This window comes from Okeania sp. SIO2B3 (assembly GCF_010672525.1).
Taxonomy (GTDB): Bacteria; Cyanobacteriota; Cyanobacteriia; order Cyanobacteriales; family Microcoleaceae; genus Okeania.
In genome coordinates, this window is the sequence record NZ_JAAHGH010000025.1 from 25,408 (window position 1) to 83,078 (window position 57,671).

Annotated in this window: 44 protein-coding genes and 1 pseudogene (1 of these 45 running past the window's edge); 23 read left to right on the forward strand and 22 right to left on the reverse strand. The window is 36.8% G+C overall.

Going from position 1 to position 57,671, the window contains the following annotated elements; translation table 11 throughout:
• A partial coding sequence (locus F6K15_RS18430) for a homoserine kinase (protein WP_293063063.1) occupies nt 1-465 on the forward strand: 465 nt, incomplete at its 5' end.
• A 363-nt stretch (nt 466-828) separates the two neighbouring features.
• On the forward strand, nt 829-1,746 hold the full coding sequence (gene thrB, locus F6K15_RS18435) for a homoserine kinase (protein WP_293063064.1): 918 nt from the start codon (nt 829-831) through the stop codon (nt 1,744-1,746).
• A gap of 428 nt (nt 1,747-2,174) precedes the next feature.
• On the opposite strand, the gene F6K15_RS18440 is transcribed toward thrB, so the two are convergent.
• Entirely contained in the window at nt 2,175-4,016 is a 1,842-nt protein-coding gene (locus F6K15_RS18440; protein ID WP_293063065.1) for an ABC-ATPase domain-containing protein, read from the reverse strand.
• 378 nt (nt 4,017-4,394) lie between these two features.
• Complete coding sequence (locus F6K15_RS18445) at nt 4,395-5,567, reverse strand: transposase (protein ID WP_293063066.1); 1,173 nt, start codon at nt 5,565-5,567, stop codon at nt 4,395-4,397.
• A 457-nt stretch (nt 5,568-6,024) separates the two neighbouring features.
• On the opposite strand from F6K15_RS18445, the gene F6K15_RS18450 reads away from it, so the two are divergent.
• A complete protein-coding gene (locus tag F6K15_RS18450; protein ID WP_293063068.1) occupies nt 6,025-7,452 on the forward strand; it encodes a serine/threonine-protein kinase in 1,428 nt (475 codons plus the stop codon).
• A gap of 247 nt (nt 7,453-7,699) precedes the next feature.
• On the opposite strand, the gene F6K15_RS18455 is transcribed toward F6K15_RS18450, so the two are convergent.
• The 3 genes from F6K15_RS18455 to F6K15_RS18465 all read right to left on the reverse strand — a co-directional run bounded on the left by F6K15_RS18455 (nt 7,700) and on the right by F6K15_RS18465 (nt 9,536).
• On the reverse strand, nt 7,700-8,605 hold the full coding sequence (locus tag F6K15_RS18455; protein WP_293063070.1) for an LD-carboxypeptidase: 906 nt from the start codon (nt 8,603-8,605) through the stop codon (nt 7,700-7,702).
• A gap of 17 nt (nt 8,606-8,622) precedes the next feature.
• Entirely contained in the window at nt 8,623-9,048 is a 426-nt protein-coding gene (locus F6K15_RS18460; RefSeq protein ID WP_293063072.1) for an ATP-binding protein, read from the reverse strand.
• A gap of 359 nt (nt 9,049-9,407) precedes the next feature.
• On the reverse strand, nt 9,408-9,536 hold the full coding sequence (locus tag F6K15_RS18465) for a hypothetical protein (RefSeq protein WP_293063074.1): 129 nt from the start codon (nt 9,534-9,536) through the stop codon (nt 9,408-9,410).
• Between the two features lie 123 nt (nt 9,537-9,659).
• Here F6K15_RS18465 and F6K15_RS18470 point away from each other — a divergent pair, with 123 nt between their 5' ends.
• The 3 genes from F6K15_RS18470 to F6K15_RS18480 all read left to right on the forward strand — a co-directional run bounded on the left by F6K15_RS18470 (nt 9,660) and on the right by F6K15_RS18480 (nt 10,804).
• Nucleotides 9,660-9,971 carry a helix-turn-helix domain-containing protein gene (locus tag F6K15_RS18470; protein WP_293063118.1) on the forward strand — a complete coding sequence of 104 codons (312 nt, stop codon included), beginning with the start codon at nt 9,660-9,662 and terminating at the stop codon, nt 9,969-9,971.
• 165 nt (nt 9,972-10,136) lie between these two features.
• Complete coding sequence (locus F6K15_RS18475) at nt 10,137-10,583, forward strand: transposase (protein ID WP_293063075.1); 447 nt, start codon at nt 10,137-10,139, stop codon at nt 10,581-10,583.
• 53 nt (nt 10,584-10,636) lie between these two features.
• Nucleotides 10,637-10,804 (forward strand): hypothetical protein, encoded by a 168-nt coding sequence (locus tag F6K15_RS18480; RefSeq protein ID WP_293063119.1) that lies wholly within the window; start codon nt 10,637-10,639, stop codon nt 10,802-10,804.
• Nucleotides 10,805-10,921: 117 nt separating this feature from the next.
• Here F6K15_RS18480 and F6K15_RS18485 read toward each other — a convergent pair whose 3' ends face one another.
• The 9 genes from F6K15_RS18485 to F6K15_RS18525 form a co-directional block, all read right to left on the reverse strand.
• Entirely contained in the window at nt 10,922-12,811 is a 1,890-nt protein-coding gene (locus tag F6K15_RS18485) for a SpoIIE family protein phosphatase (protein WP_293063076.1), read from the reverse strand.
• A 398-nt stretch (nt 12,812-13,209) separates the two neighbouring features.
• Nucleotides 13,210-13,548: an anti-sigma factor antagonist gene (locus F6K15_RS18490; RefSeq protein ID WP_293063077.1), complete on the reverse strand. Its 339-nt coding sequence runs from the start codon at nt 13,546-13,548 to the stop codon at nt 13,210-13,212.
• 593 nt (nt 13,549-14,141) lie between these two features.
• A complete protein-coding gene (glgX, locus tag F6K15_RS18495; RefSeq protein ID WP_293063078.1) occupies nt 14,142-16,262 on the reverse strand; it encodes a glycogen debranching protein GlgX in 2,121 nt (706 codons plus the stop codon).
• Nucleotides 16,263-16,809: 547 nt separating this feature from the next.
• Nucleotides 16,810-17,151, reverse strand: coding sequence for an anti-sigma factor antagonist (locus F6K15_RS18500; protein WP_293063079.1), 342 nt, complete (start codon nt 17,149-17,151; stop codon nt 16,810-16,812).
• Between the two features lie 893 nt (nt 17,152-18,044).
• Entirely contained in the window at nt 18,045-19,865 is a 1,821-nt protein-coding gene (locus F6K15_RS18505) for an AGE family epimerase/isomerase (protein WP_293063080.1), read from the reverse strand.
• A 105-nt stretch (nt 19,866-19,970) separates the two neighbouring features.
• Nucleotides 19,971-20,132 carry a hypothetical protein gene (locus F6K15_RS18510; protein ID WP_293063082.1) on the reverse strand — a complete coding sequence of 54 codons (162 nt, stop codon included), beginning with the start codon at nt 20,130-20,132 and terminating at the stop codon, nt 19,971-19,973.
• A 256-nt stretch (nt 20,133-20,388) separates the two neighbouring features.
• Nucleotides 20,389-20,988 (reverse strand): DJ-1/PfpI family protein, encoded by a 600-nt coding sequence (locus F6K15_RS18515; protein WP_293063084.1) that lies wholly within the window; start codon nt 20,986-20,988, stop codon nt 20,389-20,391.
• Nucleotides 20,989-21,642: 654 nt separating this feature from the next.
• Nucleotides 21,643-22,209 carry a hypothetical protein gene (locus tag F6K15_RS18520; protein WP_293063085.1) on the reverse strand — a complete coding sequence of 189 codons (567 nt, stop codon included), beginning with the start codon at nt 22,207-22,209 and terminating at the stop codon, nt 21,643-21,645.
• Nucleotides 22,210-22,389: 180 nt separating this feature from the next.
• The gene (locus F6K15_RS18525) at nt 22,390-22,737 is read right to left on the reverse strand and encodes a carboxymuconolactone decarboxylase family protein (RefSeq protein ID WP_287276254.1); all 348 of its coding nucleotides are present in this window, start codon (nt 22,735-22,737) and stop codon (nt 22,390-22,392) included.
• A 781-nt stretch (nt 22,738-23,518) separates the two neighbouring features.
• On the opposite strand from F6K15_RS18525, the gene F6K15_RS18530 reads away from it, so the two are divergent.
• The 6 genes from F6K15_RS18530 to F6K15_RS18555 all read left to right on the forward strand — a co-directional run bounded on the left by F6K15_RS18530 (nt 23,519) and on the right by F6K15_RS18555 (nt 31,072).
• Nucleotides 23,519-25,666, forward strand: coding sequence for a DUF4347 domain-containing protein (locus F6K15_RS18530; RefSeq protein ID WP_293063088.1), 2,148 nt, complete (start codon nt 23,519-23,521; stop codon nt 25,664-25,666).
• A 637-nt stretch (nt 25,667-26,303) separates the two neighbouring features.
• The gene (locus F6K15_RS18535; RefSeq protein ID WP_293063089.1) at nt 26,304-26,456 is read left to right on the forward strand and encodes a hypothetical protein; all 153 of its coding nucleotides are present in this window, start codon (nt 26,304-26,306) and stop codon (nt 26,454-26,456) included.
• Nucleotides 26,457-27,613: 1,157 nt separating this feature from the next.
• Nucleotides 27,614-29,251 carry a cupin domain-containing protein gene (locus tag F6K15_RS18540; RefSeq protein ID WP_293063090.1) on the forward strand — a complete coding sequence of 546 codons (1,638 nt, stop codon included), beginning with the start codon at nt 27,614-27,616 and terminating at the stop codon, nt 29,249-29,251.
• Between the two features lie 358 nt (nt 29,252-29,609).
• Nucleotides 29,610-29,942 (forward strand): putative quinol monooxygenase, encoded by a 333-nt coding sequence (locus tag F6K15_RS18545; protein WP_293063091.1) that lies wholly within the window; start codon nt 29,610-29,612, stop codon nt 29,940-29,942.
• 210 nt (nt 29,943-30,152) lie between these two features.
• Nucleotides 30,153-30,449 (forward strand): hypothetical protein, encoded by a 297-nt coding sequence (locus F6K15_RS18550; RefSeq protein ID WP_293063092.1) that lies wholly within the window; start codon nt 30,153-30,155, stop codon nt 30,447-30,449.
• Nucleotides 30,450-30,574: 125 nt separating this feature from the next.
• Nucleotides 30,575-31,072 (forward strand): transposase, encoded by a 498-nt coding sequence (locus F6K15_RS18555; RefSeq protein ID WP_293063120.1) that lies wholly within the window; start codon nt 30,575-30,577, stop codon nt 31,070-31,072.
• Between the two features lie 277 nt (nt 31,073-31,349).
• Here F6K15_RS18555 and F6K15_RS18560 read toward each other — a convergent pair whose 3' ends face one another.
• Nucleotides 31,350-31,481: a hypothetical protein gene (locus tag F6K15_RS18560; RefSeq protein WP_293063093.1), complete on the reverse strand. Its 132-nt coding sequence runs from the start codon at nt 31,479-31,481 to the stop codon at nt 31,350-31,352.
• 216 nt (nt 31,482-31,697) lie between these two features.
• Here F6K15_RS18560 and F6K15_RS18565 point away from each other — a divergent pair, with 216 nt between their 5' ends.
• Nucleotides 31,698-33,203 carry an FAD-binding oxidoreductase gene (locus F6K15_RS18565; protein ID WP_293063094.1) on the forward strand — a complete coding sequence of 502 codons (1,506 nt, stop codon included), beginning with the start codon at nt 31,698-31,700 and terminating at the stop codon, nt 33,201-33,203.
• Between the two features lie 632 nt (nt 33,204-33,835).
• On the opposite strand, the gene leuS is transcribed toward F6K15_RS18565, so the two are convergent.
• The gene (gene leuS / locus F6K15_RS18570) at nt 33,836-36,625 is read right to left on the reverse strand and encodes a leucine--tRNA ligase (protein WP_293063096.1); all 2,790 of its coding nucleotides are present in this window, start codon (nt 36,623-36,625) and stop codon (nt 33,836-33,838) included.
• A gap of 371 nt (nt 36,626-36,996) precedes the next feature.
• On the opposite strand from leuS, the gene F6K15_RS18575 reads away from it, so the two are divergent.
• The 7 genes from F6K15_RS18575 to F6K15_RS18605 all read left to right on the forward strand — a co-directional run bounded on the left by F6K15_RS18575 (nt 36,997) and on the right by F6K15_RS18605 (nt 46,387).
• Nucleotides 36,997-38,775: a serine/threonine-protein kinase gene (locus F6K15_RS18575; protein WP_293063098.1), complete on the forward strand. Its 1,779-nt coding sequence runs from the start codon at nt 36,997-36,999 to the stop codon at nt 38,773-38,775.
• A 72-nt stretch (nt 38,776-38,847) separates the two neighbouring features.
• Complete coding sequence (locus F6K15_RS18580; RefSeq protein WP_293063100.1) at nt 38,848-40,176, forward strand: serine/threonine-protein kinase; 1,329 nt, start codon at nt 38,848-38,850, stop codon at nt 40,174-40,176.
• Nucleotides 40,177-40,326: 150 nt separating this feature from the next.
• Complete coding sequence (locus F6K15_RS18585; RefSeq protein WP_293063102.1) at nt 40,327-40,632, forward strand: hypothetical protein; 306 nt, start codon at nt 40,327-40,329, stop codon at nt 40,630-40,632.
• Nucleotides 40,633-40,712: 80 nt separating this feature from the next.
• Nucleotides 40,713-41,732, forward strand: a complete 1,020-nt coding sequence (locus F6K15_RS18590) for a serine/threonine-protein kinase (protein WP_293063104.1) — start codon at nt 40,713-40,715, stop codon at nt 41,730-41,732.
• A 549-nt stretch (nt 41,733-42,281) separates the two neighbouring features.
• A complete protein-coding gene (gntT, locus tag F6K15_RS18595; RefSeq protein ID WP_293063105.1) occupies nt 42,282-43,655 on the forward strand; it encodes a guanitoxin biosynthesis MATE family efflux transporter GntT in 1,374 nt (457 codons plus the stop codon).
• 1,127 nt (nt 43,656-44,782) lie between these two features.
• Entirely contained in the window at nt 44,783-45,529 is a 747-nt protein-coding gene (locus F6K15_RS18600) for a DUF429 domain-containing protein (RefSeq protein WP_293063106.1), read from the forward strand.
• 294 nt (nt 45,530-45,823) lie between these two features.
• Nucleotides 45,824-46,387 carry a hypothetical protein gene (locus tag F6K15_RS18605; protein ID WP_293063107.1) on the forward strand — a complete coding sequence of 188 codons (564 nt, stop codon included), beginning with the start codon at nt 45,824-45,826 and terminating at the stop codon, nt 46,385-46,387.
• A 1,227-nt stretch (nt 46,388-47,614) separates the two neighbouring features.
• Here the strand turns inward: F6K15_RS18605 and F6K15_RS18610 are convergent.
• Together F6K15_RS18610 and F6K15_RS18615 are read right to left on the reverse strand one after the other, a co-directional pair.
• Nucleotides 47,615-48,001 (reverse strand): hypothetical protein, encoded by a 387-nt coding sequence (locus tag F6K15_RS18610; protein WP_293063108.1) that lies wholly within the window; start codon nt 47,999-48,001, stop codon nt 47,615-47,617.
• A gap of 70 nt (nt 48,002-48,071) precedes the next feature.
• Nucleotides 48,072-48,617, reverse strand: coding sequence for a DUF6232 family protein (locus F6K15_RS18615; protein WP_293063109.1), 546 nt, complete (start codon nt 48,615-48,617; stop codon nt 48,072-48,074).
• Nucleotides 48,618-48,912: 295 nt separating this feature from the next.
• Between F6K15_RS18615 and F6K15_RS18620 the strand changes: the two genes are divergently transcribed.
• The 3 genes from F6K15_RS18620 to F6K15_RS18630 all read left to right on the forward strand — a co-directional run bounded on the left by F6K15_RS18620 (nt 48,913) and on the right by F6K15_RS18630 (nt 54,667).
• A complete protein-coding gene (locus F6K15_RS18620) occupies nt 48,913-50,292 on the forward strand; it encodes an NB-ARC domain-containing protein (protein WP_293063110.1) in 1,380 nt (459 codons plus the stop codon).
• Between the two features lie 1,103 nt (nt 50,293-51,395).
• Entirely contained in the window at nt 51,396-52,460 is a 1,065-nt protein-coding gene (hemE, locus tag F6K15_RS18625; protein WP_293063111.1) for a uroporphyrinogen decarboxylase, read from the forward strand.
• A gap of 1,223 nt (nt 52,461-53,683) precedes the next feature.
• The gene (locus F6K15_RS18630; RefSeq protein ID WP_293063113.1) at nt 53,684-54,667 is read left to right on the forward strand and encodes an NAD(P)-dependent oxidoreductase; all 984 of its coding nucleotides are present in this window, start codon (nt 53,684-53,686) and stop codon (nt 54,665-54,667) included.
• Between the two features lie 1,105 nt (nt 54,668-55,772).
• Here F6K15_RS18630 and F6K15_RS18635 read toward each other — a convergent pair.
• The 4 genes and pseudogenes from F6K15_RS18635 to F6K15_RS18650 form a co-directional block, all read right to left on the reverse strand.
• Nucleotides 55,773-56,732, reverse strand: coding sequence for a DUF192 domain-containing protein (locus tag F6K15_RS18635; protein WP_293063115.1), 960 nt, complete (start codon nt 56,730-56,732; stop codon nt 55,773-55,775).
• A gap of 344 nt (nt 56,733-57,076) precedes the next feature.
• Nucleotides 57,077-57,229 carry a hypothetical protein gene (locus F6K15_RS18640; protein ID WP_375341073.1) on the reverse strand — a complete coding sequence of 51 codons (153 nt, stop codon included), beginning with the start codon at nt 57,227-57,229 and terminating at the stop codon, nt 57,077-57,079.
• Between the two features lie 102 nt (nt 57,230-57,331).
• Nucleotides 57,332-57,460 (reverse strand): annotated as a pseudogene (locus F6K15_RS18645) (Uma2 family endonuclease); the annotation flags it as partial.
• Between the two features lie 187 nt (nt 57,461-57,647).
• A protein-coding gene (locus tag F6K15_RS18650; protein WP_293063116.1) for a Uma2 family endonuclease crosses the window boundary here: on the reverse strand, nt 57,648-57,671 show its 3' end. It continues 552 nt past the right edge of the window; only the last 24 of its 576 coding nucleotides appear in the window; its start codon lies beyond the right edge, outside the window — the gene reads right to left on this strand; its stop codon occupies nt 57,648-57,650.

The window sequence follows — 57,671 nt, forward strand, 5'->3', positions numbered from 1 at the left end:
GGTTTAGGAAGTTCAGCGACTGCAATAGTCGGAGGTTTACTCGGAGCAAATCAACTGGCGGGACATCCTTTGAGTCAAACAGAAGTAATGAATTTAGCGATCGCCATTGAAGGACATCCAGATAATGTTGTGCCTGCCTTACTTGGTGGATGCTGTTTAACTGCTTCGACTCCTACTGGTTGGGAAGTGTGTGATATTCCTTGGCATTCTGATATTGTGCCAGTAGTAGCAATTCCAGATTTTGAACTTTCAACAGCAGAAGCGCGACGAGTTTTACCAACAGAGTACAGTCGCGCCGATGCCATATTTAATGCTGCCCATTTAGGCATTTTGTTAAGAGGTTTAGAAACTGGTAATAGAGATTGGTTAAAAGCTGGAATGCAAGATAAAATTCACCTAAAAACCAGGATTTTCCTCAAAATAAACTACTTATGCGTAAATTTACAGAATATTTCAAATTATTAAATCTGTAGTGTACTGCTTGATATTAAATGTTCTAATAGCAAATTTTTAAGCAATAATTTCTTCGAGTTGCAATGACAAATCTAAAGCAATATATTAGCTGAAGTAGTCCAGTCGAGTACGTTATAGTGCTACGCACAAGTCAAAATTCAAAATTAAAAAGCCAAAAGCAATGCCTGAGTGAGTTTGAGCATTTATAAATTTCCTAACCTTTGCTTCGACTGCTATAGTAATTTACTCTACTTGCTAATCACTCAAAACTACTCTTTATTGCGCTATACGCAATAGTAGTGGCAGAGCCAACAGCATCTTGTCAACTGCACAAATTCTGACTATTCTAAGCAAACCACTCTAACTACCAATACCATGACCACAAAATCCTTTATCACAGTTACTGTCCCCGCAACTACTGCAAATATTGGCCCTGGCTTTGACTGCATCGGTGCAGCTCTCTCCTTATATAACAACTTAAAATTCTCTATTGCGGATAGCGCAACAGAACTCAAAATTTCTGTCACTGGCAAAGAAGCTGCACGAATCAGCACAGATAAAACCAATCTTGCCTATCAAGCATTCGTCAAATTATATGAACATCTCAACCAAATACCCCCATCTGTAGAAATAGAAATCGACTTAGGGATACCCTTAGCTAGGGGTTTAGGAAGTTCAGCGACTGCAATAGTCGGAGGTTTACTCGGAGCAAATCAACTGGCGGGACATCCTTTGAGTCAAACAGAAGTAATGAATTTAGCGATCGCCATTGAAGGACATCCAGATAATGTTGTGCCTGCCTTACTTGGTGGATGCTGTTTAACTGCTTCGACTCCTACTGGTTGGGAAGTGTGTGATATTCCTTGGCATTCTGATATTGTGCCAGTAGTAGCAATTCCAGATTTTGAACTTTCAACAGCAGAAGCGCGACGAGTTTTACCAACAGAGTACAGTCGCGCCGATGCCATATTTAATGCTGCCCATTTAGGCATTTTGTTAAGAGGTTTAGAAACTGGTAATGGAGATTGGTTAAAAGCTGGAATGCAAGATAAAATTCACCAACCGTACCGTAAGTCTCTAATCAAAGGATATGAAAAAGTTAGATTAGCTGCTTTAGATGCTGGTGCTGATGAAATGGTAATCAGTGGTGCAGGACCGACTTTATTAGCATTGACAAGTTCGCTCACAACATCAGCAGTAGTAACAGCAATGGCAGATACTTGGAAAAATCAAGGAGTAGTTACAGAAGTAAGAGCTTTAGAAGTTGACACTAGAGGAGCAATTTGTAGTTAGGTTGGTGATTTGATAGAACACGATCGCTACATTGGTATAATTGGCAAGCAAACATCAATACTTGTCCAAATCTTTCCATAAATTTAGCGATCGTCATAATTTTTTCCTTCTAGATTAGAAATATACGTCTTTGTTGAAGAAGTTGTTTCCACCTATTATATTGTGTCCGTTTAATAGTACGATAGAACTCCGTTCCGCTTTCGGTCCGAAATGCCACGCAAACGCAAACAAAAACTTTCTTCTCCTCTTTCCTCCTGAGTCCTGACTCCTTGATCGTTATTTATCAGTATTCAACCAGACATAATAAACAGGGAACAGAGAAAGGCGGTTAAACCATCAGCTCTATTCAATAAGTCAATATTTATATACCCAATTTCAATGCTACACAGTTTATCCTAATATTAAACATTATTTTTCCTAAGCAGTAATTATTTAACTTTCAAAGTCCGTAGACGATTGATCGCTGCTGCCAACTCAAAACGTCGGAAGATAGCTAAATCTGCTTGTGGAAAAGGAAGTAAAACATCCAAACCTTTAGATTCAATATCTGCCATAATAGCATCAACAACTTCTAACAATGTTCGATCGCTATCCATGTATTGTTTTTTAGCATAAACCATAGCTGCACCGATCGCCGTTAGTTGGTCTTTACTCACTAACTGTTCAACACTAGAGAGGTCAACATCCTCGCCACCAAACACCACTTCATCAACATCTCGTACTTTTAAACGCACATCTCGTCGCCCTCGACTGGGGTCTAAACTTTCTGGCAATGGTATCCGTCCTCGAATTTCGCCAAATTTTTCACCACCTTCAGGAGTACGACCAGTAACGTATTTTTCGGCAATCTCTTTAGCTTTTTCTGTAACTTCCCTAGCTCTAAAGTTTTCCATAGCAATGATTTTATCTGCCACTTCAAAATAGTCACCACTACCACCCATAACCAAAATTGTTGATACTTGATAATCAGTATATAACTGTCTTACCTTATCAATAAAAGGAGTGATCGGTTCACTATCTTTCGCAATAAGTTCTTGCATCCGGCGATCGCGAATCATAAAATTAGTTGCTGCCGTATCCTCATCTACTAACAAGACTGGGGAAGTTGTCGCAATTTCTTGAGATTCTTCAGGTCGATCATTTTTAATACCTATCTCCAAAGCTTCCATAATATTTGCAGCTTGAGAGGTACTACCACTAGCATTTTCAGTAGTAAATTGAGTAGTAGAACGATCTTGAGGCAATTGATTAATAAACGGCGAAATATCTACACCTGCAACACTACGACCATCTTCTGCCCTAATTTTCACCGCTGCTGGATCTGTCACAACAAATTCACGTCCATCACCAGGAATGTGGTTATAAACCCCTAATTCAATTGCTTTGAGGAGGGTAGACTTACCATGATAACCGCCACCCACAATTAAAGTCACCCCTTTAGAAATTCCCATGCCAGAAATTTTACCCTGATTCGGACATTCAAACTCTACTTCCAAAGATGGAGGAGACTGAAATGGCACTACATTCTCAGATGACAAAGGACGGTTGTCAACCCCGCTACGACGAGGTAAAATTGCACCATTAGCAACAAAAGCAACTAGATTTTTTTCTACCAACTGCTTCCGTAAAGAATCTGTATCTTCTACAGTTTCTACATGACGGCGACAAGCATCAGCATCTAATTGTTCATATTTGAGACTCCGATGAACAATATACGGCATATCATCACACAACATTTCTGCTGCCTGTCTTCCTAGAATACGACGACCATTTGCAGGTAATCCAGCTATTAATCGTACTTCAACACCTTTTTGAGTATTGTTTTTTAATTTTATCGGTTTTCCTCTTTGTAAAGCGGGATTTGACCCAGGAGAAACTACTTTAGGAGCTGGAGGGTCTATATTAGCCAAGTATACTGATGTTCGTTCCAGCACTTCCTGTCCCATTTTCGTAATTGCCACCATCCCACTTTTGCCAGTGCCACGCCGTCCACTAACTTCATAAGCCATTCTGTCAAATTTACGAGTTAGGAAATCTCGTAGGGCAACTTCTCTAATTGGACTTTGATAAAGTTCTGGAGGAAAAGCAGCAACTGTATAAGGCACCTGCACCCGAAGTTTACTAGGAGCGCCAAAGGGGTCTCCCTGAATATAATCAATAATTAAGGTAAAGTCCGGAAATTCGTAACTACCTTGAATATCTCTGTAAGCTTTGTAGTTACAGTTGTCTAAGTCTAAAAGTTTCTGCCTCAGAGTTTGTTGATTAGTCATTTTTCAGGTATCAGGTGTCATTTCAGTTATCAGTTATCAGTTATCAGTTCCTCTGGCTGTTAGCTCCGCATTCCGCAGGAAAGTCAAAGGCTTGAAATACTGAAGTTTATTTTCTCTTAGTCCATTGCATATGGCAAGGTTTTCTCGCCATCCCTGGACCGCTTTTTCATCCCTCTTCAAGGGACAGGAGACCTTATTTTTTGGTCACTATCAAGATTTCTTGATACTCCCCGACCTAAAGGTGCGGGGATTCTTAAGCAATCCATCCATTGGATTCTTAAAGGCATTATCAAACTGCCTCTACTGACTCCTTTGAGAGAAAATTTCAAAGTTGTCGCTACTTTTTTGAGGATATTAGCTGCCCCATTAATATCTGCATTAACCAACAAATCGTTTTGAGTTTGATAAAGTCCTCGTTGTCTTGATGCAGTCGCTCATGGGGGAAACCCCCAAGACCGCGCTGCATCGCTTAATTCGCTTACCAGATGCTTTCCAGCTTTTGGGTTTTTCACCGATAGTTGGCAGGAAGTCACCATCTAAAAAGCTAGCTTGTGAGGTGTACGATTCTTCAGTTTCAATAAACTTTACGCCGTACAATTTGCATAACTGAGTAATCCGTTCTTTCAGTTTTGCTGTAGGAATTTGTACAAACTTTTGGTTGTTTTTGCTTCCGATGTCAATGCTATCTTTTTGTCGTTTGTTCCAACCAAAAACTATTCGACCAATGCCATGTTTTAAACAATGATTAATCACTAATCTTGCTGCTTTGTTAACAGCATCGCGCATTTTCCTGTTGCGTTTTTCAGTTATGCAAGCTAGTTTTTTTGACCAAAACCCTTGAGGTTTTCCTTCTTTAATTGTCGCAATTTGTTTGTTGTACCATTGATTTTTTGACTTCAGATATTTACCATCAATAATGAAGCTTGCCCCGACATTGGAGACACAACTTAACCAATTATCAACCCCATGGTCAATGCCTAATACTTTGGCTTTATCTAACTGAGGTTGAGCAGCTTTTAACTCATAAACCCATTGTACATAAAAGCAACCGTTACGGGGTAGAATCCTCATTTCTATGATTTCTTTAAACTCAAGATTACTGGGAAATCCTAAGAAAAAACTATCAACTTTAAATGCTGCTTTCACCTTTCTTCCCAAAGGTATTTTTACTTTCCCCTTTTCAAGTTTTAAAGCTTGTTTGGGATAAGTTATAACTCCCATCTCTCCTTTTTTACGGTATTTAGGCAATTGAGATTTATCGGTTAATTCTGCTTTTTTGTACTTATTAGAAAGTTCTTTATAGGACTTAAATGCTTCTGCTACTCCTCTAAGAGTTTGTTGTGCTGCTTGAGAATACAAAAACTGATAATTACTATGGGACTTTAGCTTTTTTTCTAAGTCGTATTTTCCTGTGATATACCCCAATTTAAAATACCATTGTCTAGCTAAATAAATCCCGCAATTAATAAGTTTATTTGCTGTGATACATAAATATTCTAAAAATGGGACATTGTCTGGACTTTTAATTAACTCTTGTTGACATCCATACATCTTGATCACCTCCATATTATTATGATCACATTAAAGAATAAATGCCGGACAACTTTTTAAGGTGTTAAAATTCCTCGCTCGTTTTTCATCTATGCTTTAAAAAGACATGGCTTTCAAACTCTCGTCCTTTTTTCATAATTTAGATTTTGTATTTGATGATCGATCTTTATAGATTAGAACATATATTTAATCAGTAACCAAAAACTTTACACTAAAATTTGTAATTATGGTCTAATGATAACTATTATTTTCCAAAGTTTATATTTTTATCAAAATTTTCCATTATACTCTTGCTCAACTATAATGTCAACCCTGAAAATCAGAAAAATAAAGATAAGAAATATTTTACTACTGAGTATAATCGGATAAATTCGTTAAATTTAGTTATACTGAAAGTAAAATAAAAACTTGGGGATCAGACAAACAACCAGTCCAACTATCTAAATGAACAGCAAAAATGATGGAGGAATTCACTGGTCAAGTTTTACGCGATCGCTATCGTATCCAATCTGTACTTGGCGGTCAAACTGGTCGTAGAACTTTTCTTGCTAATGACTTACAAACAGATTCGTTGGTTGTGGTTAAGTTGTTGCTATTCAGTCCAGACTTTAGTTGGGAACATCTGAAACTGTTTGAACGAGAAGCTGAGGTACTGAAATTTCTGGAACATCCAGCTATTCCTCAATATCTGGATTATTTTGATGTGGAGATTGAGCTAGGAAAAGGTTTTGCCTTAGTTCAAACTTATATTGAGGCTAAATCCTTGTCCGACTGGATACAGTCTGGTCGTACTTTTAGCGAGGATGATATCAAAGCGATCGCCACAGAACTATTAAAAATTTTAGATTATCTACATAGTCGTCAACCACCTGTTATTCATCGGGATATTAAACCCAGTAATATTTTATTAGCTGACCGTAGTGGTAATAGTATTGGGCAAGTTTACCTAATTGATTTGGGTTCAGTTCAAACAGCGGTACATGGTGGAACTCGGACAATAGTTGGTACTTATGGCTATATGCCGCTTGAACAATTTGGGGGACAAACTACACCCGCTTCAGATTTATATGCTTTGGGAGCGACTCTTATTTATCTGGCAACTGGGCAACATCCAGATCAATTACCTCAAGAGGAGATGAGTATCCAGTTTGAAGAGCAGGTTAATCTCAGTCCACATTTAATCGACTGGCTGAAATCAATGACAGAGCCAAGTTTAGATTTAAGGTTGAAATCGGTAAAACAAGCATTAGAAGCTCTAGAAACACCCAATCTCCTAAAAAATCAGTTGACTGTTGTTACCAAACCTCACGGTAGCAGAGTTCAAGTTACGAAGACAAGTCAGGTATTGGAGATTGTTATTTTACCACAAGGTTTCGATTTAGGTGTAATCCCTAACATTTTGTTTGCATTTGTATGGAACTCTTTTCTTTTCAATTGGTATAAGGGAGGTTTTGCAAGTTGGAATTCTATTAGATGGTATATGGCTGTATTTTCAGTTGCCCACTTGGGAATAGGTCTGACAATGATTTGGAAAATTATCTCGACTTTATTTGGAACAGTCAGACTTCGTATTACTCAATCAAAAATTTCTCACTCTTTGGAAATATTTGGGTTCAGGTATTGGCTACCCCTAACTGCACCTCGACAGAATATTATAAAAATTGAACTCACCTCCACTTCATATAAAAAATATTCCGAAGAAGATGAAGAAGATGAAGAAGATATTGTTAAAGTACCTCCCCAAATTAATATTTGGGCAGGAACAAAGAAATTTACACTTAGTAATGGCATTAATGGTATGATCAATTTGACTCCCTCAGAGCTTGATTGGCTTACTCAGGAGTTAAGCTCCTGGCTAAATTTACCGATTAGCAGGGATTTTTAATAAAGAATTTTGACTCGCCAAAAGGTTAACATTTAGGAAGGTACAAGGGCTAAGTTTTGGGAAAAGATGAAGAATGCTTAGAGATTGTACTCCCACCACAAGAGAACAAGCATGATACAGCAGATTCAATGGTGAGGTATACTCCTAAGCGAGCAAGATGCTCGCACTGGAAAGATTTAATCTTTAATATCTGTACTTCATATACTTGGAATTTGCTGTAATTGCTAACCAACAACTTCCTACTTTTTCAATTCTTAGTAATTTCCAGAATACCTTTATCTCCATCAAGATTAGCTTCCACTCCCACAGGTAAAGCAGCATTAGGACCATCGTGGCCAAAAGGAAGTTCGGAAACGATGGGAATATTTAAATCGGACAAGCGATCGCGCAATACATCCTCAACAGTAAACTCTGTATTATTCATAAGGCCAGGGGAACACTGACTAAACCGCCCCAGAGCAATACCATTCACCTGCTGTAAAACCCCAGCCATCCGCCAGTGGGTCAACATTCGGTCAATACGATAAGGAGCTTCGTTCACATCTTCTAAAGCTAAAATTGTCCCAGTCAAATCTGGTTGATATTTAGTGCCTAATAAATGACCAGCTACAGTCAAATTTGCAGGCATTAAATAGCCCTTGGCCTGGCCTCCACCCCAACCATTGCCCTTTAAAGGTTCTAGGGAACGACCCTCTACCAAGTCAAATAATCGTTGAATTGACCACTCTGGTTCCGCAGCTAAAGTAGTTAATAATGGACCATGAACACAGGAAAAATTGCTAATTTTACAAAAAGTCCACAGCAGGGCAGTAATATCAGAAAAACCAATCAACCACTTAGGAGTAGGCAATGAAAAATTATTTAGGTTTGGCCAGTTTTCGAGTAAGCGAGTCGTACCATAACCACCCCTAGAACAGAGAAGACCACGATAATTTTCATTACTCATCGCTGCTACTAATTGAGCGAAGCGACTTTCGTCTGTACCTGCTAAATAACCCCACTGCTCATCATAACCAGGAGTTAATTTCACTTGGTAATCTCGCGATCGCCAAATTGCCACTCCCTTTTCAAAAGCATCTAATTCTCGCAAACAACCGCTTGGTGAAATAACTTGTAGTAAGTCACCTGGTTTTAACCAATTTTGATTTAGCATATTAAGTACGATTATTTCTATTCTGTTGTAATCCTATTCACAATTAAAATATTACGATTTCGGTCCCCTACTCTTTCATACTTCCAGTCGTCAACAGCATCCTTCGCTAAACCCACCCCCCAGCCACCAGGGTCTTTTTTTTCTAAAAGTTGTCTTAAAGTTTCCGCTGTAACAGTTTCTCTTGTTGTCGGGTCATATGGTATTCCAGTATCCTCAAGAACAATAGCGAGACTTTTGCGATCTATTTTAGCTTCCAGATATATATTTCCTTTTAATCCAGCTTCATCATAACCATGAGTGATAATATTTGTTGCTATTTCATCCACTGCTCTCTTGAATGATGCTACTCTTTTTTCTAAACCTGCTTCTGTTGCTGCTGAGGCGACATATTGACGAATTTCTTGTAAATAGTCTAGGCTACCAGGTACTTTTAAAGGTTCCATAAATACTCCTTTTTTTGAATTTTTTAGAAATAGCTTTAGTTAATTTAATTTCTACCCAGCTTCAATATTCAAAGTATCATCAAATTATAGTAAATATTCCCTGAAGAGCCACGCGATCGCCAAATTTCCACTCCCTTTTCAAAAGCATCTAAATTCTCGCAGACAACCCCTTGGTGAAATAACTTGTAGTAATTTACCTGGTTTTAACCAATTTTGATTTAGCATATTATTAGTCAGGGAATAGGGAATAGGGAATAGGGAATAGGGATGAATAATATCATATCCGTTGGGGCGCATTTGTGTAAACCCAAGCGTGAATATATAAATATATATAGGAAATTTAAGTTTTTTTCTTGCTGTTAACTTAAGTTTTCCTGCCTATTCCTTCTTCCTTCTTCCTTCTTCCTTCTTCCTTCTTCCTTCTTCCCTCTTCCCTCTTCCCTCTTCCCTCTTCCTTCTTCCTTCTTCCTTCTTCCTTCTTTTACCAAAAAATTGGGTTTAAAGCCTCGCCCATAAGCGGGCGACTTTTTAGTTGTTTTTTTTTAACAAAAATGTTATCATACTGTTAGTTCAGATAGGAATTATGAAAGCTAGATTTAAGTATCGTATCTATCCAACACCGGGACAAAAATACCGAGAGCGCAAAGCTCTTTGGTTGTGTCCGTGTAGTTTGGAACGATAGTTTAGCTTGTTGCAAACAAAAGTATAGATCGGGAGAAAAGAAACCCAATAATTCTCAACTACAAAAACAGTTTATCACTCAATCGAAAAAGACTGAAGATAGAGAATGGTTATCAGAAGTTTCTGCTATACCATTGCAGCAATCTTTAAATGATTTAAACCAAGCTTATCAAAACTTTTTTAAATCAACTAAAGGTCAACAGAAAGGTAGACCTATTAAACCTCCTAAATTCATGCATTAGAAAGTCAAAGCAAACTGCTAGGTTTACACTCGTGAGGATTTAAAGTTGGTCAACATAAAGTTTATTTAGCTAAGATTGGAAAGCTGAAAATAGTATCGCCTGTGAGAGTTACCTGCTCCTCCATCATCAGTAACAGTAATCAAAGATTCAGCTCATAGATATTTCTTGAGTTTTGTAGTAGAAATACAACCAGAAATTTTACCTCAAACTGATAATTCAGTAGGTATAGATTTAGGTATTAAAACCTTTGCTACATTTAGCGATGGTACAAAAGTTGATGCTCCTAAGCCACTGAAGAAACGAATTAAGAAATTAAGAAAATTAAGTAAGTCATTATCTAATAAAACTAAAGGTTCTAAAAGGTATGAAAAAGCACGGGTTAGAATAGCTAAATTCCATGGCAAACTGAAAGATACAAGAACAGACTTTCTACATAAATTATCCACTGAAATAATTCGTGAAAACCAAACAATTGTTTTAGAGGACTTGAATGTTTCTGGTATGGTAAAAAACCGTAACCCACCCCCATCCCCTCCCGGGAGGGGAGCAAGAGGGGTGGGTATCCGATTTAGGATGGAGACAATTCAGAACATTCCTAGATGGAATTGCTGAAAAATATGGTCGTGATTTTAGAGTAATTAATCGCCCTTGAGCCTACTTCTCAAATTTGCTCAAATTGTGGCTTTAAAGGTGGCAAGCTAGACCTGAAGGTGCGAGAATGGGAGTGCCTCAACTGCGGTGCAAAACATGTTCTTAGACGAGAATGCAGCAATAAATATATTAGTCGCGGGCGGGCAGTCCGAGACGTTAAACGGACGTGGAGGCAAGTGTAAGACTACTGCCAAAGTAGCAGCAGCCAGTGTTAGCGGAGCTTTGCGCCAGCAAAACGTCAACCCACCGAGGAGTTACGGCTCGGTAGGAATACCCGCGCCTTTAGGCCGGGGAGGATGTCAACCAACTCTATTCACAACTAAAATATTACGATTTCGATCGCCCACTCGTTTATACATAAACTTATCAACACTATCTTTTGCTAAATATACTCCTAGTCCACCCATAGGGCGTTTATCTAAGGCTTGTTGTAAAGTTTCTTCTGTTACAGTGTTTTCTTGAGTAGGGTCATAAGGTATGGCTGTATCTTCAATATAAACAGTTAAATTTTGCTCATTTATTTCTGCCTGTATAGAAATATCCCCTGCTAAACCAGCTTCATCATAGCCATGAGTAACAATATTTGTTGCTATTTCATCTACTGCTAAACGTAATTTATATGATGCTTTTTTTTCTAAACCAGCTTCTTTTCCTGCCGACATAATATACTGACCAATTTTTCCTAAAGAGTCTAGGTTACCTGACACTATTAAAGGTTCCATAATGCTCCTTTTTTGAGTTTGTTTTAGTAATAATTTTCTACGCACCGCTAACATTGTAATATCATCAAATTGTGGCGCATCATCCATATAATTCAATAAATTATCTTTAATGCGTTCCATCAATTCTGAGGCAGAAATAGCAGGTTTTTCTACTATTTCTTTTAGCCTATTATCTGTAAATAACTTTCCCTCGGGAGATTTGGCCTCAGTTACTCCATCAGTATAACCTATTAATATATCTCCCATTTCTAACTGAACCTGCTGAATTCCAAACTGCATATTTGGCATCATTCCTACCGCAGGCCCAGTAGAAGTTAATGTTTGTTTTATTATACCGTCTTGATTAACAACAAATAGTGGTTCATGTCCTCCATTAATATAGCTGAGTATACCCGTCTTCGGATCTAGCATCCCAAAAAATAATGTGGCAAACATACTCATTTGCCAATGTTTTTCTGCAACGTAGTTGTTTGTGAGACGAACAGCTTGAAGGGCATTCAGATGAGCTAAGTTAGTTGCATTTGACTCGCCTATCCAATCAGAATTTTTAGGTTTATGTGCTTGAAGTATAGGAGCTGCAGTTCCTCGGAATTGAATTTCCCCAGAAAAGATGCGAATTAGACTGCGGAATAGAGCCATAAATAATGCAGCCCCTACTCCCTTATCACAAACATCTGCAATTACTAATCCTATTTGATTGTTATCAAATGTAAAAGCATCGTAAAAGTCTCCGGCCACTTGCTTGGCGGGATGAAAACAGGCAACTATTTCCCAATCATCCAACTTAGGAATATCGTAAGGAAGAAAGTCTATTTGAATCTGTCTACCCTTTTCCAATTCATTGTCTAGAGCTTTGGAATAAGTATCTAGTTGCCCATAAAGTCTGGCATTTTCTAACACCAACCCTATGTGTTCGGCTATAGCTTGCATTGACTCTGCCATTCTCGAAGTAAAATGATTTGTTTGAGAATGCAGCAAGGTAATGATACCAAGCAACTCTTTTTTGCCATTGATAATTGGAACACCCAATGCTGAACGAACTATATAAGGTTGATCGGGTAAAGTCAGCCAGCGGTCATCTTGTTCAGTATCTGTAATTAATCCTAGCTCAAGGTTGCGACTTACCCAACCTGCTAACCCTTTATCTAAAACATTACCAATTAATTGAGTACGTTGCTCGGGAGTTACTTCAGTGCGAGTCAGAATAGCATCTATAATTTTTCCAGATGCAGGATCTAGTAAAAATAAACTTCCTTTCTCAGCATTACAGGATGCGTCCGCACAAACATCTAAAGTTTTTTGTAAAGCTCCTCTAATAATTCCTCCTGGTGAGCAATGACACCCTCTTGTGACTTCTATCAGTACCTTTTGAGCGAGTCGGAAAGCCACCATTTCATCTTGAAGTTTAGTCATTTCCTGACGTAGTGAGTCTATTTCTGCTCTCAAGTTTTCTTCTGTAGATACCATTGTTTATAATATCCTTAGCCTTATTTGTATAGAGAAGCTAGTTAGGGCTTGCTGAATAAAATTTTAATCAATACCTGTAAAGGCTTCCAGGGCTAAATATTGCTGAAAAAGTGCAAGGTTTTTGGTTCTTTTGGTCTCAAAATACTCATATTTTTCCCTTGACAATGCGGAAAATTTTGCCGTAACAGATACTCTAAACTATTGCTTTTCGGAGCTGTTCCCTGTTGCCTATCATCACCATCGGACTTTTTCAGCAAACCCTAGTTACAAATGAGCGAGAATTGACAGGGGTTAAATTTATGAGCAATTTTCCCTTCTGCCTTCTGCCTTATTTCCATGTACGGGCGAACAACCATTCGCCCCTACTGCTGACTATTTCTTCAATGGATAAATTTTATTCAAATATTCTCTATCTTAGCTGCATCATATTCATCCAGTAAATAAATACTTTGATCGAAACCTGTTTTCTTGATGGTATCCAGCACCATTTCTTGAACACCTACCATATAAATATCAACACCTGTTCCCATTTTTTGTTTAGAGAAAATCAATACCCGTAGACCCGCACTTGCCATATATTCTAGGTCATTCATCATCAAAACAAGTCTTTTCGGGTTTTCGGCGGCTGCTTCCTCTACTTTTTCCTTAAAAGCTGGAGCTGTAGACCCATCTAGCTCTCCAGATAAAGTTATTTTGGCGATGCCGTTTGTTGTTTCTAGATTTGCTGTAAAAGCCATAATTTTCCCTTATTTATTAATTGTTTATTGATTTGGTGGTAGGCGTTGGTGATTTGAGGTATGATATCATGTCCGGAGCAGAGGGCGATAGAACTTCATTCCGCGCTCCGCGACCAAAAAACTTTCTCCTTCTACTCGGGGTTTCTTCTTCTTTCTTCCCTCCTGACTCGGTCCTCCTGGCTCCCCTCCTGGGAGGGGCTGGGGTGGGTTTACTCCTGAGTAATTAGGGCTTGCTGATTAAATCTAAAAGTCTTTACAGATAAAGGTTGAGCGCATTTTTAAGTATCAAAAAGTGCGAGGTTTTAGGTGGTAATGGTTCAATTTAGGAGCGAATTTTGGTCAAGAGTTGGGCAGAACAATCTTGGGACAAAACGCCCGCTCCTACCTCCTCGCTCCCGACCCATTCCTCCTGTCTTCCCCTCCCCTACTGGGAGGGGTTAGGGGTGGGTTGTCTCCTGTCTCCTACCCCTACTAAAAGACTTTCCATACGCAAACCCTAATTAAGATTAATATCATACACGCGCTTCACCAACGCCCGTGGTAATTTCACTACTGAGTTATCTTTTTGGTCTTTCTATCATATCATTCCTGACTTATTTTCCTATCAGAATAACTACTGAGCGATCGCCAAGTAATAACCCATGCTGATTTTCCAAAACAGGTTCTTTACCAGTTTCCCAAACATCTTCTGGCGATGGACAGGCAGTATTAGCAAAAACGTGCCACTGCATTCCTTGTGGCAAACCAGGAATTTCAAACCAAAGACTTTCCCAGTGCATATTCATTGCGACATAAATATAGTTATCTGTCTGTTTTCCTTCTTTAGCGTGTTTACCACAGAGCATAAAAGCAATAGTACGGCAGCTTTCAGACCAATCTACATTCCACGCCTGAGTTCCATGCCAAGTAATATCCGCATAACCACTACCAGTATAATCTTGATTTCTGAAATGGTTACGATTTCTTAATACTGGGTGTGCTTTTCTAAATGCAATGCAGTTTTTCACAAATCTAAATAACTCAGCATTAGTTTTGAGAAATTCCCAGTTAAGCCAATTCAGCTCCGAGTCATGGCAATAGGTATTATTATTACCATATTTACTACGTCCTATTTCATCTCCCATCAGCAACATAGGTACACCTTGACTAACCATCATAATTGCGATCGCATTTCGCATCTGACGGCTACGCAAAGCATTAATTCCCTGGTCATCTGTCCAACCTTCTGCCCCACAGTTCCAACTTTCGTTATCATTAGCACCATCGTTATTATTTTCGCCATTAGCTTCGTTATGTTTCCCATTGTAAGAAACCATATCGGCCAAAGTGAAACCGTCATGGGCGGTAATAAAATTAATAGATGTGGCAGGAGCGCGACCTTGCCAAGAATATAAGTCTGGGGAACCTTGTAATCTTTGTGCCATTTCCCCTACAGTACAATCACCTTTAATAAACTTGCGAATTGCATCGCGATACTTACCATTCCATTCTGCCCAACGTCCAAAAGCTGGAAAAGAACCCACTTGGTATAAACCCCCTGCATCCCAAGCTTCTGCAATCAATTTACAGTTAGCTAAAATTGGGTCAAAAGCGAGAGTTTCTAAGAGTGGAGGATTTGACAATGGCGCTCCCCAGGGGTCACGACCGAGAATTGAAGCCAAATCAAACCGGAAACCATCAATATGATATTCACTTGCCCAATAGCGCAAACAATCTAATACAACACCACGAACTATAGGGTTATTACAGTTAATCGTATTACCACAGCCACTAAAGTTATAGTAATAACCTTCTGGCGTTAGCATATAATATACCTTATTGTCAATACCCCGGAACGAAATAGTCGGACCGTTTTCGTTCCCTTCTGCTGTGTGATTAAACACAACATCTAGAATTACCTCAATCCCATTTTTATGCAGTTCTTTAACTAGAGTTTTTAACTCATCCATCTGCATCCCTGACTTGCCTGTGGCTGCGTAACCTGCTTTCGGGGCAAAAAATCCTACCGTACTATAACCCCAATAATTGTAGAGCATTTCTCCTGTAATTGGGCTGGGGCGAGAATTTTCAAATTCATCAAATTCATAGATAGGCATCAATTCTACTGAATTAACACCCAACTCTTTGAGGTAGGGAATTTTTTCGCGGATGGCAGCAAATGTTCCGGGATGTTTGACTCCAGAAGAGGGATGAGCGGTAAAACTACGAACGTGCATTTCATAGATAATTTGATCTTCTGGTGGAATTTCTAGAGGGCGGTCATTTTCCCAGTCAAAATCATCATAAGCAATTCTAGCTCGATGTTGATAATTGTCATCCCAGTTAGGAAAAACTCCCCAAACATCGCGACCTCCTATAATCTTAGCGTAGGGGTCCATGAGAATTTTATTCTTGTCGAACCATTGGCCTTCCTGGAAGTTATTCGGTCCGTCCATCCGGTAGCCATATTCGATATTTTCTATATCCAGGTCGAAGACAATCATACAAAAAACGTTCCCAATTCTAAATTCTTCAGGAAAGGGAATTTCTACCATTGGTTGGAGAGCGCCTTTTTTAAACAAGACCAATGTACAGGATGTAGCATTAGAGGAGAATATAGAAAAATTCACTCCTCCAGGCACTAGAGTTGCACCGAATGGAAAGGGTTTCCCACTACGCAGTTTCAAGTCACCGTGACTGTGGGTAGGATGAATATCAATACGATCTAATTCCATGACTTTTGATTAATATGAAGGGAGAATAGGTTGTAGGTTTTAGATAAGCTAAAAAGCATTTAGATTTTATATTTCCTATTCCTTTTCACAAAAATTGGATATGTACTTTAAATGCTAAACAGCTTAACAAGATTTTACCGAATAATTAAGGTTTAAAGTCGACCCTTTAAAAGGGAAAAAAAGACAAAATTTTCCTTTGAAGGAGAGGTAATAATTAGGGCTTGCTGATTAAATCTAAAAGTCTTTATAGATCAAGGTAAGTGCCTTTTTGAGTATCAAAAAGTGCGAGGTTTTAAGTGGTAATGGTTCAATTTAGGAGCAGATTTTGGTCAAGATTTGGGCAGAAAAATCATTCTGACAAAACGCCCGCTCCTACCTCCTCGCTCCCGAGCCATTTCTCCCCTCCTGGGATAGCCCCGCGGGTCGGTTGTCTCCTGTCTCCTGTCTCCTCATCCTACTAAAAGACTTTTGAGCGCAAACCCTAATTATTAATTAATAATTATTAATTATTAATTATTAATTATTAATTATTAAACTACTGCCTTCTTCAATTTAGTGTTGCCATTCCTGACTCAACATTTTCAGCAGTTGCAAAAAAGTCTAGAAACCCAGTCACAGACATAGTATCTTGAAGTTCTTCAGAAAGCCCCACTAATACAACTTTTCCTTCCTTTGCTGTTGTTTGTCGGTACAAAGATAGTAATGTGCGCAACCCTGCACTAGACATATATGGCACATTGCTCATATTTATCAGAATTTTGCACCCAGGAGTCGCTAGGGGGAGAATTCCTTCTGAAACTTTAGGTGCTGTACTAGCGTCAATATCCCCTGCTAGTTCTACTACTGTAATATTTTCTTCTATTGTTCTAATATTAATTTCTATTGCCATTTGATTTAGTGTAATAATACTCAAGTATTTTAGATATGGGTTGGGTTGAGGAAAGTTTGTCTAGGACAGACTAATGCCAATGTGGAACGTCTCCATTAGGGCAGCTTATCCACCAGGATAAGGAGAAAACCCAACACAATAAGGTATTATACAAGTATTATACTAAATCCGATTATATAATAATGGGGGGAGTATGGGAACCCACCCCTCGCCCCTCCCCCTCCCAGGAGGGGAATGTGGGGAGATGGGGAGGCAAATTTTCACCTTTTCGCCCTCCCCTATTCTATTTCTCTAGCTCCTGAGTTCTGTACGTCGCCAAAAGGAAAGGTTAGGACAGTTCAGAAGTTTAGAACTCAGACAAAGTCAGGACTTACCCAGAGACTCTACTTATGGCGAGGGCGAATTGCTCCGCAACATATAAAGCGGAGCTTGGCGGAACGCCAATGCTATTCGCCCCTACAGATGGTGGTTAAAAAGTCGATTTGCGTAAGTCCTCAAAGAAAGACTTTCCCTTCTTCCTTCTTCCTTCAGGAAGGTTAGGAAAGTTCTAAACTTTTGAACTCAGACAAAGTCAGGACTTACCCAGAGACTCTAGCACGTCTAGCTTTGGAATGTGGGTAAGTTTGAGAAAATGAATACCTCTGCCAACCCCCCTTTCTAAGGGGGGATAGGGGGGATCGGAGGGTTAGATTTTACTCACAATTTTAGTCTAGACGCGCTACTACTTATGGCGAGGGCGTTTTGCTCCGCAACATATAAAGCGGAGCTTGGCGGAACGCCAATGCCATTCGCCCCTACAGATGGTGGTTAAAAAGTCGATTTGCGTAAGTCCTGAAAGTAAGACTTTCCCTTCTTCCTCCTTCCTCCTTCCTTCTTCCTTCTTCCCTCTTCCTTCAGGTAGGCACAATATTTACCTTAACTTTCACCCTTTCTTTCGTATCAGGCAACTTGACACTCAGTTTCTCCGCATCAAAATCACTGTAGGGTTGACCATCAATTTCGACAGAGCCAATTTTAATACTACCTGGAGGCAGAATATCTGGCGATACCCGCAGGATATTATCAGGGAAACCACCAGGAATAGGTTTAAAGTAAAAATCCATTGGTTGCTTGGTAACTAGGAGATTAGTATAAACAGCCGCGAGGAAACATAGCTCTGTAGAGTGATAACCACTCATGGAGTGAGACCCCTTACCCCGTTCGTTACCACTTGCCAAGAAAGGAATACCATTAGCAAGAACATTGAAATAAACCCCACCATCTTCTGTATCGAGGAACCAAGCATTGTAAAAAGCAGCAGCTTCCCGCGCTAACCGATGATATTCTGGCTCTCCCAAAACTCCTGCGAGAATATAATAAGCTAGAATAGACTGCTCTTGTTGCCACCAAGCTTTACGGTCGTGCCAAACAAAACGGTGGATTTTTTCGTCTTCACTTAATACTCTTTCCACCACATCATACCAACCACCTCGTTGTTGGTCGCTGCCTACTGCTGGCATAAGGCCGGCAATTTTCTTGGCCAGATCGACATAAGAATCTTTGGCTTTGAGACTATTCATCCGCATCAAATTCCAGGCAATTTTCATATTGTGACCAACTACTGCCCGGTTTTGCTGCCATCCCCAAGTATGGTCTGGACTCCAGTCTTCAAAGAATTTTTCATTGACAAAGGGAGAATTTTCGTAGTCTGGGAACCGCTTTTCAATAGTGTCAAAGGTATATTCGAGCATATCTGCATATTCTGGTTTTTCTGTTGCTAACCAGAGATTAATTAAATATGCTGGTGCGTGGTCGCCCACTGAGTTCCAGTTTTTGGTGCCTTTGTTCCGTCCTAATGATTCGCTGAGGGGGTCTAGGGTTATGGGGTCTAGGTGAGAGTAGTAACCGCCGCGATCGCTCTTATCCAGGTAGAAGTCGTTGAATAGTTTGATGGTTTTTTCGGTATCGTCCATGATCCGAGGGTCGCCATTAAGTCGATATGTTTGTAATGGTCCTGCCAGGGCGTAAATTTGTTCGTAAGCAGGAATAGCATCGTAGTCATCGCCAAATTCTGAAGCGAAGATTTTTTGTTCCCGCTCTCCTTGTACGTCAATACCGTGATACCAATAGACAATACCTTCGTCTAGGTCTACAAACCTCATGTGGTCTCGCAGATATTCGGTGCCTTTTTCTGCTGCTTCTAGAAAAATTTCTTCCCCAGTCATCATATAAGCAGTTGCCATCCCGTAAACCATCCGGGAAATAGTATCAGTTTCTTGAGAGAAGTTTACCTGAGATTTTGCACCGGATAGACTTAGGGTTGTGCGATAGTTGCGGTAGTCAATTTCTTCGTCGCCAAACTGAGCTTTGACATAAAAATTAGCAAGGGAACGCACCTGGTCTACCCACCAGTTTGGTTTCTCAAAAACGTAGTCGTCTGCTTGGCGACCGACAAATATAATTTGTTTAGCTTCAAATATGGAACTATCTGGGAAGAAGACTCCGTATGTAAATATATACCGACCAGGTACTAACATTGACCGCATGGAACCTGTAGCATCTGGGTATGCTTCGTCTAAGTTTTGTACGAGTTTGGCATAAGATATCGGACTTAGTCTGGCTTGAAATTCTCTGCCGTCTGTTGTTTTGATACCAAAAATATCTGTTTCTGAGTCGTATTTGGTAACATATCCTGCTATTAGGTCAGAAAAGCTAAATTCTATTTGGGTACTCATTTTGGATTATCTTTAACTGTGTTTACGAGTTTTTTTGTATAAAATCGTTCTTAGAAACCTACGATAATCTATATAAATCTATAATTATCTGTTTCATTCCTGCTTCTACCTGGCAACGTCGGCGCCTGTCCAGTCCACAAGCTGACACGGACGGTTCGCGCTAGCGTTGCGGAGCAAACTGCCCGCCATAGCTAAATTTAAGCTAGCATTCAACTCTCGAGTACAACTGAAACCACAATGCTCACAATTGAACACTCTTTCAGACAAAGATAGAGAGTTTTTAACATTCTGTTCTTAACCCCCAATTCCCCTTCTGGGAGGGGGAGGGGCGAGGGGTGAGTCTCCCATTCCCCTGATCCCTATCTTTAACTACATAATATAGATAGCTATCAAATGGGTTCCATATTTAGAGTGACAGGTTTTAATTTTTGGTGGTGGTGCATTTTCATTATTTTTATCCTCTAATTTAATCCTAAATCTTGAGGTAGCACTTACCACTTACCACCTTCTTCAATATTAATTCTTAAGCCTCGATCGCTTCTACAAATTTTTCCATAAATTCATCTGTTACACCTGGATGTTTGGCTGTGATTAAGTTTCCATCTATCACTAAATCTGCTGTTTGATCTCCATCAAATATTACATCTGCTCCAGCATTTTCTACATCACAAATAATGTTATGAGCGCAGGTGACTTTTTTATTTTTAATCATTTCATTGTCGGCACAAAATAGCCATAAACTATGGCAAATTGCTCCTAATTTAACATTTTCAGTATTGACAGCTTTGCGAAGAAATGCTACTGCTGGCGCTTGGTTTGGTTCACCTTTTTTAGGATTTACCTGATACCTCAATCTATCCATTGCATAAGCGCCAATACAAATTATCCCTTTATAGTCTGAGGGTTTAACATCATTAACTTCTGTAGAAACAGTAACTTGTTCTCCAACAATATTATTTTCTGGGTTAGAGCCAAAATGTAATTCTTTATTACCCCATAAATGAGTGATATATTCTACTTCATAGCCTTTTTGAGGGAAAAATTCATTAAATTTTAGATATTCTGTAGGATCAAAATGGTCTTCTATTAAGACTCCAATTTTACCTTTTGTCGCGGTAGCCATTCTTTTTTACTCCTTACTCTTTACAAAGTATAATCAAACAATGAATCTACTAATGAATCTACTAGGGATAACATTATCGTCATTGATTCTATCGTTATCATAAAAAAATAGCTATTGAGGTGCTATTTTGGCTTTAAACTCAGATGTAATAACTCAGTCTCTATAGAGCCTAATTCTTTTTCTGCAAAAATTATAGTTAATAGGGAGCTGGAAATTATTATAGCGCTTCTGTAATTTATGAGATACAGTTTTAGATCCTCCCCTGCCCCCCTTAAAAAGGCTATCCATTACCCACATCTTTCTTAACATAAAGCTTGACAAAATAGATGAGTTATGACTAAGTCTTGGCTCGGCTTTTTCGGGATAAAAAATGTATTTTCCCATACATTTTTTTTTGCTACTTCAGTAGTTTTACTTAGCTACTATGATTTTTTCTCCCTTCTCCCCTGCTCCCTGCTCCCCTTCCCCTCCTGGGAGGGCTTAGGGGTGTTTCCCACAAGGGTTTCAATACTTATGGGTAAGGGATAGCTGAAAAAGGGGGGAGGTTTCAAAGTCCTCCTTTTTAGGGGGATGCGCGGGGGATCGTAAATGTACCTCATCATTTATCAGAAATGCTATATCAACTCCCTTCAGTTTAACTATCTAATTTTTTTCTTATGTAGTAATTAACTTCAGAAGTTCTGCTGCTGCAAATACATCACGATAGAATGTTAATTGCTCAGTTTTTAAGTAGCAACCACCTCTGTGACCGCGACGGACCCAAGTCACATTTCCCTTGGCAATGGTTTCGTTGGTTTCGAGATCCACACTTTTCCACTCGAAGAATGTATGTTCTCCAGAAAACATCACAATAGGCCAACACATAATAACTCCTGGTTGAGAAATCAACGCCCACCAATGCTGTTCCCTTTCTTTTTGTTCCTCTAGACCAGAATAAGGTCCATCTTGGCACAAATAAACTAAATCTTCTCGATATTCAGCAGTTAAAATATCACCGCGTCCTTGTCTCAAAGCTTCACAATGAGTAGGCCACCACTCTTTATTTTCTTTCTCTATTTGTTCTAATGTGTAGTCAGCAGTTATCTCTGGTAATGTTGCTTCTTTCATGGCAATGATTTTTTCGGCATCGGCAATCATTTTTTCGGCAACATCAGCAGCTACTGGAATAGCTCGGGAATAATCTGCTGTTAGGTCTTTGTAGTAACTTGTGCGCTTGCTCATAATATCTAGATTTGTAGTTGTTTTTTCACTGGTTGAAACAAAATTGCTCGGCGACGTGAGCGATCGTTAAAGAAACCACACTTTCTCGTTTCTCGTAGTTATAGAATTGTGCTTTCTTTGTTCCTGAAGATATTAGTAGATTTTTCGATCTACCCTAATAACGATTAACGATATTTATGATTATGCGGACGGGCCTAAAATTTCATTCAGAGCGCCAAAGCAACCTGCTGCTTTATTAAATCCTGCATAAACACAGGTGAATAATAGCAACTCCTCTATTTCTTCACGGGTAGCTCCCTGTTGCATTGCCATATTAACATGAGCGCCAAAAGGGTTTCCCGGACCTACATGATCTTGATTGACTACATCAATTGCTATTGTAATCAAAGCTTTGGTTTTTTGGTCTATGAGTGGTAGACCCCATGCTTCACCTGCTACACGAGTACAAAAGTCTCCAAATTTGGGGTTGATCCCATTTAAGCCTTCTTGCAGAGCTTTGTCATCTAGGACTGCGTTTTTGTATTCCATAGTTTATCCGCTTAATTTTTCCCACTTGCTATGGTTTTTTGATATTTGTTTCAAGACTGTGTTTGTGTCAGCGTTATAGAGCAATATGGCGTTAGCATTACCTAACATAATCGCTTTACTTACACAGTTTAACATCTAACTTTTTTAGTAAGCTATCGACCTTTGTCAGAGCAGATGACGGCCACTTGCTCAAGGTACTAAATAATATCATTGTCCACGCTCCTGACCAATTTGATTTGCTGTTCAGAGTGAGGCAAATCTATTATATTTGTACGAAACATTTTTTCTATTAACTACATTATCACCTTAACTTAGATTAATTCATTAATTAAATTGATTTTATGATTTTTTTAACTATAACAGGCTAATATTTTCCGATTTAATATTCTAAAATGTTACTTAGGGGTCTAAATTAACAATGATCTAAATCACTTTTGTAGTTTTTTCTGATTACTCAATTACAAGTATTTAAACATTGTTAAGCTTTTCTAAGTTGATGAGAATGAATTAACCGTAATCAGGTTTGACATAAAGGTGATGATTATAACCTATGTGATAAAATTTGTATATACTTAGTTTGTTAATATTAATAATAACAGGACTTACGCAGAGACTCTACTTATGACTAGGGCGAATACCATTCGCCCCTACAAATGGTGCTTTAAAAGTCAATTTGCGTAAGTCATGAATAATTTTGGTAACGGTACTGCAATAGAATCTTTCTAGAGGCGGTGTAATTAATTAAATATGTGAAGCTTTCAAGTTAATCATTGAGAAAATTATGACTAACCTTAAACATAACAATCATTATTTATACCTAGAAAATCAATGGTCAAACGCTAGCCCCCCGAAAACACTGATTGCTATAGACCGCCGGGTTAAAGATTATGACCACTTGCTCAAGGGAGTAAACCAGCAAGCAACAGTAATTCTGGTAGATCCGGATATTGATGGTATTGAGCAAATTACTCAAGCAATATCCGATCGTCCAACCCACAGTCTTCATATAGTTTGTCATGGTAATCCTGGAACCTTATTTTTAGGGAAAACTCCGATAAATCAAGACAATATATTGAGTTATCGTCAATCCCTCAAAAAATGGGGAGTAAGTGAGATTCTTCTCTATGCTTGTGATGTTGCAGCAGATCCATCTAGTCAATTTCTCTCACTCCTCCAACAATTAACCCATGCTAATATTGCAGCTTCTCAATATCCCATCGGTAATGCGGCCAAAGGTGGAACATGGGACTTAGAAACTAAAATTGGAAATTTTGTGCCTAGATCGGCTTTTTCTCCTCAAGCTCTCAAACAATATACTGGGATTTTACATGGTTTTTACTTAGACCAGTTTGGCACTTTTGGGAATGATTATTTAATCGGGACAGAAAGTCCAGATGACATATTAGCTCTAGATGGAGATGATACTCTTGAAGGCTTGGGAAACACCGACCTACTTTCAGGAAATGCTGGTAATGATTTAATCTATGGCAATGAAGGAAATGATATTGCCTATGGTGGTCCTGATGATGATGCTGTATTTGGCTTTGATGGTGATGACATCCTTTCTGGCGATCCAGGTAACGATATAGTAAGTGGAAATGCTGGTAATGATACCCTGGTTGGAGGGGTGGGGAATGATAATATATACGGTGGTTTAGGAGAAGACATTCTGTTTGCGGGGAGTTTAGATGATTATGCAGAGGAGAAAACTATATCCCTCACACCCCCCACAGGAGTTACAGAAACGACGGCAACTGGAGCCTTGACATTTGTTGGTTTTACCACATCAGCTAATCAGTTAGATATTGAAGGAACATTTAGTAATTTAAGCAGTCCCCTACTTACACTGGGAGAAGTTGATCGAGATGGAAACCTTCCCAGTGCCATCCGTTTAGACTGGGGACGTTCGGAGTTAGCAGATTCTGTTGTTCGTAATCTCACAGTTGTTGATAATGGTGATGGTTCTGGAAGCTTTAGTGGCTCGTTAGTTTTAACAAATGCGGAAATTCCTGCCTATTTAGCAGGTGATTACCGTATTAATATTCATACTGTTAATAATCCAAATGGAGAACTACGGGGTCAACTTAGTCCAAATGAAGGTATTCGCTCTTTTCAAGCTCAATTGGATGGAAGTCAAAATGGTGTTCCTTCCCTTGCTACTGGAGAGGCATTCCTTACCCTGAATGAGACTCAAACAGCAGTAGGTTATTCGATCGATCTTGAAGGTCTGAATTTAGTGGCAGATCCGGCACAGCGGACTGAAGCTCAAGATGTAACAAAAATACATCTTCATCAAGGTGATATTGGTGCTTCTGGGCCTCATCGTTTGAATATTTTTGGTCTTCCGAGCGAGGACGATGCAGATTTAATTGTTGATTATGAACAGGAAATTCTTACAGGAATATGGGATGACACAGATGCTTCTTTGTCAGAGCAAAGTAATCCCATGAGTACAAAATTTGTTTCAACCAGCACTGAAGAATTACTCAGAAATGGTTTATATATTCAAGTTCATACTAATGCTTTTCCAGATGGTGAAATTAGGGGACAAGTATTAGCAACTAATAATAATTTACTTGGTGGTGATGGGGACGATGTTTTAGTAGGTAGTTATGGTAATGATTTTCTAGATGGGGGACTGGGTAACGATACTTTAGCAGGACTCAATGGTAATGACAACTATCTCTTAACTCAGGGTGCTGGTGTAGATTTAATTTTCTTTGAAGATGGTTTTGATTTATTGGCTTTATCAGGTGGATTAACTTTTGAGAACCTAAACATTTTGCCAGGTACAAGTGAAGATTTAACTTCTGTATTAAGCCAAAATAATACATTAATTCAAGTTGCTGCAACAGGAGAATTATTGGCTTCTTTATCGATGGTTTCACCTACTTTAATCAATGCTGATGATTTTGTGGTAATTAATTAATAGATATCTCCAATAATCAAAAATCAAATCAATCCCATACGCATAAATCATCAATTATTTCCCCTCCTGGGAGGGGTTAGGGGTGGGTTCCCTACTCCCTACTCCCTACTCCCTACTCCCTCTTTTCCGGAGAGGTCTAATAGTTAAATTTGATATAGCAATTCTCAAGAAGTTTGAGGTACAAAATTGTTTGCTTTAGGGAGTAGGGACGTTGCATACAACATCCCTACAGATTAGTATAGCAATGTGCGCTGGCATATTTACACATTATTTTTTGTACACCTTTTCGCTTACTGCACTTTGAACTGGAAATTGTAAGTACCTGAGTGCTCATTGCTATAATTTGGGACACAGGGAATAGTGGTGCGACCCCGCGTCGGCGACAGACGCACCTGGTAGCGCACTCCTGTGAGAAAAACAATTTACCTCAGTAACTTAAGAAATGCTATAATTTAATATTCTAGAATAACAATACAAATACTTAAAGGAAATACACTGGAATTCAATACTGTTGGTTTAATACCAAACCTGCTTTAATAAGAAGATATTAACAAAATTCAAAACCCTTGCCCGATCAAGATTTGGACACTTAGATAAGTACTCTATAATAACCAGACATGATATAACACCAGGACAAGTGGGAAATTTAGATGACTTAATCTTAAATAGTGGTCAATTGTATGCTCCTTTTGTCACAACATTTAGTATTGATGGAGGTGTTACTAATTTTGCTTATGCAGAAGCTAACCCAGACCGCTCGACTCGAATCATTTCTTTAGGAACTAATTAGGGCTTGCTGATTAAATCTAAAAGCATTGACATATAAAGACAAGTGCCTTTTTTTAGCCTTTAAAAAGTACCTGGTTTTCAGCTCTTCACGCTCAAAAATTTAGTATTTTAGGCGCATAGTTGGGCAGAAAAATCATTCTTACAAAACTTAGCTCCTACTTCCTCGCTCATTCCCATTTCTCCTGTCTCCTACCTACTACCCTAGCAAAAAGACTTTCCATACGCAAACCCTAATTATTTTGGCATTGAAGATGGGGCAATTGGTTTAGCTAATAATGATTTTAATGATGTGATATTCCATCTCAATATGACCTTTGCCAATGTACCTTTTCCCATTCTATAAAACTATGATTAATAGTGTTAATATAGCCAAAAAAAATCCTGATCGATTAACCCTTGAAAAAGGCAGAAGGCAGCTATGCTGTTTGTGTAGCATGACTTAGGAAAGACAGAAGGAAAAATTACTTATGGATAGTCTTCAAAACGTCACTTCGCGTCTACAAATCCCAAACAATTTTCAGTACCGTGTAAGTAGGTAGGCACGAAAAAAACTAAGTATTTCAACAATGAATAATGAATAATGAATAATGAATAATTACCTCTTCTTTTCAAGGAGAGGATTGACTAATAATGAAAATTTTTCTTCTCTTGGTCGATTGGATATGGCGAGGAGACCTCGCCATCCCATCCTAACGGACTGCTCCGCAAACGACCGCTTATTATCCCCTTAAAAGGGGAGGCTTTAAACCACAATTTTTCGGTAAAAAAAAGTAAGGTAGCTCTGAAGCCTCTTCCCTTCTTCCTTCTGCTCTCTGCATCCTGCCTTGATCTAACTATAAATTTTAACGCCTACCTACTTAGACGTTGGAATATTAAACCCACCACAGATAAAGATAATTTTCAATTTTATCCGTAGTAATACTCGAAAAGAGAATTTTTGTCAGTAAATATTTCTAATCTCTGAAACTATCTCAGAAAAAAATTTGTAAAAAATCCATCTAATATCCCTACAAAGATTGCTGAAAAGCCTCAAAATCAATATTTCTTGAAATGTCTAAATAAATCTATTGACTTTGACAAAATGTCTTACTATAATAAAGGGATGGATAGCTATATAATTATTCATATTTTTCACTAAAATTCACAATTAAAATATCAATGGAACTAGTAGCAAGTCAAACTTCTTTGCCTGCATACGAACAGGCTCCATTCTATTCATTTCCTGAAGGTCTTCAACTACCAGAACAGAATTTTGTTGACTCACAATGGACTTCTTTTCCCGCAGGTGAAGCGAATCAGTTCCAAATTGTCACAACTCCAGAAGATGCCATTGTAACAAAACCAATAATTGAAGCAGACGGAGAAATAGGAACTCTTACAGAAACTAATTTAATACCAACTAATGTTGAAGCTTTCGAGCAAGTTCTCCAAGGTGATGTTCCCTTCGACCGCGATCGCGTTCAAATTATCAATACAATCTCCACAGAAGACCACCCAATTACCCCCTACACTTATTCTCCAGCTACTGTTCCCTTTGATACCGGTCCTACTCCTCACGTTCACTGGTTTGATGCCGAGTGGTTTTATGTAATTGAAGGGCAATTAGACCTGTGGTTTGGTGACCCAGGAGCTTACGCACCCGGAGAAATTCCTGGAGTCAATGTACCAACAGAAGACACTTATAATTATGTTCGTCTCAATGAGGGTCAAATTGTTTATACTCCAGCCGGAACCCTACACTCATTCCGAAATCCTAACCAGGAGCGGGCAACAATGGCTAGTATCTGGTTTAGACAAGAGAACCCAGCAAACCCCGACTTTCCTGTTCCCGAAGGTGGAATTGAACAATTTTTTACCCACCCTCAAATTGGCATCCAGTTAGATAACCCAGATGCTTCGGAAGCTTTTGTTACAGGTTTGACGGACGAAGAAACTCTGGCTAGGATTGACAATTGGGCAACTTTATTTCCTGAATATAGCGTTGTTATCAGTTCAGGATTTGGTGAATATCTATCGGAAGATGGAAATGGAAATGGAAATAATCCAGAAGATCCTAATCCTAATGGAAGTGTGGTATTTGAATATGACCCTGCATTGCTAGATGGTCAAACCGAACTGCTTGATTCCCTGTGGTTGAATACTCCTTATGTTCGTCCAAATAACCCAGTGGAGAATACAATTGTAGGAGACCAAGGTGATAATGAATTGGTAGGAAGTTCAGTCAATGATAGTGTTTTAGGTCTTCCAGGAAATGACATTATTAATGGGTTAGAAGGAGATGACAACGTCTTTGGAGGTAAGGGCGATGACTTTATAATTGACGATCGCGGTGGGAATGATAATCTTTATGGAGACCAAGGTAACGATTCTATTTTTGGTGGTTTAGGTGAAGACTTCATTAATGGGGACACTGGTGATGACGATCTATTTGGAGAAGATGGTAATGATACGATTTTGGGTGGTGATGGTGCAGATATAATTGATGGTGGCTCAGGTGACGATTTAATTAGTGGTGGTGGTAGGGATGACATCATCAATGGCCAAGCAGGAAATGATACTATTCGTGGTGGTGGAGGTCGCGATCGCTTTATCCTGGGAGCTGGTTTTGGGACAGATGAAATTTCTGACTTTGAAGATGGTTTAGATGTATTTGAGCTAATTAATTTAACTGTTAATGATTTAACGGTTACTTCTGTAAATGAAGTGACTCAAATTCAGGTTACAAGTACGGGTGAAGTTTTAACTACTTTATTAGATGTTTCGCCTGATGTAATTGGAATTGAAGATTTTATTTAATATAAGGTAAGTAAGAGGGAAGAAGGAAGAAGGAAGAAGGCTGAAAAGCCTGAAAAAACTTAAATTTCTTGTAAATATTTACTTTTTGGTTTACATAAACTATATCTGCTCCTATGATATTATCATTAATATCATAGGAACGGTTTTACTCCGCAACATTTCTCGTAGCATGAACTAGGAAAAAGCATTCTCATAAACCAACATACATAAGTTTTGTTGGGTTTCCGGGGTTCCTCAACCCAACCTACACAAATCCCAATTTTTTATTACAAGTATTTATATTGTCTAATTAGGTAATCAAAAAAGAGTATCATTGGTTTAGACAATACCTAATAGTTCAAAATTTAAGGATTTCAACATGAATCAAGCAAATGAAGACAAAAAAATTACACTTGTTTTAGCTGGAAAATACAAAATTAAACCGGAAAAACGAGAACGATTTTTAGAACTCGCAAAACCTGGTTTTGAAGAAACTCATAAAGAAGCTGGAAATATTAGTTATACTTTGTATGAAGAGTTTGATAATCCTAATACCTTTTTATATTTTGAAGAATGGGTAGACCGAGAAGCTCTTAATTCCCATCTTAAGCAACCTTACATTTCACCTTTAATTGAAGAAATATCGGAACTTTTAGCTGAAGATGCAGAAGTGAGAGTTTATGATATTGATAAATTGAGCTTCGGACTTTAATACTTATATCAAATCACATTAATTAACAATGTAGATTCAAGCCCCCTAAATTCCCCAATTTTGGGGGACTTTTACCAGCTAATGGATTCTTGTTCCCCCCAGAATTGGGGGGCTAGGGGGGCAAAATTCAGTATCAAAAAAATTTTCAGATATCCTCTAAGAGCGATCGCTACAGAAAATAACAGTTAAGAAAATAAATAGCATCTTTAAATGCAGAAATATATTATTTTATCAATTTTTTTATTCATATTCTTTTTTGCTGTTGCACCTCCCGCAGCAGCATCTTTTTGTCGTAACTATAACGGCAATAAAATTTGTATTCTCAGTATTAAACGCAGTGCTAAAAACTATTGGGAATACCGAGCAGAAGTTAGTATTAATGGTAATAGAAAACCATTGGAAATTTATAATTGTCGCACTAAAAATAAAATACAAAAAAATGGTAAGATTATCAAATTTCAACCTAATGGTGCGGGTAAATTAATTTGTAATGTTCTGAATAAATAGTCATTTGAAGAAGGAAGTAAGGAAGAAGAAAAGTGGGAATACACTTGTCGTGCTGTTTCAGTTAACTACCTGCTACTAGCTGCTATATAATTGAAGTAGTATATGAAAAAACTCTTCAGCCACAAATACACTCAACATATGTAGCCGGAATAGACTTAGGGATTGACAGTAAGGTAGCTCTATCTACAAACAAGCCTGGTGTTAAGCCTATGCTTGTTAACGGGAAGCCACTAAAAAGTGTTAATCAGCTTTACAACAAGCGTAAAGCCAAGTACCAAAGTCATCTTAAAGGGAACAGAAAAAGCAGCCGTAAGATAGAAGCATTGAGTTATCATCGAAACCGTTTTGTAGAGAATTATCTGCATAACACCAGCAAATTAGTTGTCAATTATTTAGTAACTAATAATATTGGTACTGTAGTCATAGGAAAAAATGATAACTGGAAACAAAGTGCAAATATCGGCAAAAAAAACAACCAAAATTTCACCCAGATACCACATGATAAGTTAGTCAAGCAAATTACTTATAAATGTCAGCTAGCAGGGATTAAGGTAATTGAAACAGAAGAAAGTTACACCAGTAAAACATCTGCTATTGACTTAGAAAAGCCAATATGCTATTGAATTCTATGTAGGCAAGCGAGTCAAACGTGGTTTATTCAGGAGTGGAACTGGTATAGTCATTAATGCCGATGTTAATGGCAGTCTTCAAATAATTAGAAAGAAATTCCCAGAGGCATTTACTGCCGTTTGCGTAGCATTCCGTAGGATGGGAATAGTGAGCTGCGCCGAGAGCGCCAGTATTGGTTAATCCAATATCAAGATAAAAGCTGTCACGATTTTCTACAGTTTTATTCGTACGGTTGATAGCTATAAAATTTCTCTCTGAAATTCATACTGATTAAGAATCCGTATCCGCATTTTTGACAATATCCATGCCTAAAATGCAATCCTTCGCTGCTACAGTTGGCAGATAAATTCTTTCTCCTCGCCATCGACTGTGCTTTTCATCAGCAGCTAAATGCTCCGGCATTTCCTCGTGTACAGTAATTAGAGAGCAAAATCTAAAAGTTGTTAGTGTAGTAAAACGTTTTAAAGGACAAAATTATCCTGCGATCGCCGGCAACTTCACTGTCAATAAAAAACCTATGATTTTTTACCTTATTACAAGCTTGGTATGAAGAACTAAATTTAAGTTCTTGATCAAGAATAATTGTATTTACTAACATAAACATAACCTAAAAAAAGAATGATGAGAAATTACCAAAAAGCAATTCAAGCATGGAAAGATGAAATTGGCAGTAGTAAAGTCGAAAGTTCTAGAGAAGTAACAAAAAAGTATACTCAAAACATTACAGAATATGAAACTGAACCATTAGTAGCTATATTAAAACCTGAGAACAGAAGTGAGCTTGAAAAAATTGTAGCAGTTGCTAACCAATACCATGTACCTATTTATGTAGTAAGTACCGGAAAAAACTGGGGTCTTGGCTCAAAAATACCGATCACAAAAGGATGTGCTTTAGTAATCCTTAGTTTCATGAATCATATAAGAGAAGTCAATGAAAAATACCGATATGCAATTATTGAACCAGGAGTTACGCAAAAAAAATTATCTGATTATTTATTGAAGAATACAAATTTAATGTTACCTTCTACAGGTTCAGCCGAAAATACTAGCATTGTAGGAAATCTCTTAGACAGAGGTAGTGTTTTTTTTGCTCATCGTTATGAATTTCTGACAGGATTAGAAGTATTATTGGGTAATGGAAAAATAGTAAGAACAGGATTCTGGCATTATTTTGATGTTGATGAAACAAAAAAACCGATATTCTTCCATCCACCGGGAGTAGGACCAGATATCAACGGGATGTTTACACAATCGAATCTAGGAATTGTCACTGCTATGGTAGTACGTCTAAAACCTCGGATACCAACTACTATCGTTTATGGGGAATTCAAAGAAAAAAGCCTTGTAGAATTTATAAATACGTTTATCCAACTTAAAGAAATTAAATTAATAAATAATTGGCTGATGATTACTAATAAAAATGATCCGAGAACCACTGTTGCTAATCAGTTTAATTATACAGGTGATTGGTCAGCTATATTTAACTTTTATGGGACAGAAGAAATCAAAAGTTTGTGTACGGAAAAAGTTAAAACTAAAATTGGTAATTTGTGTGATCATTTGATTTTTTTGAATAGTGAAGCGGAAGAATCTTTGTCTCATAGATATCATTCAATATTACAAATGTTAGGGAATGGAATTCCTTCTAATTATAGTATAGAGACAATGGGAGAAATGAACAAATTTGAATTTCAAAATTCAGAATATGAGATTGATTTTTATAAGAAAATTCCTGGTTTTATAGCTGTAACCCCAGCAATTCCTTTTGAATCTATGGTAATTAAAAAGGTGATATATTTAGTGAATCAAGTTTCTCAAGAATTTAATGTAACACCTTTTCATAATTTTGTAAGTATAGGAGAAATGGCTCTTGAAGGGCTATTTAGAGTCTACTTTGATCGTGAAAAACAGCAAGAAATAACAAATGCACATCAATGGGCGAAACACTTAAATAGAGAATTGGAAAAAATAGGAATTTATCCTTATCGCATGAGTATTAAAGAAATGAATCACTTTAGCGATCGCCACAATGATCCTTATTGGGAAACGATTGGTGGTATTAAAAAACTACTGGATCCTAATAATATTATTTCTCCTGGGAACTATTGTGTCGAAAATATTTAGTAATCCGTTCTTAGAAACCTACGATAATCTATAAAAATCTATGATTATCGGTTGGCAATAAGAGAGCCACCACCCCCCCCTTCAGCACAAACATATTTACCGTTATGGGCAATTAATGAAATCAAAAAGTTTGACATAATTCAATCCTTCAAAGAATAATTACTAAGACATAATAGCAATGTATGACTTTTTAGTGAATATAAAAATTCTTTCCCCCCTTTCAAAGGCAGGGCTGTTTCAAAGTATTGTAGATTAACGATTTAGAGAGAACGGAAGATAAAGGAATAGTGGAATAGTTAAATTTGCCAAAATTTGCCGATGTTGAGCGCAAATAAGCGCCTTTAAGCTCTGAGAGAATATTTGGTTCAACGTCGCTTAAAAACCTCTATCCCCGTGTCTCCGTGTCCCCGCATCCCCGTGTCTATCGAGAATGAAACAGCCCTCCCTTTCAAAGGGCAGGGCTAATTCTTTGTCATAGCGAGAATATTGACAACCCTATATTTTTTTGAGTTCCCCCTCTTCCTCCTCTTCCCCCTCTTCCCCCTCTTCCCCCTCTTCCTTTTTTCTCTGGTGACAATAAATAGACCCTGCCCTTTCAAAGGGGGGCAAGGAGGGATGCCTTCTTCCTTCTACTACACCACAAAATTAACCAATTTTCCAGGCACCACAATTACCTTTTTAATATCCTTACCTTCCAAATGACGCTGCGCGACTTCTGACTCTCGCGCTAACTTTTCCAAAGTCGCCTTATCTGCTTGCGCTGACACCTGAATAGTTCCCCTAGTTTTACCCTTAATCTGAATTACCAAGGTAATTTCATCTACAACCAAAGCATCTGGGTCAAACTTAGGCCAAGGGTGGGTATGCACAGAACCAAAATTACCAGCAATTTGCCACAATTCCTCAATAATATGAGGTGCAAACGGCGCCAACAACAACAACAAAGTTTCCAAACCTTCCGCATAAATAGGCGAATCTTTACAACTAGCATCAGCAAGAGCGTTACTCAATTTCATCATCTCAGAAACGGCAGTATTAAACTGATAATCTCCATCTAAATCTTCTGTTACTTCCTTAATAGCAATATGCACCGCCCTGCGTACATCTTTCTCTGCTTTTGTTAACTCTTTAGCAAGCCTAGTTTCTATCCAACTCAACCCTTTCTGTAAATCATTCTTAGTCTCTTGTTGAGTTTCTGGGTGATTAAACTTTGCTTCTATTGCTGCTTTCACATCAGCAGCAGCATAAACTTTCACCACATTTTTAAGTTTAAAAGCAGCAAGATTTTTCGTGATTTCAGTAATCAAATATCGCGACCAACCCAACTGTTTCAAGTCTGCTTGAGTAACACCGCTATTTTTTACTTTCAACTCACTTAAACTATGATTTGCAGCAAATTCAGTTATCAATAACCACACCCGGTTGAGGAAACGAAACTGTCCTTGCACATCAGCATCATCCCACTCTAAATCTTTTTCCGGTGGCGCTTTAAACAAGATAAACATCCGCGCTGTATCAGCTCCATATTTTGACATCACATCTAAAGGATCGACACCGTTATATTTAGATTTAGACATCTTCTCAAAAAAGACTTCCAACTCATCTCCAGTTTTCGGGTCTTTGGGGTCTTCCGGGTTGACTTCAGCAGAGGGAATATATTTACCCGTAACTGGATTTTTGTAGGTGATACCTTGCACCATTCCTTGAGTTAACAACCTTTGGAAGGGTTCGTCAAAATTGCATAGACCTCTGTCGCGCAATACTTTAGTAAAAAATCTGGAATACAACAAATGCAAAATTGCGTGTTCGATACCACCCACATATTGGTCTACAGGCAACCAGTCATTTACCACTTCTGAGTCAAATACCTGTTGTTCGTTGGTTGCATCTGGATAACGCAAATAATACCAAGACGAATCAATAAAAGTATCCATGGTATCCGTTTCCCGTTTTGCGGGAGTGCCACAACTCGGACAAGGAACATTCACCCAATCTTCCAATTTTGCCAACGGTGACGGACCGCGACCAGAAAATTCTACACTGTCTGGCAATTTCACAGGTAAATCTTCATCTGGTACAGGTACAGCCCCACATTTCGGACAGTGAATAATAGGTATTGGCGCTCCCCAATAACGTTGTCTCGAAATTAACCAATCTCGCAAACGATATTGTACGCGACCTTCCCCATAACCTTCCTCTTCTGCAAGTTCAATAATTGCTTTTTTAGCGACAGTAGATTTTTCACCATTAAACGGACCGGAATTCACCATGGTGCCAACATCGGTATAAGCATCTGTAAGTTCCCAGTCATCATTATCGGAGTCATCTGGCACAATGACATTTGTAATTGGTAGATCGTATTGTTTGGCAAACTGGAAGTCTCGTACATCGTGAGCGGGTACTCCCATAACTGCACCTGTACCATATTCATAGAGTACATAGTCGGCGATCCAGATGGGAATTTCTTGGTTGTTGAATGGGTTGATAGCTTTGCCACCTGTGGGAACGCCACGTTTTGGTTTGTCTTCAGCGGTGCGTTCTAGTTCACTTTCGGCACCTACTTCTTGAATGAAAGTTTCGACGGTAGTTTGTTGTTCTGGGGTTGTTACCTGTGCTGTTAAAGGATGTTCGGGAGCTAAGACAACGTAGCTAACGCCGTAGACTGTATCGGGTCTGGTGGTAAAGACACCAATTTTTTTATCCATCCCCACTATGGGAAATTCGAGGTAAGCACCAACGGATTTACCTATCCAGTTGGCCTGCATAGTTTTAACTCTTTCTGGCCAACCAGGCAATTTGTCCAAGTCATTGAGGAGTTGTTCGGCATAGTCGGTAATTTTGAAGAACCACTGACGCAACAATTTACGTTCGACTTTTGCCCCGGAACGCCAGGAACGACCTTCGCCATCTACTTGTTCGTTGGCAAGTACGGTTTGGTCGATGGGGTCCCAGTTAACGGCGGATTCTTTTTGATAAGCGAGACCTGCTTGGAAAAATTGGAGGAATATCCATTGGGTCCAACGGTAGTATTCGGGGGAGCAGGTAGCGACTTCTTTTTCCCAGTCGATGGAGAAACCCAAACGTTGGAGTTGTTCTTTCATTTGGGCAATATTTTGGTAGGTCCATTTGCTGGGTGGAATGCCACGGTCAATGGCTGCGTTTTCTGCTGGTAGTCCAAATGCGTCCCAACCCATGGGGTGCAGGACACGATAACCTTGCATCCGTTTGAGTCGGGCAATGACATCGGTGATTGTGTAGTTACGAACATGACCCATATGTAAGTTCCCGGATGGGTAGGGGAACATGGATAGAGCGTAGAATTTTTGTTTATTCTTGTCTGTAGGGGTTTTATTTTGGTTTTGTTCGGTCCAGATTTTTTGCCACTTTTGTTCAATGGATACAGGGTTATATTTGGAGTCCACAGTTTTTCTCCGTATTATTTTCGATAGTCTTGTTTTCTTGATTATTTTTGCATATAGCAGAAGGCAGAAGGAAGAGGGAAGAAGGAAGAAGGAAAAACCTTGCTTTGTCTGAGTTTTAAGCTTTTTATATGCCGTAACAGTAATGACGACTGCTATATTCCCCGACTTTGAGGATTTATGGTTACATTATACTACTAAGTGTAATATATAAAGTTCGGAAAGGTTATAATTTTTTTTGGTTGTGGGAATATTATTGGCAACTTCTACACTGCATAACTTTGGGAGAAATAGAAATATTAGTAGTCGGAGCGATCGAGAATAGGATGTAAAAATTTAATTGCTTCCTTTCCCCTAAAAACCCACTAATGACCATGAACAATTACCCGATTTTTTCTGACCAGGGCTATCAAATAATTAGAGAACTCGGACACAATAATATTGGCGGGCGAGTTACTTATTTAGCTAAAAACATCAACACTCAAAAAAAGGTAGTTATCAAACAATTTCAATTTGCCAAACTAGGAGCAACTTGGGCAGAATATGATGCCTACTCTCAAGAAATTGAAGTATTAAAAAGTCTCCAGCATCCAAGTATTCCTCAATACTTAGATTCTTTTCAAACTGTTGATGGTTTTTGCATGATTCAAGAATATATTAATGCGGAATCTGCTGTTACTTTTCGTCAGTGGCAACCCCAAGAAATTAAACAGATTGCTATTTCAATTTTAGAAATTTTAGTCTATCTACAAAATCAACCACAACCAGTTATTCATCGAGATATTAAACCGGAAAATATCTTAATTGATGAGCAATTAAATGTTTATTTAGTAGACTTTGGTTTCGCCAGAATGGGAGGAGGAGAAATAGCAGCAAGTAGTGTTGTTAAAGGTACGATGGGATTTATGTCTCCAGAACAAATGTTTAATCGCGAACTAACAACAGCATCAGATTTATATAGTCTTGGTGCTACATTAATTTGTTTATTAACTGGGATAAAATCTGGGGATATTGGCAATTTAATTGATGCAAATTATCGGATAATTTTTAGTCATTTAGTCCCGCCATTAAAAAGAGGTTGGATTAATTGGTTGGAAAAGATGACGGAACCAAAACCTACTGATAGATATGAAAATGCTAAGAAGGCTTTAGCTGTTCTGAGACCTTTAGATGTTAATCGTTTACCGAAAGTTAGAATTAGTCAAATAAATCTAAAATTTACTAGCAATAGATGGGGAGAAAAATTAACAGAAACAATCATAGTTAGTAATCCAATTCTAGGCACAATTTTATCTGGAAGGTGGGAAGTTGCTCCCCATGTAAATGACCCTCCTCATACTCCTTATGACCATAGTTGGATTTCATTTACACCTAATAAGTTTGAAGGCAATAATGTAGCGTGTGAAATTACAGTCGATACCAGTAAGTTAGTAGAAAATGAAACTCATAAAAGGGAGATATTTTTACATAATAACTCAGCATCAGAAATTGAAACTATAAATGTTGAGGTGAAAACTGCTAGTGTGCCTAAATTAGAAGCTGGCTCTGTTTTGATGTTCTTTTTTTATCGCTTTGTTGTGGCAGCGGTTATATTTTCCAGTTTTAGTTTATTCAAATTCAATCCGGCATTTATTCCGTTGGCAGTAATATGTATAGCAATATGTGCTTTCGTTTATTCCACAACTGAACCCCTACTTTTTACTGAACCCCTACTTTTTACTGAACCCCTACTTTTTACTGAACCCCGAATTTCAAAAGACATAGATTTCGCTTATACAATAGCTATTTTAATTTCTATTTTAATTTCTATTGTAATTTCTATTTTAATTTCTATTTTAATTTTTATATTTCCTGGACTGCTCATTCTTATAATCGGTTTGACAATCAGTTTTCTTATCTTCTACGAAATACAAGAAATATTCACAGCTATTTTAGCAATAGGACTAGACTTCAGCTTAATTAGAACTTTTAAGGTTTTTTCTGAAGTCATTCCTCAACTAGACTGCCTTACTTTAGGAGAAATTTTAGCCTCAGCAATAGTAGCGGTCGCCTCTATTTTTGCTACTCTAATACCCCTAATTTATTTCATATCCAAACCTGTCAAAATATTTTCTAAATACAGAAAAGCAGAGCCAAACTTGATTAAACCATAACCACAATGCAAGTATTAGGAAAATCTCCTATAACCTAACTGCTTTGTGTTCTTTAAAATCTACTAAAAACCCATGAATAATTACCCTAACTTTTCTGACAATGGCTATCAAATAATTAGAGAACTTGGTCACAATAATATTGGTGGGCGAGTCACTTATCTAGCCAAAAACATCCACACTCAAAAAAAGGTAGTTATCAAACAATTTCAATTTGCCAAACTAGGAGCAACTTGGGCAGAATATGATGCCTACTCTCAAGAAATTGCAGTCTTAAAAAGTCTCCAGCATCCAGGGATTCCTAAATACTTAGATTCTTTTCAAACTACGGATGGTTTCTGCATGATTCAAGAATATATTGCAGCAGAATCTGCTGTAATTTATCGTCAGTGGCAACCTCAAGAAATTAAACAGATTGCTATTTCAATTTTAGAAATTTTAGTCTATTTACAAAGTAAACGAAAACCTGTTATTCATCGAGATATTAAGCCAGAAAATATTTTAATTGATGAGCAGTTAAATGTTTATTTAGTAGACTTTGGTTTTGCCAGAATGGGAGGAAGAGAAATAGCAGCAAGTAGTGTTGTTAAAGGTACGATGGGATTTATGTCTCCCGAACAAATGTTTAATCGGCAATTAACAAAAGCCTCAGATTTATATAGTCTTGGTGCGACGTTAATTTGTTTATTAACTGGGATAAAATCCGCAGATATTGGTAATTTAATTGATGGGAATTATCGGATAATTTTTCGTCATTTAGTTCCACCGCTACAAAGGGGTTGGATTAATTGGTTGGAAAAGATAACAGAACCAAAATATACTGATAGATATGAAAATGCGGAGGTAGCTTTAGCTGCTGTTCGAGTTTTAGATGTCAATCGTTTACCAAAACTTAGAATTAGTCAAACAAATCTGGAATTTGCTAGTGATAAATGGGGAGAAAAATTAGCAGAAACAATAATAGTTAGTAATCCAATTCCAGAAACAATTTTATTTGGAAGGTGGGAAGTTGCTCCCCATGTAAGTGACCCTCCTCATACTCCTTATGACCATAGTTGGATTTCATTTACACCTCATAAATTTGAAGGCAATAATGTAAAGTGTAAAATTACAGTCGATACCAGTAAGTTAGTAGAAAATGAAATTTATAAACGGGAGATAATTTTACATAATAATTCAGAATTAGAAACTCACAAGATAAATATTCAGGTGAAAACTGCTAGTGTGCCTAAATTAGAAGCTGCCTCCATTTTGGAGTTCTTTTTTGCTCGCTTTTTCGTGGCAGTAGCTATATTTTGCGGGTTTAGTTTATTGCAATTCAATCCTCTATTGATTTGGTGGGCAGTAGGATCTATAGCAATATCTGGTTTAGATAATTTCGTAAACAAAAAAACTGTTACATAAATTGATTTTTTATCTATAGTAACTATAATAACTATTGTACCTTTTATACTGATTTTAAATAGTCTAGGAGAGTTATTGATTATAATGTTATATGCGACACTACTAATGTTCCCAATTTTGTTTTATTTAGCTAGGCCGTATTTGTTGATATTGGCAAAAGCAATTCAATTAATCATACCTAAAAACGAGATATATCAATTGTTCTCTAAAATAGAAAAAAGACTTATAAATCTTTTAACAATAGGACTAGACATTAGCTTAGTTATAACTTTTAAGATTTTTTATGAAGTCACTCCTCAACTACACTGCTTTACTTTAGGAGAAATTTTAGACTCAGCAATAGTAGCGATCGCCTCTCTTTCTATTACCCTAATACCCCTACTTTATTTAATCTTGAAACCTGTCAGAATATTTTCTAAATACAGAAAAACAGAGCCAAACTTAATTAAACCATAATCAAAATCTAGCCTTCTGGAATCAGATTCTAGGATTTAATTTTTTCCTATTCCTTGTCATCTAAAAAACTACTAATTACTATGAACAATTACCCCAACTTTTCCAACTACGGCTATCAAATAATCAAAGAACTCGGACACAACCGTGCAGGTGGAAGAGTAACCTATCTTGCCACAGAAATTAACACTCAAAAAACAGTAGTAGTTAAACAATTTCAATTTGCTACAACTGGAGCACATTGGTCAGAATATCAAGCTTATGAAAGAGAAGTTCAAGTATTAAAAACACTAGACCATCCCAACATTCCCCACTACTTAGATTCCTTCCAAACACCATCAGGTTTTTGTATGGTACAGGAATATAAAAACGCTATTTCTTTAGCAAATTTAGCAACTTCTCAAAAATGGCAACCCCAACAAATTAAACAAATAGCAATTTCAGTTCTAGAAATTCTTAAATATCTCCAAAACAGAATTCCACCTGTAATTCATAGAGACTTAAAACCAGAAAATATTCTAGTAGATAACCAGATGAACATTAGCCTAGTAGACTTTGGTTTTGCCAGGATAGGAGGAGGAGAAGTTGCTGTTAGTAGCGTAGTCAAAGGTACATTAGGATTTATGCCTCCAGAACAAATGTTTAATCGCGAATTAACAACAGCATCAGACTTATATAGTCTCGACGCAACATTAATTTGTTTATTAACAAACACCCCCGCAACAGAAGTAGGCAGTCTCATGGATGACATGGGAAAAATTAATTTTCAGCAGCAAGTAAACCACCTCAGTCAAGACTTTATTGTCTGGCTAGAAAAAATGGTACAACCTAATTATAAAGATAGGTATTCATCAGCAGAATTAGCCCTTGACGCTTTAATTCCTTTAGAAGTATTAGCCCCTTCTAGAAGACAAAATTTGACCCAAACGGCATTAATTACCACTATTGTATATATGGCAATTTTGAGTGGCGCTTTTGCTATATTCAGAGCTTATAATATTCAACTAAATCAACCCCTTGTATCCACGAAAATAGAAGATTCATATCAAGCTCAAAACAAACCATTTCAAAACAAAAGGAAATGCCTCAATCATCGAAAATAGTTACAGCAGTTTTTTTAGTTTATGAAGCACAAAGTTTGAGAAATTCATAAACAAAGGAAATATACTCAGAAAAACTGTACTTCACCATTTCAATAAAATGCTAGAAGTAGACTTTGATTTTCTCGAAGTTGAATAATTATTTCTCAACAAGCTTCTTACAGCAGTGGCTTTAAAAAATTTATCAACTCTATTATCAGTCGTCAATATAATCTTCTTGAAAAGCTTTCAACAATTATAGCAATATGATTTTATTTGTGAGATATTGGAAACTTTTAGGCAACAGGCAACAGCTCCGGAAGGCAACAGAGAAGAAGAAAAAAACGTATAATATGAATGTAATAATTACTATATTCTGTACTTTTAAGGAACACTTCAATTCTCACAACTGATTCCTGATTGCTATAATAATTACCTCTCCTTGAAAAGAAGAGGATTGACTCAAAGGAAATTTTTTATTTATTATCCCCTTAAAAGGGGAGGCTTTAAACCACTATTTTTCGGTAAATTTTAACAGCTAATAACTGATAACTAACCATTATTCTTCAAAATATGAAATCTGTTATTCACAATGGCTTTCTCAGATTAGCTTTAGTCAACATTTTATCTAATTTAATGGTGCCTTTAGCAAGTCTAGTAGACTTAGCCTTTTTAGGTTATTTAGATGAAATTCATCATTTAGCAGGAGTTTCCCTAGCCACAATTTTATTTAACTATATTTACTGGACTTTTGGCTTTTTACGGATGGGTACTACTGGTACAACTGCTCAAGCTAGAGGAAGTGAAAATCATCAGGGAGTAAAACAAATTTGTCTACGCAATTGCTTAATTGCTTTAGCTATTGCCACGATAATTATAATTTTCAAATATCCTTTGCGAGAAATTGGCTTTACTTTACTTAGTGCAACTCCAGAAGTAAAAGCTAGTGGTATTAGCTACTATCAAAGTTTAATTTGGGGTGCCCCTGCTACCTTATTAAACTTCGTATTAATAGGTTGGTTTTTAGGACTAGAACAAGGAGGAAAAGTTTTACTACTATCAGTATTTAATAAAGGCACAAATATTATCTTAGATTATATTTTTATTGTCCGTTGGGGATGGGAAAGTAGCGGTGCGGGTAGTGCTACAGCAATAAGTCAATATATTACTTTAGTTGTAGGCATAATTTGTGTTTTTAACTTAATATCTTTGACAGAAATTCCTCAGTTAATCAAAGATATTTGGCAACCTCAAGTAATTAGAGAAACTTTTATTCTCAATCGAGATATTCTGATTCGCACTTTTGCCCTAATTTCTACTTTTGCTGTATTTACTAATTTAAGTTCATACATAAATACTCTAGTTTTAGCAACTAATACCCTGTTATTACAGGTAGTGACATTAGCAGCTTATTTTATTGACGGTTTAGCTTTTGCCACAGAAAGTCTAGCAGGTAAAAGTTATGGTGAAGGAAATCAAGAACAATTAAAGGTATTAGTAAAATTGTCAGGAATAATTAGTGTGAGTATCGGGTTAACTTTTGCTCTAATATTCTGTCTATTCCCTACTCCTTTATTTAGTTTGTTGACTAATCATACTGAAGTTATTCACAATATTAATAGTTATGTTTTTTGGCTAATACCTGTTTTGGGTTTTGGGGGAATGGCTTATATGTTAGATGGATATTTTCTCGGTTTAACTCAAGGAAATTTATTACGCAATTCTACTTTAATTGCTAGCTTAGTAGGATTTTTACCTTTTGCTATAGTGGGTTGGTTGTTAAAAAGCAATCATATATTATGGTTAGCTTTAGCAATGTTTATGGCAGCTAGGGCGATTACTTTAGGTATAGCTATTCCTAATATAATCGTTGAAAAATTTTCTCCCTCAATAGAACTTATCAAAGACAATAATGAAAAAACTTTTGTTTTAGGGAGTAGGGAGTAGGCTTCAATTTATCCTGAGAAAAATAAACCTAGCAATAACTTAATTTAAGTTGAATTTACCTGTGGGTTTACTCAAGCGAAACTATATATATTTTTACCAAAATAACAGTATGAATTTTATCATAATTGACCTAGGTTGGCATTCGGAAAAAAGTTGTTTTGCATATCAATACTCAGATAATAAGTTAAAAATATTAGACTGAGGCTTCATACTAGAAATTGCAGCTTTTGTCAGTGAGGTTGAGGAAAGAAACTCAAGGATATATATTTTGGTTTACCCTGATTCTTAATTTCACAATTACCTAATTATAAAAAATCAGTTTTTGCTCAGAAAAATAAACCTAACAATAACTTAATTTAAGTTGGCTTTCCCTGTTACTTCACCAATAAATTTAAGTCTGAAGCCTCCTCTTTTCAGAGGATAAAAAAAGAAGATTCCATATTTAAAGCTCAAAGGATAAAAAGTCAAAAGATATAGCGATCGCTTTCTCAAGCTCTTAGTAATACTCAAAAATAGGTAGGACGAATAAACCTAAAGTTATCTGTGCTAATAGTATGACAAAACAATTAAAAAATCATTACTACTTCCCGTTCTACTTTTTCCGGGTATTGCAAAGTAACTTTCAAAAACAAAACTAAATCGCGACCGCTCGATATAGCTTTGACTAATCAAATCAGCTTTTAATATTATTTATCTAAATCAAAGTAGTCTAATTTTCCCCAAATTATTACAAAATATTTCACGAACTTGCGTTGTTTCAGCGATTTGGTACATAGTTTGTACATAAGATATTGTGCCAATGTTGTGCTTAAACCTAAGAATAGACTCTTCAATACAAGGCTACAAGCTAGTATTTACGTTAATAACACCTCAAATATGCCAATTTTCAGCCGAGAGGTATAGCCTCAAAAAAACAAATTTTGAACAAGTACAAATACCCAAGTAATTCTAGTCATTGACAAATAGTAGATATTAGCTGATAGCTGAGAGCTGACCGCTGTTTGCGCAGCATTCCGGAGGAAATGCTTACTTTAAAGCCTCCTTGTTGCATAGGTACTGATAACTGATAACTGAAATTACCCTGACAAAAGACTTTTTCAGCAAACCCTATTTACCAAAACAACACTATGAAATTTATAGGAATAGACCTCGGTTGGCGTTCGGGAAAAACTGGTCTGTGCTGTCTACAATACTCAGACAAAAAGTTAAAAATATTAGATTTAGACTGCATACTAGAAATTGAAGATATTCTCAATTGGATTGATAATTTTACTCCTTTACTAACTCCTGCTTTAATTGCCGTAGATGCTCCAACAATAATTCCCAATCAAACAGGAACTAGACTACCAGATAAACTTACTCATAAATATTTTGGTCGTTATCATGCAGGATGTTATCCGGCAAATCTTAACCGTCCTTTTGCTCAGAAAACCGTAAATTTTGGCATGAGTTTGGCAGCTAAAGGATTTATTCATGCACCAACAATTGAACCGCAACAACCAGGACGTTTTCAAATCGAAGTTTATCCTCATCCAGCTATAGTTAATTTATTTAGTTTAGAAAAAATTTTGAAATACAAAAAAGGGAAATTAGCAGACCGTAAATCAGAACTTTTGAAACTGCACCAATATATAACAAATATCTTAACTACCCTTGAACCAACTCTAGAAATTTCTGAAAATTTCCTAGATACTGAAAATATCAATAGTATAGCTACCCTCAAAATTACAGAAGATAAATTAGATAGTTTAATCTGTGCTTATATTGGTGCATACTGGTGGTATTGGGGTCAAGCAAAAAATTTAGTTTTGGGCGATGACACCACCGGATATATAGTAGTTCCTGAACGACTAGCGCCGCTACGCGGAAGTTAAAAGTCAAAAGTCAAAAGTTAAAAATCTTGATTGGTAAGGCTTTTAAGATTTTATAATTGGTTAGTTATTCCCGCCTTCTTCTACTAGATTAAACCCTTTTCAAATATATGAAAGAAAATATAGCAGAACTCAAATCAGAAGTAGAAACTTTACAAGCAGAAATAGAAACTTTTACGCGGAAGTCAAAATTCAAAATTCAAAAGTCAATCATTTTTGATTGGTAAGGCTTTTTGGATTTTGTAACTGGTTAGTTATTCCTGCCCTCTTTTACTAGATTAAATCCTTTTCAAATATATGAAAGAAAATATAGCAGAACTCAAATCAGAAGTAGAAACTTTACAAGCAGAAATAGAAACTTTACAGACCGAAGTAGAGACTCTTCGTCATCAACGTTCTTCTTTCCGAATAGATGTTAGTTTTCCTCCAGATAATACTCCTGAAACACTAGCAGAATTTCATAAAAAAAATGCTGAAGAAGCTGCAAAGTGGCAAGAAGAATTACAGGAAATTAATCAATCTCTCAAAGTATTAGAAGCACAACTTAATCAGAAAAAAACTACATTAGCACCAAAAAAATCTCGACTAGAATGGCACGAACTACAAGAAAAAGTTTATCAAGGGGGAAAAGAATTACAGGAGCAAGTTAAAACAGTCAATGAAAAAGCTAATCAACTTGAAGCGGAAATACAAAATCTTAAGCAAATTTATCAACAATTAAATCCACTTTATTGTGAGTGGGTACAAAATTCAGCTAATATAGTTGACTTTAAGGCTAAAACTATTCCTTATGTCTATGTTAAAAAAAATGGGTTTGAACTAGGAAATAAAGAAATAGATTCATTAATTGATAATGGATAATGGATAATTGATAATTACCTCTGGTTAAAACCGCTCTTGATTTAATATAAGGAAATATTATTTCTTTTCTTGATCGATTGGATATGGTTAGGTAACCTATCCATCCCATCCTACGGAATGCTCCGCAAACGACCATTTTTTCCCCTTAAAAGGGGAGACTTCAAGGTGCAAATTATTTAGTTATTAATTATTAATTATTCGGTAAGGGCTATTTCAGTTATAAGTTATCAGTAAAAGGGAAGAGGAAAAAATATTGAGATACATCTCTCTTTTTGTTGAGTTTCCTTGATTAACTCAATCTACAGATGGTAAATTTTTTGTCGGAATTTTTTCGTGTTTCAAAGTTGGGAATATTATAGGTTGGGTTCAGCGGTAGCGTAACCCAACATCTATAGCTAAAAGAAGAGGAAAAAATATTGAGATACGCCTCTATTTTTGTTAGGTTTCCCACCTCAACCAAACCGACAAATGGTAAATTTTTTGTCGGAATTTTTTCGTGTTTCAAAGTTGGGAATATTATAGGTTGGGTTCAGCGGTAGCGTAACCCAACATCTATAGCTAAAAGAAGAGGAAAAAATATTGAGATACGCCTCTATTTTTGTTAGGTTTCCCACCTCAACCAAACCGACAAATGGTAAATTTTTTGTCGGAATTTTCTCCTGTGTCAAAGTTGGGAATATTATAGGTTGGGTTCAGGGGTAGCGTAACCCAACATCTATAGCTAAAAGAAGAGGAAAAAATATTGAGATACGCCTCTATTTTTGTTAGGTTTCCCACCTCAACCAAACCGACAAATGGTAAATTTTTTGTCGGAATTTTCTCCTGTGTCAAAGTTGGGAATATTATAGGTTGGGTTCAGGGGTAGCGTAACCCAACATCTATAGCTAAAAGAAGAGGAAAAAATATTGAGATACGCCTCTATTTTTGTTAGGTTTCCCACCTCAACCAAACCGACAAATGGTAAATTTTTTGTCGGAATTTTCTCCTGTGTCAAAGTCGGGAATATCCTAAGTTGGGTTCAGGGATATTGCCACCCAACATATATAGCTAAAGAAAGAGGAAAAAAATTGAAAGATACCTCTATTTTTGTTAGGTTTCCCACCTCAACTAAACCGACAAGTGGTAAATTTTTTGTCGGAATTTTCTCGTATGTCAAAGTCGGGATTAAATTTTAATTCCTCACCAATTTAGTTGTCTTTTCATAATCTGAAGATTTGCTCATATATCCTAATTTTCAAATCCAAAGAAACTGGCGATCGCTGGTAATAATTTTTCCCACTGTTCGATTAATTTTGCAGTTTTAGGTATTCCTGTAAATAATCCTTTTAAAAATATAATTGCTTTTTCTGCTATTTCTTGGTTTCCCTGTGGATTTTTTCCTGCTTCTGCCAGACTTTGTAATTGCTTTAAAGCTTTTTCTTTATACTTTTGAGTCAAATTTGAGTCTGCTTCAATTGCTTTTTGAAGTTGAGTTAAAGCTTCTTTAATTCCTGGTTTATTTGGTTCAGAAGAATCTGGCAATTTATTGATAGAAGCAGTAACATTTCCGCCAACACTGCCTGTGACAAAATTGGAGGCTTTACTTGTTCCAGATTTTATAGATTTGTCTGCCATATCTAACCTCAATTAATTTATGAAAAATTTGCTAATTTCAAAATAATTCGATACTTTTCAATTGGAAAAATTAGTCAATAGAAGAGACTACATCTCCCCCTACTTCACCTGATACGAAATTAGAACCAGTGCTGTTTTCAACGTTAATAGAACGATCGATAGAATGATTATCAAAATTCAAGTTTAATGATTTTAGTTCCTCTGTATTCATAACTTTGTATAGCTCAACGATTACTTCTATAATCCACTTTTTATCTGAGCTAACTAAAATTCTTTGCTCCCCTGAATTTACTGCCATAAGCATACCATACCGTTCAGAAATTTTATTACGTTGATGCTGAACAAATAGCCAAATATCAACACCTAATATTAATAAGCCTAATATTCTTGCAGTTGTGTCCGGTACTAGAAGTAATACAATGCCTATAAACAGTAAAATTAAATAGTATCTAGGGATTTTTTTTTCGGTTGTTAGGTCTACAAAACTAAGACTGGTAATGTTGTGAATTTGATAAACACTATCCGCGTAAATTAAGGTTTTACCTCTAACTTTTATAAGTGATGTTTTTACTCTAACTGGTTCTTTACCATCTTTTGGGAAAAAATCATTTACCATTGAATTTACCTCAAAATTATTCCTATACTAGAACTTAACAGTCATATTTTTTTCAAGCTGTAAAACTTAGTTTAGATAGAGTAAAAAATATTCACTACTCATAATATTGAGTCAGAAAATTTCTAATCATACCCTAAACCCTAATTTAAGAGTTAAATCCGGTTTTGACTATACTAAATTGCCTACTTAAATCGCGATTTTTGTAAATAAAAATCAAGTAAATATAGGAAAATATCCTAAAACGTCCTATGAGAATGAGCTAAAATGGCTAAAACTATTATTAGAACTAAAATCAATGACTATTACGGAAATTTTACAATTTGCCGATCGCCTAGTTTTTGCTCATAGAGGAAAACATTTAGATGATATTCAAGAAACAGTTATTAAAGGTGTTTGGCAAGGTAAAACTTATGACAATATTGCACAAGAATGTAACCGTAGTGAAAGTCGAATTCGAGATGTAGGTTATCAATTATGGAAAACTTTTTCCGAAAGTTTAGGAGAAGAAATAAATAAATCTAATTTTCGCTCTACTATTGAAAGATTACAGATACAGGAAAAATCGTCTATTTGCAGAACTAATTGTAATTTTAACTTTGGGTCACAAACTCTATATCAATATCAAAAATATCCTCAAGATTCTCAAAGCAAAGATATAGCTAAAACAACTTTTCAGGATTTAAGTATTGCCCCTACAATTAATCATGCTTACTTTTACGGACGTACTAAAGAACTAGAAATTCTCTCCAACTATATCTTCCATCAAAAAACTCGTCTGATGTCAGTATTAGGATTAAGCGGTATTGGCAAAACAACCCTAGTCAAAAGATTTATTGACTTGAATATTCAAAAGTTCGATGTAGTAATTTGGAGAAATTTAAAACTTGTTAAATCTCTAAACTCTCTAATGACCGACCTCTTAAAAAAAATCAGTATCGAAAATCAAAATATTCTCATCTCAGACGAACAATTCACCCAATTTTTAGACTTATTATCTAGGCAAAAATGTTTAATTGTTCTTGACGACGTACAAAACATATTTATCAGTAGAAAATTTGCCGGACAATACCAAACTCAACATACAGAATATCAAAACCTCTTCCAAGCGATCGCTCAAACTGAACATCAAAGTTGTGTAATATTAATTAGTCAAGAAAAAGCTCAGGAAATGACAGCTTTAGACCGAGAATTATATCCAATTCAATGTTTAGAATTAGGAGGCTTAGATAATTCATCCGGAATAGAAATAATCCAAGAATATAAATTACAAGACAGAGAATATTGGTTGAATTTAAACAATACGTATCTAGGCAATCCCTTATACTTACAATATATATGTACTTTAATCAAAGATATTTTTCAAGACCAAGTCTCTCAGTTGATAGCTGAAGGGAACTTAATTATCACAGAAGAAATGAAACTACTTTTCGACACCTCATATCAGAGAATGTCAGACATAGAAAAACAAATAGTTTTAAAAATAAGTAAATCCCATGAAAATGTTTCAATAGAAGACTTAAAAAAATCCTGCTCATTATCCTCTATAGATATTATCAATGGATTACAATCCCTGAAAAGACGATACTTATTAAATTCAATAAAAAATAACAATACCTTATTTAGCCTATCCCCCTTATTCAAAGAATATATTAAAAACTTTCAGATGCAAAACTAAACTATTTAATAGTAGTTAGGAGTCAGGAGTCAGGAGTCAGGAGTCAGAATGTTAAAAGCTTTCAATTCACCAAATAAATATTTTTTTTCTTTTCCCTATTCCCTATTCCCTATTCCCTATTCCCTATTCCCTAAAAAGCAAAATTAAGTAATTTTTTTAATGATTTTAGCCACGAATTCTGATAACTTATATAGAATCCCGTTGAATAGTTATTGTATAGTTGGGAGTAGGGGAGTGGGGGAGTGGGGGAGTGGGGGAGATTAAAGGCTTGAAGTAATTATAGAATTATCAACATATACTATATAACCGGATGCTATATTACAGCAGATTCAGTAGTTAATGCGGTCAAACTGAAGAAATAAATATTTTTTGCCTGCCTCCTATTTTCTACTCCCTACTACCTTTCAGAATTTTCAAAGTTTTAAATTCACCGAATAAATATTTTTTACCGAATAATTAAGGTTTAAAGCCTCTCCTTCTAGAGGATAAACAAGAAAAAAAATCCTTTGAGTCGATCCTCTTCTTTTCAAAGAGAGGTAACTGTTAATTATTAATTATTAATTGTTTAAATGTACCCTATTGCCTATTCCCTAAAAAGCAAGATTAAGTAATTTTTTTAATGATTTTAGCCACGAATTCTGATAACTTACAGCAGGTTCAGCGGTTAATACCAAATCTCAAAAGTTTTGCTATACTTAGGTACTACTTCAAGAATTAAGTAATCAACACAAGCCGAATAACCTTTTTAATAATTATTAGTTAGGAGCGTGTTCATTATTCTGATGTTTACTTCCCCTCCTGGGAGGGGTTAGGGGTGGGTTCCCCCACTCCCCCACTCCCCTACTCCCTACTCCCTACTCCCTACTCCCTTTCCTAATAGTAAACTTTCGTTACAATCCAAAGTCTACTATTTCCACAGATGTCACGTCCTTGTAAACTTAACTAATCAGGACAATCATATTGACCTACTGATACTGATATAGCAGAAGGCAAAAGGGAAAGGCTATCTTGAAAATTTGAGTTTGAGACCTTTGTTATATCCCAACCTTATGCTTTGCTTGCTATTTAGATAAAAAATTTGAGAAGTAGAAGGTAAAATAAAGATGGCCGAATCAAGCCAACTACCATATTTATTACGAGCAACTAAGGGTGAAGTCTTAGACCGTCCACCTGTATGGATGATGAGACAAGCAGGACGTTACATGAAATCTTATCGAGATTTACGAGAGAAATACCCCTCATTTCGTGAGCGTTCCGAAAACGTAGATATTGCTGTGGAAATATCTCTGCAACCTTTCCACGCATTTAAACCTGATGGAGTAATTTTATTCTCAGATATCCTCACCCCACTTCCAGCAATAGGCATTGATTTTGATATAGTCGAAAGTAAAGGACCAATAATTGACCCTCCTATTCGTACTCAATCTCAAATTGACCAACTTCACCCCATCGAACCAGAAGAGTCTCTACCTTTTATCAGAGAAATTTTACAAATTCTCAAAAGAGAAGTTAAGAACGAAGCAGCAGTTTTAGGTTTCGTTGGGGCACCTTGGACATTAGCAGCTTATGCCATAGAAGGTAAAAGTTGTAAGGATTATACTTTTATCAAGAGAATGGCCTTTTGCGAACCAGAAATGTTGCATCAGTTTCTAGGCAAACTAGCAGACGCGATCGCCGTTTATGCTCGTTACCAGATAAATAGTGGAGCACAAGTTATCCAAATGTTTGATTCTTGGGCAGGTCAACTTAGTCCCCAAGATTATGAAACTTTTGCCTTGCCTTATCAAAAACGAGTAGTCCAACAGGTAAAGGCAACTCATCCAAACACACCTTTTATTCTTTATATTAATGGCAGTGCTGGATTATTAGAGAGAATGCCCCAAACTGGTGTTGATATAGTTAGTGTAGACTGGACAGTAGACATCGGCGAAGCAAGACAACGCCTGGGTAAAAATATTGGCATACAGGGAAATATAGATCCTGGCGTACTTTTTGGTTCTAAAGAGTTTATCAAATCTCGAATTTTAGAAACTATTCGCAAAGCAGGCAACCAAGGTCATATTCTAAATTTAGGACATGGTGTGTTGCAAAAGACTCCAGAAGAAAATGTAGAATTCTTCTTTAAAACTGCCAAAGAGGTTAGCAATTTACTAGCATTAACTGCTTAACTAAATTCAACCTGATCTGAGATTTCCATTAATTTTTGTTTTGTCTAGGGGTGGGTTTATACTCACCCCTATATTTGAAGTAAGAAGTAAGAAGGAAGAAGGAAAAATATTATTTTGTCTGAGTTTTATAGCGCTTTTAATATAGATATACTACAGTTAGTACGGGCAACCCAAAAGCATTTTTGGCATTGCTGAAGTAAGGAATGAAAGTCAACTTTGAGTAAATTTTCAGCCAAAACAATAGTGCAAACTATACTTATTTATTTCTATTTAGTCACCGAAAAACTCCTTTATAACTACTTAAACGCCACATTTTTCTACTCCCTACTCCCTACTCCCTACCCAAAAATAATTAATTTTGTGGTCTACTTAAAAAAAACTAGGTAACACTTCAGTTATTACAGCACTTTTGAAGATAGTGAGGTACAGTATTGACATCCTCCCGACGCTGCACTTGCGTGACAGCGTGGGATTCCTCACCATCGCGCTCTTAGGTCTTTCTGCTGCCTCTTGCAGAGGAGCTGCGCTAACAATGCACCAGCCTCCAAGGTCGAGCCTCTTTTCGGTCTTACAGTCGCTCCACAGACTGACACTGCTAGCCCAGCAGCCATACTTTAAGTCTAACACACTATTGACATGCGCCGCAAAATTGATTGGTTTTCCCATCCCTCCGCTCCCCTAATAGCTGCCGCACTTGCTCCGCCTTTTCCTGACGGAATGCTCCGCTTTCCATGTCGGCGACAGCCGTTAACGCAGTTATGCGCTAGCAAAACGGGAGAGCGCGGGTCAAGGGCCAACGTTGAGATCAAACTATTCTTATATTTCCTGTTCCCTGTTCCCTAGAGCAATAAAACTTTGTACCTCATTAACTCGAAAACTGCTGTAAGTAATTAAAACTACCCCAATCGTTTTTTTGCTAATTAGCAGTCCAGTTAATGTTAATTATTCTTATGTTGACTTCTCCCCAACTCCCTCACTCCCCCACTCTCCCATTTCTAGGCTCAATAAAATGTAGATTTTTTTTTTGATAAATAGTATTACACATCCGTATTTTTCCCGTTAGCTAAAATCCGATTTTTTTACCTAAAGATAGCTAAGAAAGGGTGTAAACCTCTTTGGATACATAAAATTTATTTGCTATAGTCTTAGAAGATAGTATCAAGAGTAAAAAATTACTTATAACCGGAATTTTACCTATCATCTAAAACTTAAAATATTTTTTTATGAGTCATAAACGGATTTTTGTAACGGGTGCTAGTGGATGTATCGGTCACTATATTGTTGAGTCATTAATTCAAAATACTCAACACGAACTTTTCTTATTAGTGCGAAACCCGGAAAAGTTAAAAGTTGATTATAAAGCTCGTTCGGGTGTAAATCTTTTAACAGCAAATATCCGAGAAATTGAAAGATTTTCAGACTTACTTTCAGAAATTAATGTGGCTATTCTCATTGCTACTGCTTGGGGTAACTTACAGGAAGTATTTGATATAAATGTTGTCAAAACAATTAAATTAGTCAAATTACTCAATCCAGAAGTATGTGAAAATATTATCTATTTTTCTACAGCTAGTATTCTTGATAGTCAAAACAAATTACTCAGAAAAGCTGGTGAGATTGGTACTGATTATATCCGCTCTAAGTATGACTGTATGTATCAGTTATCTCGACTCAAGAATGTTCCTCCTCTAACTTGTCTTTTTCCTACTTTGGTTTTAGGAGGGAATGAGGAAAAACCTTATTCTCATCTTTCCTCTGGTTTGCCAGAAATAATTAAACATATTGGTTTAATTCGGTGGTTAAAAGCTGATGGGAGTTTCCATTTTATTCATGCTGAGGATATTGCTAGAGTTGTTACTTATCTGGTAGAAAAACCACCCCAGTCAAAAGAACTACAAAAATTAATTTTGGGGAATCCACAAGTTACAGTTAATCAAGCTATTGATGAAATTTGTGCATATCTGAATAAACGAATTTACCTCCAGTTTAATTTGTCTCCTTGGTTGATAGAGGTAATTATCTCAGTATTCAAAATTCAAATGGCGGCTTGGGATAGATTTTGTTTGGAATATCGTCATTTTACATATCAAAATCCAGTTAATCCAGCTACTTTTGAATTACCAACTTTTTGTCCTACTGTTGCTGATATTTTGAGAACTAGCCGCTACGCGGAAGTCAAAAGTCAAAAGTTAAAAGTTAAAAGTTAAAAGTTAAAAGTCAATCATTTTTGATTTGTAATTGTTTTAGGATTTTGTAACTGGAAAGTTTCAAAGATATAGTTTAGCAATCTCTTGCTAATACTTTGAGAACTAGAGATATTTTCCATCACTGAAGAAATACAAAGTTTTCATATCCTAAATTCAGAACAATTTGCTCCCTTCATTGTTCATTTTCTGAAGCTTAAAAAAATTAGAGGAAATTCCCAGGCAACTAACAAAAAATTGTGATAGTATAGAAGTATAAGGGTTAACTCGCCTATACGCATGACTTTTTATTCAACGCAAAAAACAGGATCGCAGAGTTTCAAACAAATATAAAGTGTAGGGATAGATGATGTGGAAAATATCGCCACTCAACATTTAATTAATCTAGCCACTCTTCAACTATAAACTTCCGATCCTACTGTTGCTGATACGCGTGAGAACTAGAGATATTTTTCATAACTAGCCACTACGCGGAAGTCAAAATTCAAAATCCAAAAGTCAAAAGTATTGATTGATAAGACTTCTAGGATTTTGTAACTGGTTAGTTATTTTTGCCATCCTGCACTAGAGAAGTAGAAAGCTCTCAAATCCTCAACTCAGAAAAATTCTTCGTTTCATTTTCTGAAGCTCAAAAAATCAGAGGAAATTCCCAGGCAATAAACAAAAAAACTGTGGTAGTATAAAACTATAAGGGTAAACTCGCCTATACGCATGACTTTTTATTCAACGCAAAAACAGAGTAATTTCAAACAAAGATATATATAGTGTGGCAATGGATGATATGGAAAGTATCGCCACTCAACACTTAATGAATCCAGTCACTTTTCAAATACCAACTTCTTGTCCTACTGTTGCTGATACGCGTGAGAACTAGAGATATTTTCTTCATAACTGAAGAAGAAAGCTTTCAAATCCTCAAGTCAGAAAAGAAAAATTTCTTCCCTTCATTTTCTGAAGCTAAAAAAAAATCAGAGGAAATTCCCCAGGGAATAAACAAAAAACTGTGATAGTATAGAATTATAAGGGCTAACTCGCCTATACGCATGACTTTTTATTCAACACAAAAAAAATAGCACTCAATTAACCTAAACATCAAAACACAAAAAATTTAGATAGACAGAAAAACAGGCTGAATATCCAGGCGATCGCCAACCCTTAAACCCAACTCAGTAGCTCTTCCCCCCCTCAACTCAATAACTCCATCTACAGGAACATTAGGTCCATAAGTAGGACAAGGTTCAGATTCACAAGGAGGTAAATTAGAAAAAATTGCCTGTACCTCCCCATTCCTCAGAAACACCATATCCAGATTAATAAACACATTTCTCATCCAAAAATTCACAGTCCGAGGAGGGTTAATCTCAAACAACATACCTCGATCGTCCGGCAACTCAGTCCTAAACATTAGACCTATCCCCTGTTCAAGTGGATTTTGTGCTACTTCCAAATTAATAGTCTGACCAGAAAAACTCGCCTGCGCTGAAATAGGTAACATTTGACCTAATTCCACCTCACCAAAAATAGAACTAAAACTTGACTCCTCAAGACTTGTCACCCCTGACAAAACTACTAAATATTCTCCCGTTACTCGGTCTTGAATAATAGTATTACTATCAGAAGAAATAATATTCAGTTCACTAAATTGTAAGCCACCAGTTAGGATGAGGCGATCGCTACCATTACCAAAATCTGTAATTACATCTGCATCTGTAATATTCACCCCACCAGTAGAAGATAAACCGCCACGTCTACCAATAGCAAATAAATCATCACCCTCACCTCCACTCATAGTATCCCTACCCAAATTACCAATTAACCAGTCAGGGCCAAAATCTCCAAACATCAAGTCATTTCCTTGCCCGCCAAAAATTGTATCTGCATCTTGTCCACCGTATAAAATATCATCCCCTTGATTACCTTGAAGAACATCAGTTCCTTGGTTGCCGAAAATTTGGTCATTACCCCCAAAACCTTGAACAATATCTTTACTTGTCAAAGCAGCAATGATGTCATCTTCAGGAGTGCCACTGAGAAAATCAATACCTACCGTACCTTGAATATTAGTCATTTCAGTTATCAGTTTCTACGATAAATATCTTTTAGTTGAATAAAAAATCATATGTATAGGCGAGTTTACCCTTGTACAATAAGCATATCAAAATTATTTAGAAACTGCAAGCAGATTCCTGCAACAGATTTTTGAGCTTCACAAAATGAATAATGAATATAGTTACCGAAATATTATGGTTTAAAGCCTCCCCTTTTAAGGGCATAATAAGCAGTCGAGGGATGGCGTTCGCGTAGCGTCCCGGAGGGAACGGTCTCCTCGCCATATCCAATCGACTCCTGTGAAGAAAAATTTTCATAATTAGTCAATCCTCTTCTTTTCAAGGAGAGGTAATTCTAAATTCTTCATTCTTCATTCTTAATTCTTGAACAAATTATTGTCATATCTAATATAAATCCTGGCAAAACATCCTCACCAGATAATGTTTGAGGAGAGTCTAATATTTCCACTTCTTTATCAGCACGATAAATTTCTACTTGCTGATTTTCACGATTAATTAACCAACCTTATCAGTTATCAGTTATCAGTAATTTAAAACCACCAAATAAATCAAATATTTTACCTAGTTGAGCTTTATTGTTCCAGTTCCATAGAGTTAATCACCAAATTATTGTCATATCTAATATAAATCCTGGCAAAACATCCTCACCAGATAATGTTTGAGGAGAGTCTAATATTTTCACTTCTTTATCAGCACGATAAATTTCTACTTGCTTAGATTTGCGATTAACTAACCAACCTTATCAGTTATCAGTTATCAGTAATTTAAAACCACCAAATAAATCAAATATTTTACCTAGTTGAGCTTTATTGTTCCAGTTCAATAGAGTTAATCACCAAATTGTTGTCATATCTAATATAAATCCAGGTAAAACATACTCTCCAGATAATGTTTCAGGTCACACAATTGAATAGCTACCAAATTGTTGTCATATCTAA

What these genes read in the sequence shown, in the direction of transcription:
- thrB (WP_293063064.1), top strand. Translation starts at nt 829, where the DNA reads ATGACCACAAAATCCTTTATCACAGTTACTGTCCCCGCAACTACTGCA.
- F6K15_RS18440 (WP_293063065.1), bottom strand. Translation starts at nt 4,016, where the DNA reads ATGACTAATCAACAAACTCTGAGGCAGAAACTTTTAGACTTAGACAAC.
- F6K15_RS18445 (WP_293063066.1), bottom strand. Translation starts at nt 5,567, where the DNA reads ATGTATGGATGTCAACAAGAGTTAATTAAAAGTCCAGACAATGTCCCA.
- F6K15_RS18450 (WP_293063068.1), top strand. Translation starts at nt 6,025, where the DNA reads ATGATGGAGGAATTCACTGGTCAAGTTTTACGCGATCGCTATCGTATC.
- F6K15_RS18455 (WP_293063070.1), bottom strand. Translation starts at nt 8,605, where the DNA reads ATGCTAAATCAAAATTGGTTAAAACCAGGTGACTTACTACAAGTTATT.
- F6K15_RS18460 (WP_293063072.1), bottom strand. Translation starts at nt 9,048, where the DNA reads ATGGAACCTTTAAAAGTACCTGGTAGCCTAGACTATTTACAAGAAATT.
- F6K15_RS18485 (WP_293063076.1), bottom strand. Translation starts at nt 12,811, where the DNA reads ATGGTATCTACAGAAGAAAACTTGAGAGCAGAAATAGACTCACTACGT.
- F6K15_RS18490 (WP_293063077.1), bottom strand. Translation starts at nt 13,548, where the DNA reads ATGGCTTTTACAGCAAATCTAGAAACAACAAACGGCATCGCCAAAATA.
- glgX (WP_293063078.1), bottom strand. Translation starts at nt 16,262, where the DNA reads ATGGAATTAGATCGTATTGATATTCATCCTACCCACAGTCACGGTGAC.
- F6K15_RS18500 (WP_293063079.1), bottom strand. Translation starts at nt 17,151, where the DNA reads ATGGCAATAGAAATTAATATTAGAACAATAGAAGAAAATATTACAGTA.
- F6K15_RS18505 (WP_293063080.1), bottom strand. Translation starts at nt 19,865, where the DNA reads ATGAGTACCCAAATAGAATTTAGCTTTTCTGACCTAATAGCAGGATAT.
- F6K15_RS18515 (WP_293063084.1), bottom strand. Translation starts at nt 20,988, where the DNA reads ATGGCTACCGCGACAAAAGGTAAAATTGGAGTCTTAATAGAAGACCAT.
- F6K15_RS18520 (WP_293063085.1), bottom strand. Translation starts at nt 22,209, where the DNA reads ATGAGCAAGCGCACAAGTTACTACAAAGACCTAACAGCAGATTATTCC.
- F6K15_RS18525 (WP_287276254.1), bottom strand. Translation starts at nt 22,737, where the DNA reads ATGGAATACAAAAACGCAGTCCTAGATGACAAAGCTCTGCAAGAAGGC.
- F6K15_RS18530 (WP_293063088.1), top strand. Translation starts at nt 23,519, where the DNA reads ATGACTAACCTTAAACATAACAATCATTATTTATACCTAGAAAATCAA.
- F6K15_RS18540 (WP_293063090.1), top strand. Translation starts at nt 27,614, where the DNA reads ATGGAACTAGTAGCAAGTCAAACTTCTTTGCCTGCATACGAACAGGCT.
- F6K15_RS18545 (WP_293063091.1), top strand. Translation starts at nt 29,610, where the DNA reads ATGAATCAAGCAAATGAAGACAAAAAAATTACACTTGTTTTAGCTGGA.
- F6K15_RS18550 (WP_293063092.1), top strand. Translation starts at nt 30,153, where the DNA reads ATGCAGAAATATATTATTTTATCAATTTTTTTATTCATATTCTTTTTT.
- F6K15_RS18560 (WP_293063093.1), bottom strand. Translation starts at nt 31,481, where the DNA reads ATGCCGGAGCATTTAGCTGCTGATGAAAAGCACAGTCGATGGCGAGGA.
- F6K15_RS18565 (WP_293063094.1), top strand. Translation starts at nt 31,698, where the DNA reads ATGATGAGAAATTACCAAAAAGCAATTCAAGCATGGAAAGATGAAATT.
- F6K15_RS18575 (WP_293063098.1), top strand. Translation starts at nt 36,997, where the DNA reads ATGAACAATTACCCGATTTTTTCTGACCAGGGCTATCAAATAATTAGA.
- F6K15_RS18580 (WP_293063100.1), top strand. Translation starts at nt 38,848, where the DNA reads ATGAATAATTACCCTAACTTTTCTGACAATGGCTATCAAATAATTAGA.
- F6K15_RS18590 (WP_293063104.1), top strand. Translation starts at nt 40,713, where the DNA reads ATGAACAATTACCCCAACTTTTCCAACTACGGCTATCAAATAATCAAA.
- gntT (WP_293063105.1), top strand. Translation starts at nt 42,282, where the DNA reads ATGAAATCTGTTATTCACAATGGCTTTCTCAGATTAGCTTTAGTCAAC.
- F6K15_RS18600 (WP_293063106.1), top strand. Translation starts at nt 44,783, where the DNA reads ATGAAATTTATAGGAATAGACCTCGGTTGGCGTTCGGGAAAAACTGGT.
- F6K15_RS18605 (WP_293063107.1), top strand. Translation starts at nt 45,824, where the DNA reads ATGAAAGAAAATATAGCAGAACTCAAATCAGAAGTAGAAACTTTACAA.
- F6K15_RS18610 (WP_293063108.1), bottom strand. Translation starts at nt 48,001, where the DNA reads ATGGCAGACAAATCTATAAAATCTGGAACAAGTAAAGCCTCCAATTTT.
- F6K15_RS18615 (WP_293063109.1), bottom strand. Translation starts at nt 48,617, where the DNA reads ATGGTAAATGATTTTTTCCCAAAAGATGGTAAAGAACCAGTTAGAGTA.
- F6K15_RS18620 (WP_293063110.1), top strand. Translation starts at nt 48,913, where the DNA reads ATGACTATTACGGAAATTTTACAATTTGCCGATCGCCTAGTTTTTGCT.
- hemE (WP_293063111.1), top strand. Translation starts at nt 51,396, where the DNA reads ATGGCCGAATCAAGCCAACTACCATATTTATTACGAGCAACTAAGGGT.
- F6K15_RS18630 (WP_293063113.1), top strand. Translation starts at nt 53,684, where the DNA reads ATGAGTCATAAACGGATTTTTGTAACGGGTGCTAGTGGATGTATCGGT.
- F6K15_RS18635 (WP_293063115.1), bottom strand. Translation starts at nt 56,732, where the DNA reads ATGACTAATATTCAAGGTACGGTAGGTATTGATTTTCTCAGTGGCACT.